The organism is Paraburkholderia sp. A1RI_3L (genome assembly GCF_048957895.1).
GTDB classification, from domain to species: domain Bacteria; phylum Pseudomonadota; class Gammaproteobacteria; order Burkholderiales; family Burkholderiaceae; genus Paraburkholderia; species Paraburkholderia kururiensis.
Map to the genome: position 1 here is coordinate 343,116 of NZ_JARCHA010000003.1, position 57,671 is coordinate 400,786.

Here is a 57,671-nt window from a genome sequence, read left to right on the forward strand (position 1 = left end):
GGTGCCGGTGTCGCTCGGCCGTGCCTCGGTGCTCTACACGTTCTATCCGCCGATGATCGGCAGCCCCTTCTACTACATCGGCGTGGTGCTCGTGGTGGTGGGCTCGTGGATCTGGGTGGCGCTCATGTCCGTGAACCTGCATGTCTGGAAGAAGGCGAATCCGGGCAAGCCCGTGCCGCTGCCCATGTTCGCGAACGTCGCGGGCTCGTATCTCTGGGCCTGGACGGCGGTGGGCGCCGCCATCGAAATCCTGTTCCAGATTCTGCCCGTCGCGCTGGGCCTCACATCCACCATCGATTCGGGTCTCGCGCGCGTGTTCTTTTCGTGGACGCTGCACGCCATCGTCTACTTCTGGCTCATGCCGGCCTATATCGCGTACTACACGCTCGTGCCGCGCGCCGTGGGCGGGCGGCTCTACAGCGACGAGATGGCGCGCATCTCGTTCATCCTGTTTCTTGTGGTGGCCATGCCGATCGGCATTCACCATCTCTTTGCCGATCCGCAGGTGGGCTCGGGCTTCAAGTTCCTGCAGTCGGTATTTACCGCGCTGGTCGCGGTGCCCACGCTGCTCACGGTCTTCACGATCTGCGCCTCCGTGGAAATTGCGGGGCGGCTGCGCGGCGGCAAGGGTGTGTTCGGCTGGATACGCGCGCTGCCCTGGCACGAACCGATGATGCTGGCCGTGGCGTTCTCGTTCGTGATGCTGGGCTTTGGCGGGGCCGGCGGCCTCATCAACATGAGCTACCAGCTCGACTCGACCATTCACAACACGCAGTGGATCACGGGGCACTTCCACCTGATCTTCGGCGGCGCCATCGTCATCATGTACTTCGCGATTGCCTATGAACTGTGGCCGCAGTTGACGGGCCGTGCGCTCGCGAGCGTGAGGTTGATGCGCTGGCAACTGTGGCTGTGGTTCATCGGCATGATGGTCACGACGTTCCCGTGGCATTACGCGGGCATTCTCGGCATGCCGCGCCGCATGGCGTTCTTCGACTACAGCAATCCCGCGATTGCGCCCGAAGCCATCACCGTCGTGATCTCGTTCTTCGGCGCGCTGATTCTGGTGGCCTCGGCGGTGCTGTTCTTCATCGTGCTCGCGCGCGGTCATCAGGGTGCGCCCGCGCCCGCGAGCCGGTTCGAGTTCAGCGTGGCCGTGCATCCGCCGCGCACGCTGCCGGTCGCGCTCAACAGCTTCGGGCTCTGGATCGCACTGATGATCGGCCTCACCGTGGTCAACTACGGCTATCCGATTGCGCAGCTGATGGTGCTCAAGCAGACCTCGGTGCCGGCCGTCTGGATGGGAGCGCAGCGATGAGCACGCCGCGGCCTCCCGAAGCGCGCCTCTTCTCGCTGCGCAACCCATGGTTCACCGTGAGCGTGGGGCTCACGCTCGCGATTGCCGTCGTCTCCATCCTGATCGGGTTCGTGTGGCTGCCCTCGGCGCAGAAAGACCCGCAGTTCACGGGGCTCTGGAACGCGATCTGCAGCGCGGCCGGCGTGCCGCAGAAGTGGCTCGTCGAGCAGCCGGTGGTGTCGTCCGTGAAGACGAGCACGGCGGTGCTCACGCCGCAAACCTTCGCGGGAACGGATGCGCTTTCCATCGGGCGCGGCGCCACGCTCTCCCTGCGCTGCACGATGTGCCACGGCCCGCAGGGGCTCAGCTTTGCGAACTCGCCGAATCTGGCGGGCCAGTACGAGAGCGTGGTCTACAAGCAGTTGAAGGACTTCCAGAGCGGCGCGCGCGTGAACGCGGTGATGAGCCCGATGGCCACCAATCTCAGCGATCAGGACATGAAGGACCTGGCGGCCTATTACGCGTCGCTGCCGCGCATGAACACCAGCACAGGCACGGCGGCCGCGCTGCCCATGCCCGCCATCGTCGCGACCGGCTCGCCCATGCGCAACATCGCGCCCTGTGCTTCGTGCCACGGCCCGGCGGACAACAAGCCGGGTGCGCCGTGGCTGGAAGGCGAGCCGCTCGTCTATATCCGCGCGCAATTGCTGGCATTCGCCGCGGGCGACCGTCACAACGACACGAGCGAGCAGATGCGCAACGTGGCGCGGCAGATGACGCGCGACGAGATCGAGGCGGCGGCGCGTTTTTATGCGGGGCAGCAGCCCTGAGCCGCAGCCTCGCGTGCCGTCAGGCAACGAGCCCGATATCTGCGGCGACGATGAGCTGTTCGATGTCGAGCAGGATCAGCATGCGCTCGCCGTCATCGCCCGCGACCGTGGCGAGATCCGTGATGAAGCTCGCATCCACCGACGCCCCGAAGGCCGGAGCCGGGCGACGGTTGCCGGGACCGAGTTCCAGCACGTCGCTTACCGCATCCACCACCACGCCCACCGTGCGGGCCGCCACGTTGAGCACGATGACGACCGTCGAGTCGTCGTAGTCCGCGCGTTCCAGCGCGAACTTCAGCCGCAGATCGACGATCGGCACGATCACGCCGCGCAGGTTGATTACGCCCTTCACGAACGGCGGTGCATTGGCGATGCACGTGGGCTCGTCGTAGGAGCGAATTTCCTGCACGCGCAGGATGTCGATGCCGTACTCCTCGTTGCCGAGCCGGAACGTGACGAATTCCTGGGCGCCGGCTTCGGCCTCGGCAACTTCGCCGCGAGCGCGTGCGGGCAGCGCGGGTTCGACTACTGCATTCATGGTGTTCTCCTGAAGTGAAGCGGCACGGGGTGGATTAAAAGGTTTCCCAGTCGCGGCCCGTATCCGCGCTCGCGAGCGCCGGTGCAGCGATGGGCCTGGCAGCCGGGGCAGGTTTCGATACCGCGGGTGGCGTGACGCGCGCACGGGTCGCTGCGGGCTTGCGCGCGGCGGGGCTTGCAGCGGTGCTTGCGGCTGATGCGTGCGTGGCCGAAGCGGTTCGACTGTGCCGGATGTCGTCACCCGAACTCAGCCGGAAGAACGATACGGCTTCGGTCCTCGCCAATCAGGCGAACGTACTGGACGAGGCAGTGCGCCTCTTTACCTTGCCGAACCAGGTGGCGGTGCGCTCGCGGTAGTCCCTTTTTAGTCCGCTTTTAGTCCCTTTTCGTCCGCGCCTTCGCGCCTGTGGGCGAGACGGCGTCGACGAACCATAAGGCGTCGGCGCGGCGGCCGGGCGTCCACACCCGAATGCGGCGCGACGGACGAAGCCGCTGCACGTCACGGTGCAGTGCGATAATGCGCAGCATTTTTCGCCATCGCCGGACGTCCACCTGATGCCTCACGTCAGCCGTTTTCCTGCCTTGTTGGTACGAGCCGTTCTTGCGTGTCTGCTGGTTTCTGCAAGCCTCGCGCAAGCCCATCCCCACGTGTGGGTTGCCTACACGGCGAGCATCCGCATGAGCGGCACCTCCATCGTGGCGCTCGACGAACGCTGGCGCTTTACGGAAGGCTTTCCGGTTCAACTCGTCGGTGTCGGGCAGATGCCGGCGCAGGGCCTGCTCGACGCAGCGCTGACGAAGCGTTTCCATGACGAGGCATTCGTGTCGCTCGCCCATGCTTCGTACTTCACCCATCTTTTCGTCGACGGTAGCGCGCAGGCCTTTGGCGCGCCTACCGGCTTCCAGGTGTCGGTGGAGGACGGCAAGGTTACCTACGCGTTCCGGCTGCCGCTTGCTGCGCCTGTGGACGTGCGCGGCAAGAACGTGGAGCTGGGCGTGTGGGACCCGTCTTACTACGTCGACTACGAGATGGATTCGGGCGAGGCGGTGTCGCTCGGGACTGGGGCCTCCAGTGCCTGCTCGATCCGGTCTTTCGTCGACAAGGCACATCCCATCTTCAATGGCTTCGTATTGCCTCACGCGAGCGCCATCGCATGCTAGTCGATCTGCCTCGGGTTCTGCGTGGTGCGTGCGCCCCTCGCGCGGCCGCTTTCGGCCGGACGCTGCGCGGCAGCGTGCACGGTCGCGGACGCGCGGCGCTTACCTCGCTGCTTGCCATGACCGTGTTGTGCGTGACCTGTGTCCACGCGCATGCCGAAGCGCTGGACGTCTTCGGCCAGCCGACGGGCGCGGCTTCCACCACCGCAGTCACCCCCGCGGTGTCCGACAGCGTAACGGCCGCCCCGTCGTGGTGGTACAGCGACGTGCCCGATTTCGTGCGGGCTGGCGTCGGCGACTGGCTGCGCTTGCAGGCGGCCTGGAACGGCCGCATCGAAGGGTTCATGGCTCAGTGGTCGCACGGCGCTTCGCTGGCCGCCTGGGCGACGCTCGTCGTCGTCTCGTTCGGATACGGCGCGCTACATGCGCTGGGTCCGGGCCACGGCAAGCTCGTGGTCGGCACCTGGCTCGGATCTCGTCGCGCGCGCGTCGCGGACGCCGTGCTACTGAGCGCGTGGACGGCCACGGTGCAGGCGTTCTGCGCGATCGGGCTGGTGCTGGGCGCCGCGTGGTTCACGCACGCGGGTCTCATGAGCGTGATGCCGCGCGCCGCGTCGATGGAGACGGTCAGCTACCTGTTGCTCTGCATGACGAGCGCCTGGGCCATCAGGTCGCGTGGCGCGCGTAACCAATGCTGTGACGAAGCGCCGGTCGTCAGGCTCGCGCGCGACGAAAGCGCGGGCCCGGCGCAGACGGCTTCAGACGCCGTTGACGTGAGGGGCGGCGACGAAGCTGTCGGGGGCGCGTATCTGCGAACCCGGTTGACTCGCGTAGCGCAAGAGAGGCCTCGCCTCGCAGCAGGCGCGAGTCCCGCCCTTGTCCGGGCAAGAGCCGACGCCCATCCGCTTTCGAAAGAACGGGCGCGTTCGCGAATCAGACAGATCGCGACGCTCGGGCTCGCGGCCGGTATGCGGCCGTGTATCGGCGCGATCTTCGCGCTGGTGACGTCGATGGCGAATGGCGCGCTTGCCGCCGGCGTCGTTGCGACCTTCGCGATGGCAACGGGCGTCGCGACGACGGTCGCCATGATCGGTCTTGGCAGCGTCGGGGCGAACCGGACGCTTGCCCGGCTCGCATTGCGTTACCGCATACGTTCGGCGAGAGCAGGGCGCGTGGTGGCGATCGGTGCGATCGCCCTGATTCTCGTGGTCTCTGCGTTGCAACTGGCGCTGTTGCTGAGCGGCGTCAGCGCCAACGCTCTCTCGTAACGCGTGGGCGGCGCGAGGGCGCGGGCGAAGGCGCCTAGCTGTGTGCCCGTCCAATCCTGAAGACGCCGACTACCTCGCGCAGTGCGGTGGCCTGCTGCGCCATCGACTGCGCGGCGGCCGACGCCTGCTCCACGAGCGCGGCGTTCTGCTGCGTGACGGAGTCCATCTGCCCCACGGCGACGTTGACCTGCTCGATTCCGGTTCCCTGCTCGTCGGAGGCTGAGGCGATCTCGCCCATGATGTCGGTCACTCGCCGCACGGACTGCACGATATCGGCCATCGTCGTGCCGGCTCTTTCGACCTGCTCGGAGCCTTGTGCGACGCTTTCCACCGAACTCGTGATGAGATCCTTGATCTCTTTCGCCGCGCTCGCGCTGCGTTGCGCCAGCGTGCGCACTTCGCCCGCCACCACGGCGAACCCGCGACCCTGTTCTCCTGCGCGCGCGGCCTCCACGGCTGCGTTGAGCGCAAGGATGTTGGTCTGGAAAGCAATGCCTTCGATGACAGTAATGATTTCGGCAACCTTGCCCGAGCTGCTCGAGATCGCACGCATGGATTCCACGACCTGGTTCACGACTTCGCCGCCGCGCATGGCGACATCACGGGCGTTGCCGGCAAGCGCGTTGGCCTGCTTCGCGTTCTCCGTGTTCTGACGCACCGTGGCGGTCAACTGCTCCATGCTGGCCGCCGTTTCCTGAAGCGAGGCCGCCTGCTCTTCGGTGCGCTGCGAGAGGTCCAGGTTGCCCTGTGCGATTTCGCCCGCAGAGGTCGTGATGGCTTGCGCCGAGGTCTGGATTTCGGAAACGATGCCGCTCAGTTGCCGGCGCATCGATTCGAGCGACGCCATCAGGCTGTTTCGGTCGTTGGGCGCCACCGGCACCGGCAGCTCGAGATTGCCCTCGGCAATGCGGCCTGCCACGGTGGCGGCGTCGGCAGGTTCACCACCCAACGCTCGCGTGATGCTGCGCGTAATGAAGAAGCCGAGCGCGACCGAGAGGATGACCGTCATGGTGCCGGCCGCGGCGAGCGTCAGCTTGGTCGACGTCGTCATGCTGGCCACTTCGCTCGAGCGCTGGTCGAGCAGCGACTGCTCGGCCTGATTGAGTTCAGCGGACACGGCACGATAGCGGTCCATGAACTGCTTGTCGTTGCCTTGCTTGAAGTAGTCGGTCAACACGTTGGCGGGCTGCGTGCCGGCGTTGACGTCACGCCGCATGGCGATCAGCTTCTCGTCGATTTCCGCCACTTTCTGATGCATCTCGCGCAGCGTGTCGAGGCGCTGCTGCTGGGCCGCATTGTCCGCAGTCAGGCCGCGGACCAGCTCGAGCGACGTCGCGAACTGCGCGCGTCCGGCCTTGTACGGCTCCAGAAAGCGGTCCTCGCCCGAGGCGACGAAGCCGCGCACACCGGTCTCCATGTTCACCATGTTGGTGAGCATGTCGTCATTTGCGCGCAGAACCTGATAGCTGTGAATGTTCCAGCCATTTGCCTGATTGAGCTTCAGAAAATTGAATATCGAGATCACGCTGCCAATTAACGAAATGACAACGACGATACCGAACGCTACGCCAAGCTTTTGGCCCACAGTCATTGATTTCATGCTTTCTTCCTTACGTGTATTGATATTCACTATGTCGGCAGATAAACCGGTTTACTAAAATTCGCGAATTGCGATGTATGAATTTTTTTACCGGTACTACCCGCATTCGTACGGAGTTATTTTCTGTTATGCGACATAAAAAAGAAAATTTATTCTATGAAATGATGGCTCTTGGATGTTATGTTTTTTGCATGAAATGCCATGTCCGTTTTTCCATGGTCCGCATATGGCCTTGGCTCTGGATGGTCGGCTAGCCCGACCAATCGATTGATGTGGCGAATAAAACGCATTTTGCGAATTTTGTATAAAGATTCAATTTACACGAATGTTTATTGAGGTAATTCTGAATATAACTTTCGAGTGGTATTGATCTATATCAATGTCGCTCGAAATGCCGCTCTTCGTTATTCGCAGATCAGAAGTGTTCCCGGTCATGCGCGGTGTTCGCGGTTTGCGGAACAAGGGCGGGCGCGGATGCCGCTGCACGCGTGCGGCTCGGCACTGCGGTGCGGCTCGCGCGCTTCGCTGCCGGGCTGTGATTTTTGAAGTCCATATCGGCAATCCCCATTTTTCCGTCGAATCGTTTTCTGCTTCTGTTGTTGCGCGCCGCACCGCACACGCTTCGCGCTCCAAGGCACGCATCGGTTGCCCGGAACACGTTTGCTAGAACGCTCCCGACTCCACCGACCGCGCGAAAGCCAGTGCGCTGCCAAGAAGCCCTTCTTCTCCCACGATGGCCGCGCGTATGCGTGCGTCGATGGGGAAGGTTTCCCAGAACTCAGCCGCTTCACTGTCGTGTGCAACGTGGAGCAGCGACAACGCTCCGGTCAGTCGCGCCTGCCGCACCAGCCGTTCGTTTTCGGGATGGCGATGGCCGATGTACGAAGCCATGACGGACCCGCGTTGTGCCGCCAGTTGCGCGAGCGGATCGTCCTCCGGCCGCAACCGGTTGAGGTAGAGGAGCAGGGCGCACCAGTGGATCAGGACGTCGATGCCAACGATCGTGAGCGCGGCCTCGATGGAATCCACGACATGGCGTGCCGCCCCGGGCACGGTCGGGGCCGCGGAGGCGAGGCGCAGCAACTGCGCGAGGAGCGGCGGCGTGTCGGCGACCGCCAGGGCAACGCGCGAGTGCGGCGCATTGCCGAGTACCAGTTCGATCACCCGCAATACCGGAGCCGCACACGGCGACACGTTGCGGGCCCTGAGGGTCTCGGGCCTGCAGAAGAAATATCCCTGAAACAACGACGCGCCGGCATCTCTCGCCGCGCAGAAGTCATCCCAGGTCTCGACCTTTTCGGCGAGGACCGTCTTGCCGGCATCCGCCAGCGTGTGGCACAGCAAAGCCCGGTCGTCGCGCTCGATGAAGGGCCAGTCGAGTTTCATGATGTCGACCTGCGCAAGGATGGGCGCAGCCTTCGGCAACGGGCCTCTTACGTCGTCGAGCGCGATTCTGAAGCCGTTGCGGCGCAGTCTCGCGCATACCGCAATGAGTTCGGCGGTGTGCGCGCAGCTTTCCAGCACCTCGAGCACGAAGCGGCGAGGCGGCAACAGGCGCAGGTACGGCGAGCGCAACACCTCTTCAGTGCAGTTGAGAAACGAGTCTTTGCCCGCCACCGTTTCCTCGAGACCGAGTCCCGTCATGGACGTGGCGAGCACGGAGAGCGTGCTGGCCACCGCGTCCACGATGACGGCGTGATTCTCGAAGCCGCTGCGGAACAGCAGTTCATAGCCGACCACCCGGCATTGCGCATCGACTATGGGCTGCCTCGCCAGGAATGAATAGGCAGGTTTCTCGCACTCGCGGGACACACACGGCTCCTTTGCGCCTGTCGGCGTTCGTATTGCTTGACGGGGGCGGCGCTTGGGACGACGCGGCAACCACGGTATGACTAAGTATCGACCGTGGTGGTCGTTACTTTAATTTTTTCCATTTTTTACCTGCGTAGTGGCGTTGGGATGAGCGCGAAAATGATCCCATAAAAAAGGGCCGGCGTGTAGGCCGGCCCAAAAAAGCCTGTCTGATCGGGGTGTCAGCAGGAGTGTGCAACGGAGCGGAGCATAACATGAAAGATTTTTGCAAACTTTCAAATTTGCCGAATTTGTTGTTTTTCTGTTTCGTTTCTCATTGATTCAGTATTATTACGGCCACACGAATCAAGGAGCTGCGCGCTCATGAACGAATCGATCCTGACCACGAGTGCGGCTGCGCGTCTGCTGGGCGTTTCCATCCGCACGGTGCAGACGTGGATAGAGCAGGGGATCGTGGCGTCGTGGAAGACGCCGGGCGGTCATCGGCGCGTGCGTCGGGAAGACGTGCTCGCGCTGCGCGAACGTCTGGTCGCGCGCGAATCGTCCACGTCGGTTCCCGTGCTCGTGATCGGCAGCGAAGAGCTGGCGCGCAAGTGCCGCGCCGCGCTGGCATCCTTGCCGGGCGTGAGCGTCACGACCGAGCACGACGCGCTCTCCGGCCTGGTGGCGGCCGGGCGTCTCACGCCGGCGCTGATCGTCGTGGAACTGGGCCGCTCCGACTGGGAGCGGCTTGGTCTCGTGCGGCGCCTCGTCACGTCGCAACTGCTCGCGCACAGTCGCATCGCGGTCGTCTCCGAGGCATCGGCCGAGCAGGTGCGCATCGATCTGGGCGCCGAGCGGCGTATCCAGGTGCTGGCAACGGACTTCGAGCCTGAAGTCCTGACGGAGGGATTGTTCCTGGCGGCTCAGAACAAGCCGGCTGACGTGCAGCCTCTTTATCCTGTGCCGCCCGACGAGACTGCCCGCTTGCACGCCGTTGCCCGCACGCTGCTCGTGGATACGGCGGACGAGCCCGACTTCGACGCGATAGCAAGAATGACCGCCGGCCTGTTCGACGTGCCCATCTGCCTCGTTACGCTGCTGACACCCGACCGGCAGTGGTTCAAGGCGCGCTACGGACTGACGGTGCCCGAAACGCCGCGGGCCTGGGCGTTCTGCAACTACACGATCCTGCAAAAGGACGTGTTCGTGGTCGAGGACGCGACCGCCGACAGCCGCTTCAAGTCCAATCCGCTCGTCACGGCGGAACCCACCATCCGGTTTTACGCGGGTGCGCCGCTCTACGATTACGAGGGCTATGCGCTGGGCGCGCTTTGTGTGATCGACCGCAAGCCGCGGGTACCCGAGCCGTCCCGGCTGCAGACGTTGCAGATTCTTGCGTCGCTCCTGTCGGACCGCATCAATCTGCGCACGCGCACGCGTCAGATCCGCTGGTCGGGCAGGGACTGAGGCCGCCGCGCGAATCAGACGGGGGGCGGCCGTGACGCAGGTCGACGTGTTGCACCGTGCTGCGCAACGGTCGGATCGGCTCACCTGCTTCACGCTTTCCGTCAGGCCATCAAACTGAAAATTCAATGAACGCCGCCTGCAGTGTCTGAATTTCCCGCTCCGCGTTGGCGAGCAATTGCGATAGCGAGCGCCCGGTCTTCCCGACGTTGCCGAGCAGTTCTTCCATCGTTGTGCCAAGCGTTTTGCCGGGCGGTCCGCTTGCCGCCTCTGCATCGGGCAGTTCCCGCAGGCAGGCAATGGCGCGTTCGAGCACGCGCTGCATATCGGCCGCCACGCACCGCGCGGTTCCCAGATGGCACGGCGACGTCAGCACGAACGTCGTTTCGATCAATTCGGCGACGTCCGTCATCTGCGGCTGCCTTCTCGCAGCGGCGCGTGCCGATTCGCACACGGCCTTGCGCAGCGACGCGATTTCATCGTGCTTCGTTTCGATCGCGGCGCTCATCGTGCGAAGCGAATCCGCAAGCGTGCGGAACCGGACCATCTGTGCCGACTTCCAGTCGGCAGTGCCGCCATGCGGCGCGTGCTGCGTGCTTGTCTTCATGTCTCGTTGGTCGCACGCATGTGCGTCTCTCCTGCTAGATGTCGTTCGCGGCGTCGTCTTCCGTACTGGGCTTCACGTGCTCGTCGGCGCTTGCGAAGCAGGCGTCGGGAAAGGACTCGCTCGAGGCGAGATTCCAGGCGAGATCCCAGGCGTGACCCCAGGCGTGACCCAAGGCCCTACCTGATTTGTCGGTCCACTTTTTCGTTGCTGAAGGTGCGCCGTTCCGCAACGACGGCTTCGTGTGTGCGGAGACGCAAGAGAGGCCAGCGGGGCGTCGGCCGAAGTGGCGGAGAAACGGCGCGCCGCTTCAGGCGATGGAGAGCGGCGTGGCCAGGCCGGCGGTCGGTCTGGCGAAGGTTCGCGGGGGAGGGCGCAGCGCGCAAGCGAGCGTAAGCCGGTATAAGCAGACACAAGCAGGCGACCTGTGTGCGCCATTCATCGCCGCGCGAGCGTGTGGAGCGACCGTGGCTCGCGTTGCCTGTTCTGTCGCCCGTTACCTTGCGGAATCAGGCGGCGTGGCTACGTCCGGGTTCGATGCCCGCTCCACGAGCGCTTCACGCACCGCCGCGATCACGCTGGCCCAGTCGCCGAGCGCCGGTTGCCGGAAGAGCCGCGCGCTCGCGTACCAGGGGCTGTCGCTGCGTTCGAGCAGCCAGCGCCAGCAGGTGTCGAAGCGGTTCATGATCCACACCGGTTTGCCCATCGCACCGGCCAGGTGGGCAACGGCCGTGTCCACCGTAATCACGAGATCGAGGTTGTCCACCAGCGCGGCGGTATCCGCGAAGTCGGCGAGTTCGTTCGTGTAATCGACGATGCGTGCGGCGAGGTCGGGCGCAGCGGTCAGCTGTTGCGCGGGCGGGCCTTTTTGCAGGCTGTAGAACTGCACGCCAGGCACGTCGAACAGCGGCTTCAACTGGTCGAGTGCAATCGAGCGGCGTGCGTCGGTTTTTCTGAGTTCGGCGACGTGCGCGCGGTGGCCGCCTGCCCATACGAGGCCTACTTTCAGCGGGCGGGCGTGGTGGTGGGCGTCGTTGCCGCCGTCGTGGCTCTTGAGCCGCTCGGCCCAACGTTGCGCGTCTTGCTCATCGGCATGCAAGTACGGCGTAGGCGCCGGAATGCTTGCGAGATTCGTGCCGAACGCGAGCGGCAGGCTCAACAGCGGCGCGTGGCAGTCGATGGGCGGCAGCGGTTGATCTTCGGGCTCGCCTTCGTCCACCCATTGCGTCACGCCCTCGAGCCCGGCGAGCAACCGCTTCAGTTCCGCCGGCACTTCGAAGACCACCTGCGCGCCGGCCGCCGCTGCCAGCGACGCGTAGCGGCAGAACTGCAGCGTATCGCCGAGCCCCTGTTCGGCGTGCAGCAGAATCGTCTTGCCTTGCAGCGGGAACTGGCCAAGCCAGAGTGGCGCGTCGAAGTGGCGCTGCGAGGCCTGGATACGGTGACGCTGCCAGCGCCACTCGTATTCGCGCCAGCCTTCGTCGAAGCGGCCCATTTGCAGCAGGCACAGCGCGCGGTTCCAGTGCGCCTCCGCGAAATTCGGGTTGATCGCGAGCGCGCGTTCGTAGGACTCGAGCGCCTCGTCGTGGCGACTCAGATCGACGAGGGTGAGGCCCAGGTTGTTCCAGGCGTCCGCGAAGGCGGGCGAGAGTTCGAGCGCGCGCAGATAGCTGGACTGTGCCTCGTCGGGCCGGTTCAGATCGCTCAGTGCATTGGCCCGGTTGCTCCAGGCGTCGGCGTAGGCGGGCTGCAACGCGATGGCCTGATCGCAGCTGGCGAGGGCATCCGCGGGACGGGCCAGATCGCGCAGCACGCAGGCGCGGTTGTTCCAGGCCTGTGCAAAGCCGGGCTGCAACGCGAGCGCGCGCTCGAAGCTCGCAAGCGCCTCGGCGGGGCGATCGAGCCCGGCGAGCGCGTTGCCGCGGTTGTTCAGCGCATCGATGAAATCGGGCTGCAAGGCGAGCGCGCGATTCGCGCTTGCGAGCCCTTCGCTGAAGCGCCGCTGGACGTTGTACGCGTAGGCGAGATTCGAATGAAGCGGCGCCTGCATGCCGTTGATGGAGACCGCCTTCTTCAGCAGCGCGATGCCTTCGTCCAGACGCCCTGACTGGAGCAGCAGCGCGCCCAGCAACTGCATGGCGTCGAAGTGCTTCGGGCGCTGCGCGAGGATGTCGCGATACAGTTCCTCGGCTTCCGCGTGGGCGCCGTTCTGTTGCAGGGCCACGCCTTCGTGCAGCAGGGTGTCGATCTGGCGTGGCGGACGGGCGGTCTTGCTCATGGGCGAGGGCGGACGGTTGCGGAAGGCGGTGGGAGCTGGGTTGCTACGTGAGCGGCTCGACGGGTGGCTGCATCGCGCGGCCGATGGGGACAGAGCGCGACGCAGGACACACGATAGCGGGCGCGGGAACGGCTGCGATTATCGCCGAAATGGTTCGGGGCGCTGTCGGCAGGCGCGCTGTAGCCGTTCTGCACCCGCTTCTGCACCTTTATTTGCTGCGTGGCAGAATCGCCCCCATTCCTCTTTGCGACTCGAATCGACATGACGAACCTCTCTTCGGGCGTCCCGGCCGTGGGACCCGTGCGCGCCATCGTGACCGGCCACACGCGCGGGCTCGGCGCCTCACTTGCGACGCAGCTGTTGCAGCGGAACATCGACGTGCTCGGCGTGTCGCGCAGCCGTCATCCGCTTGCGGTGGGACTGGCGGGCGAGCCGGCAGGCGGCCGCTTCGTCGAAACGGAGCTGGATCTTTCCGACACGGCGCGCCTCGAGGCGTGGCTGTCCGGCGACGCGCTCGCGCGCTTCGTCGAAGGCGCGGACCTCGTGCTGCTCTTCAACAATGCGGGCGTCGTGGAGCCGATCGGGCCGCTCGATACGCAGGACGTGGCAGCGGTGGCGCGCGCGGTGAGCCTGAACGTGGCGGCGCCGCTGATGCTGTCGAGCGCGCTTGCGTCGATTGCGTCGAGCACGGGCGGCGCGATGGCTTGCCGCATCGTGCACGTGTCGAGCGGCGCGGCGCGCAATGCCTACGCCGGCTGGAGCGTGTACTGCGCGACCAAGGCCGCGCTTGACCACCATGCGCGCGCCGTCGCGCAGGACGCCAACGCTGCGCTGCGCATTTGCAGCCTCGCGCCCGGCGTGGTGGACACCGGCATGCAGGCCACCATCCGCGCAAGCAGCGCCGAGCGCTTTCCGATGATCGAGCGCTTCGAGCAACTGAAGGCGAGCGGCGCGCTCTCTACACCGGACGCGGCGGCAGCGAAGCTGATCGACTACGCGCTGAGCGACGCGTTCGGCTCGGCGCCCATCGCGGACGTGCGCGATCTGCCGTCGGCCTAGTTTCGCCCGCGGTTGGGCCGCAGTTTGACCGCAGGCGATCCAGACTCGCTCGCGGTTCGCTTTACTCACGTGCGGGGTATGTACCTGCGCGCACCAGCGTGAACCCGCGCGAACCCGTGGCCGAATAACCGCACTTGCCGTAGTGCTGCCTTGTCTCGTTTTAACAGCCGCTGCTACACTTTGCGTTCTTCCCGCAGTTCCCCCAACTTCATGAAAAGGAGGCGTCAGATGATGAACACAACGCTCGCAGCCGTCCTTTTCATGGTCACGGCAGTCCGACCACGACGATAGGTCGCGGCGCTCGCCCGGCCCGCTCCTGAAGTTCCAGAAGGTCAGGAAAGCGGCCGCGCATTTTCCGAAGATTTTCCGCAATTCAGCATGGCTGACGCGTAGGCCGATGTGGGTCAATTGCACCTGCATCGCGCCCGCATCGTGTTCGCCGTGCCTTTCGATCTTCCGTTGACTCGATTGGACCGGGGCGCCGCGCGCCTCGGCATACCCATATGACTCGAAAAAAACTGGATCTGGGTGGCCGCGCCTTCAGAAGCGTGCTCGGCTTTACCTTCGCGCAGTGGCGTCTGCAGCCGCGGCGCGCGGGGCTGCTCGTGGCGCTGGCGCTCGTCACCGCGCTCGCGGACGTGCTCACGCCCATGTTCTCCGGCCGGCTCGTCGATGCGCTCGCGGCGGGCGCGCACGCCGGCGTGCACGACAGACTGCACGCGGCGAATGAAGAGCTCATCGCCTTCGCGGCGCTCGTCGGCATGGGCCTTGGTGCGGCGCTGTTGCGCTACGTGACGTTCTTCAACCTCACGTCGCTCACGCTCAGGATGATGAGCGACATCGCCGCGCGCGCATTCCATCGCGTGCAGCGCTTTTCCACCGACTGGCACGCGAACAGCTTTGCCGGCTCTACGGTGCGCAAGATCACGCGCGGCATCTGGGCGCTCGACGTGCTCAACGACACGCTGCTGCTCGGGCTGCTGCCGTCCGTCGTCATGCTGGTGGGCGCGACCGTCGTGCTCGGTCTGCACTGGCCCGTGATGGGGCTCGTGGTGGGCGTGGGCGCTGTCGTCTACATCGCGGTGACCGCGTTTCTTTCGCTCGCTGTGGTGGCGCCCGCGGCGCGCCTCGGCAATGCGTGGGACACGCGCATGGGCGGCGCGCTCGCCGACGCCATCACCTGCAACGCTGTCGTGAAAGCATTCGGCGCCGAGCTGCGCGAGGAAATGCGGCTCTCGCGCATCATCGGCAAGTGGCGCGACCGCACGCGGCGCACCTGGCTGCGCGGCACGGCGAACGGCGGCGTGCAGAACGTCATGCTCGCGGCGCTGCAGGCGGCCATGCTCGGCACGGCGCTCGTGCTGTGGATGCGCGGCCACGCCGGTGTGGGCGACATCGCGTTCGCGCTCACCATGTTCCTCGTGCTGCAAGGCTATCTGCGCGACGTCGGGATGCTCGTGCGCAATCTGCAGCGCTCGGTCAACGACATGGAAGAGCTGGTCGCACTGGAGAGTCAGCCGCTCGGGGTCGTTGACCGGCCGGGCGCGGGCAGGCTTGTGGTGGAGCGCGGCGAGATTCGCTTCGAGCACGTCACGTTCCGCTACGGCGCACTCGCGAGCCCGCTTTACTCCGACTTCTCGGTGCGCATCGCGCCGGGCGAACGCGTAGGGCTGATCGGCCACTCGGGTTCGGGCAAGACGACGTTCATCAAGCTGATCCAGCGGCTCTACGACGTGGACGGCGGTCGCATCACGATTGATGGCCAGGACATCGCCGCTGTCCAGCAGACGTCGCTGCGCGCGCAGATTGCCATCGTGCAGCAGGAGCCGCTGCTGTTTCACCGCTCGCTTGCCGACAACATCGCGTACGGGCGGCCGGGCGCGACGCAGGCCGAGATCGAGCGGGCCGCGCGGCTCGCGCATGCGCACGAGTTCATCGTCGCGCTGCCCGACGGCTATGCCACGCTCGTGGGCGAGCGCGGCGTGAAGCTCTCAGGCGGCGAGCGCCAGCGGGTGGCGATCGCGCGCGCTTTCCTGGCCGACGCGCCGGTGCTGATTTTCGACGAAGCCACGTCGAGCCTCGACAGCGAAAGCGAGGCGTTGATCCAGGAAGCGATGGAGCGCCTGATGGTGGGCCGCACGACCATCGTGGTCGCGCACCGGCTCTCCACGGTGCGCGCGCTGGACCGGCTGCTCGTGCTGGAGCGCGGGCGCGTGGTGGAGGAGGGCAGCCACGACACGCTGATTCGGGCGGCGGGCGGCGTGTATCGGCGGCTCTTCGAGCGTCAGGCGCTGGAATTGACGAAGGGGCTGGAGGCGCGGCGCGACCGGCTGGAAGCGCAACCGGAGACGGCGGGTTGAGCGGGGCGCCGGCGGTGCGGGGAACGGCGGTGTGGGCAGCGCGCTGCCGTGCCGTTGCGCGTTGTCATGGCGGTGCGGTCTAATACACCTCCGCCGTGCCACCCAACCGACGTTCAAACCCACGGCGCTCAAACTCCCAACAAGCGAGGCTCGGAATGCAACTGATCGGCATGATGGATTCTCCCTACGTGCGCCGCGTCGCCGTTTCGCTCGCCGTGCTCGGCATACCGTTCGAGCATCGCAGCGTCTCGGTGTTCAGGCACTTCGACGAGTTCGCGCGCGTCAATCCCGTCGTGAAGGCGCCGACGCTTGTCGAGGACGACGGCACGCTGCTGATCGATTCGAGCCTGATCCTCGACCACCTCGATCACAAGGTGCCGGCTGCGCGCCGGCTCATGCCCGAGGACCCGCAGGCGCGGCTCGCTGCGCTGCGCGTGATCGGCTTCGCGCTCGCCGCGATGGAAAAGACGATCCAGATCGTCTACGAGCGCAACCTGCGTCCTGCGGAACGCCAGCACGAACCGTGGGTGGAACGCGTGCAGAAGCAGATGCACGCCGCGTACGACGTGCTCGAGCCGCTCGTGGCGGCTTGCGGCAACGGCGCGTGGCTCGCCGGCGACCGGCTGATGCAACCCGACATCACGGTGGCCGTGGCGTGGCGGTTCACGCAGTTCATCCTGCCGGGCGCCGTGGACGCAGGGCGCTATCCCGCGCTCGCGGCGTTTTCGGCGCGCGCGGAAGCGTTGCCGGAGTTTGTTGGGGCGCCACTGGAGTAAGGCGCGGGTCGGGCGTGGGGGCTTGTCACGGCTCGGCCTGCCGCGCGCCATCCGGGTCCCGGCTCGGCCTGGTGCAGCTTGCTTGACGCGACCCAGCCTGTTGCGAAAAGCTCTTCGTGGGCCGGTCCTCCCAACTTCCGGGCTGTCGCGGCCAGGCCCCCTCGCGGTTCCTCCCTCCCCCCGATTGTTTGCTTTTCGCGACAAGTGACTTCGCGGCTGGCCGATTTATCCGCGGTCTGCGCGTCCCTACAATGCTTCCATCGAAAAGCGGTATCTGCCCTGGGCGGGCGCCGCGCAGTGCAGTGCATCGGGAGCAGATCATGCGGGACTTCATCGAAAGACAGCTTTACCAGCCGGCCGTCGTACTGCCGATGGTGAGCCTCATGCAGATGATGGTCTCGACGGATTTCAACCTGAGCCAGGTCGGCTTCATGGTCGCGACGCAGGGCGCCCGCGCCGCGCTGCAGCGCTCGCGCGAACTGTTCGGCGCGGAGCACTGCCACGCCTGAATGCATCGTCTTCCCACGGTGGAGCGGCTGCCCATGTCGTTTCACCGATACCCTGTGAGCCGCCGCGAGGCGGCTCTTTTTTTGCTCTGTCGTATGTGTTTCGCGCGTTGTGTTGACCGCGGACTCGCCGTGTACACCGGCCGCGTGGGTTTTCGCAGCGGGGCGTAACATGGGCGACGCGATGGGCGACGCGCACGCCCTGGGCCGCACGCCCCGGGCCGCGTGCCCCGGGCCGTGCGATCCATTCCGAGGAGACGCGAACATGGCGGACAGAGCGAAGCATTTCGATGCAATCGTGATCGGCACCGGGCAGGGCGGCGCGCCGCTCGCGGTCGAACTCGGCAAGAGCGGGCGCAAGACGGCCGTGATCGAGCGGGCCGCATTCGGCGGGACCTGTGTGAATGTCGGCTGCACGCCCACGAAGACCTATGTGGCGAGCGCGCGCGCCGCGCATGTCGTACGGCACGCCACGGATTACGGCGTGCACGTGGCGGGTCCGGTTATCGTCGATCTTGCCGAAGTCAAGGCGCGCAAAGACCGCGTGATCGGCCAGTCGCGCAGCGGCGTGGAGAAGTGGCTGCGAGAAGCTCCGAATGTCTCCGTCTTCACGGGCCATGCGCGCTTCACGGGCCCGCATTCGGTGAGTGTGGATGAAGGCATGGACGACAGCGGTAGCGGTGCCGTGCACGCGCTCGAAGCCGCCGAACTCTTCATCAACACGGGCACGCGCGCGGCGGTGCCGCAGGTCGAAGGCATCGAGCGCGTGCGCTATCACACCAACGCTTCGCTGCTCGACGTGAGCGTGCTGCCCGAGCATCTGGCGATCGTGGGCGGCAGCTACGTGGCGCTCGAATTCGCGCAGATGTTCCGCCGCTTCGGCAGCCGCGTGACGGTGATCGTGCGCGGCGCTCGCGTGCTCGCTCGCGAGGATGAGGATTTTGCGCGCGGCGTGCAGGAGGTGCTCGCGCGCGAGGGCGTCGAGTTCCGCTTCGGCGTGGAGCCGCAGCGGCTCGAACCCGCGGGCGCGAACGGTGAAGCCGTGCGCATCGCGCTCGGCGGGCAGACGCTCGAAGCATCGCATCTGCTTTTCGCGACCGGACGCATTCCGAATACCGACGACCTCGGCCTCGACGCCGCCGGCATCACGGTGAACGCGCACGGCATCGTGCCCGTCGATGGCCAGTTGCGCACCAACGTGCAAGGCGTCTGGGCCATTGGCGACATCAACGGACGCGGCGCCTTCACGCATACCTCCTACGACGACTTCGAGATTGTCCGCGCCAATCTGCTGGGCGCGAACGACGGCGAGGCGCGCAGCGTGGACGACCGCATTCCCGCCTACGCGGTGTTCGTCGATCCGCCGCTTGCGCGCGTGGGGCGTTCCGAAGCCGAGGTGCGCGCGAGCGGCAAGCCCGCGCTGATCGCGACCATGCCGATGTCGCGCGTGGGCCGCGCGCGCGAACGCGGCGAGACCGACGGTTTCATGAAAGTGCTCGTGGACCGCGAGACGCGGCAGATTCTGGGTGCGGGGATATTCGGTATCGAGGGCGACGAGGCGATTCACACCTTCATCGATACGATGACGGCGCGCGCGCCCTACACCACGCTCATGCGTGCCATGCACATTCACCCGACCGTGAGCGAACTTATACCCACGCTGCTGGGCGCACTCGAGCCGCTTGCCTGAGAACCGGGATGCAAGCCGACGTAACAGTGAACAATGAACAGTGAACAGTGAACGTGACAGCCGACGTGAGGACCGCCATGCAGCCCGACATGCCCCGCGCCCGAAAGGCCGAATCGGGCAATCTGTTCGACTTCGCTTCGCTTGGGGCGCTCGCGGCGCTTGCAGCTACGCCGTCCGACGAGGAACGCTTCGACACCCTCGTGGACGATCGCGAGGTGACGATCGAGCGCATCGTTTCCACGGGGCAGGCGAGTCCACCCGGCTTCTGGTACGACAATCCGCGCGACGAATGGGTCGTACTGCTCTCGGGCGGCGCGGCGCTCGAATTCGAAGGCGAGCCGTCGATCCGTACGCTGCGTCCCGGCGACTACCTGCGCATTCCGGCGCATTGCCGGCATCGCGTGGTCTATACGGACTTCGAAGCGCCGGACTCGCCCACCGTATGGCTCGCCGTGCACTTCATCGCGCACGGCGCGGCGGGGTGAGTGCGGGGTGAGTGCGGAGTGAGTGCGCGGTGAGCCTGTCCCGGCTTCATCGGCGATAATCGTCCGCTCCCTTCACTCATCGCGGATCGCGACGATGCTCGCTCTCAAACTCGCGCTCGTTCCGGCCTTTCTCGTTTCGCTGGCCTTGGCCGCACGCGTCTGGGGGCCCGCCGTGGCGGGCTGGCTCGCGGGCTTGCCGGTGGTGGCCGGGCCCATCGTGCTGCTGCTCGTGCTCGAACGCGGTCCGGTATTCGGCGCGCGTGCCTGCGCGGCATCCGTTGCGGCGATTGCCGCATCCGAAGCGTTCAATTTTGCCTATGCCTGGACCTGCCGCCGTCCGGGCTGGGAGACCCGTTGGCCCCTCGCGCTTGCTGCGGGCCTTGCGGCGTGGCTCGTCGTGGCCGCGCTGCTCGTGCATCTGCCGGGCGGCGCCGCGTGGGCGTTGGGTGCGGCCGGCGTGGCCGTGACCGTATCGCAGACGTGGCTGCCGCGTGCGCACGACACCGTGCCGGCCGCGCGCATAACCCGCACCGATCTCGTACTGCGCATGGCGATGGGCGCCGCGTTGACGCTCGCGGTGACGCAACTGTCGGCATCGCTCGGTGCGGCGTGGAGCGGCGTGCTTTCGGTGTTTCCACTGCTGGGCAGCGTGCTTGCCGTGTCGGCGCAGCGCGCGCACGGCGCGGATTTCGTCGCGCGCCTGATGCGCGGCATGGTGGTCGGGCGGGCGTCGTTCGCGGCGTTCTTCATCGTGGCCGCGGCGCTGCTCCCGCATGCCGGCACGCTGCCGGCGTTCGGTTGCGCGGCGCTCGTGTCGGTGCTGGTGCAGGGTATGACGAAGCGCTGGCTGGGTCACGGAGGCCGGGTGGCGCGCACGCCGCCTGATCTGCATCGTTCGTCCCTGCGCTGAAACCATGGCTTCGACCCGAAACGCGCGCGTCCATCGCATCGGCCTGATTTCCGACACGCACAACCTCGTGCGTCCCGAAGCGCTGCGGCATCTGCAGGGCTGCGACGCGATCGTGCACGCGGGCGACATCTGCGACCCCGCGGTGCTCGAGGCGCTCGCCGGCATCGCGCCCGTCACCGCCGTGCGCGGGAACAACGACGTGGGCGCATGGGCAGAGCCGTTGCCGCTGCACACCACGCTGACGGTGCAGCAGCGGACGATTCTCGTGGTCCACGACATCGCCGATCTGCGTGCGGCGCGCGAGGCGCTGGGCGAGCGCGCCATCGACGTCGTCGTCACCGGTCATTCGCACAAGCCCGTGATCGAAACGCGCGACGGCATGCTGTTCGTGAACCCCGGCAGCGCCGGGCCGCGACGCTTCAGGCTGCCGGTATCGGCAGGGATGCTCGTGATCGAGGCAGGCCGCGTGTCGGCGACGCTCGCGCGGCTCGTCGAGTAGCGCGTGCGTGGACGGTGAGCCGGATTGGCGTCGAGGGCGCCAATGGTGGTGACTCGAACGCTGGTGGTTCAGACGTCGCCGGCTAAAACGCGACGACCCAAACGCGACGGCTCCCAGCGCGACCGCCCCGAGCAACCCGCCTCACACCCACAAGGCCTTCAGACCCGCACCGCCACCGCGTAATCTTCCTCGTCGTCCAGCTCCTCGGCCACGCGGTGTCCTCGCAGTACCGCGTGTGCTTCGGCCGGCGAGGCCACGCAGGGCGCGGAGCCAGGCAGCGGTTTGCGCGCCGTTTCGCGCAACGCCGCCACGGCCGCCATGCCGATCACCGAGGCGCCCATCAGATAGTAGGCGGGCATCATCAGGTTGCCCGTCGTGTCCACGAGCCACGCCGTGACGAGCGGCGTCGTGCCGCCGAACAGCGACACGGACACGTTGAAGCCGATGGCGAGCGCGCCGTAGCGGATGGAGGTCGGAAAGAGCGCGGGCAATGCGGCGGGCATCGCGCCCGTGAAGCACGAGAGCAGGGTGCCGAGTATCAGCAGTCCGCCGAACACCGGCAGCATCTCGCCCGTGCGGATCATGAGCAGTGCGGGAATGGAGAGCACGAAGAGCCCGATGCAGCCCGCGAGCATCACGGGCTTGCGGCCGAGCGTGTCGGAGAGGCGGCCGGCAGCAAGCGTCATCGGCATCATCAGCACCATGACGATCAGCACGAGAAAGAGGCCGTGCGTCTCGTTGAAGTGCAGCGTCGCCGAAAGGTAGCTCGGCAGGTACGAGAGCGCCATGTAGTCCGTCACGTTGAAGATCAGCACGAGTCCCACGCACAGCAGCAGCGGGCGCCACTGCTGCGCGAGCATCTGGCGAAACGTGGGTTGCAGCCGCGCCTTGTCGGCGGCCTCGCGCGCTTCGACCTCGCGCCGGAACGCGGGCGTTTCTTCGAGCTTCATGCGGATGTAGAGGCCCACCAGCCCGAGCGGCCCGGCGATCAGGAACGGCACGCGCCAGCCCCACGAAAGCAGGGCGCGTTCGGAAAGCGTCGCGGTGAGCAGCGCCACGGTGCCCGCGCCCAGCACGTAGCCGATCAGCGTGCCGAACTCGAGGAAACTGCCCATGAAGCCGCGGCGCTTGTCCGTCGAATATTCGGCGATGAAGGTCGCGGCGCCGCCGTATTCGCCGCCCGTAGAGAAGCCTTGCACGAGGCGCGCCACGAGCAGCAGCACGGGCGCGAGAATGCCGATCGTCGCGTAGTCAGGAATCAGGCCGATCGCGAACGTGCCGCAGGCCATCATGATCATCGTCATCGCGAGCACGCGCTGGCGTCCGATGCGATCGCCGAGCGGACCGAACACCATGCCGCCGACGGGCCGCACGAGGAACGCGGCCGCGAAGGTGCCGAATGTGGCGATCAATTGCGCCGAGGCGCTGCTGGACGGGAAAAACACTTTGCCGAGCGTGACGGCGATGTAGCTGTACACGCCGAAATCGAACCACTCCATTGCGTTGCCGAGCGCCATGGCGCCGACCGCGCGTTTGAGCAGACTGTGATCGACGACGGTGATGTCGTCCACGGTGAGACGCGTGGTGTTGCTGTTGCCGCTTTCTGCGTTTCGTTCTGCGTTTCGCCAGAAGCCGTTGGTGGATGCGGTCAAGGTCTTGAACTCCTGTGACTGCGGCCGAGCGCGTGAGCGGTCCGCCACGGTTGCCGGAAAAGTGCAGTTTCGCGAGAAGTGCCGCGCGCGGGCCGAACGGTTTTGCGGCAGGCGACGCGCCGCGGCGTGCCGTCACGGCGCGCGTGTGGCCCGTTCAGCGAACGGAAAAACGATGCCTCATGAAGCCGGACCTGGTGGCCGGGGCCGCGTGCGGATCGTCGCGAAATTGCACTCGTCGAAGGTGCTGGTTTCGCATCAGGGCGGCTCGATGCCGCTCAGTGGAGCGATGCGAAAACAGACGCTTGATGGCGCCGCCGGGCTCGTCAGGTGACGGAGGCTGGCTTGCGCCGTTGAAAGAACAGTTCAACCGGCTCGACGGGAAGTGCACGCATGTGCGACGGAACCCGTAGGCGTATTGAACGAGAATGAAGGTGAATTGCTGTTGAAAACGGGGTGCATGTTAGCACGATGACAGAAGATCGTGCAAACCGGCCGGCCGTGGCGCGTGCCGGGAGGCAGGCTTGCGCGGTCCAGCGGACGCTGGACCGCAGCGCGATGAACACCTCGGTGGGGTCCGCGAGGGGGGGGCGCGAGTGGGCCCCATTAAGGCGGCAGGGAGTAAGACGATCAGGCGCGGTGAGGCGGCTCTGCGACCCGCCTCAAACGCGAACGACACCGCTCGCCGCGCCGAAACCCTCAGCCCTGCGTGGGCGGTACGTAGCCCGACGCCTGGTCCGCGCCTTCGCCGAAGAAGAACTTCTCCGTCTGCTTCATGAGGTACTGGCGCGCGCGCGGGTCGGCCATGTTGAGACGGTTCTCGTTGATGAGCATCGTCTGCTGCTTGAGCCACGCCTGCCACGCTTCCTTCGAAATGCTTTCGTAGATGCGCTTGCCGAGTTCGCCCGGCAGCGGCGGGAAATCGAGGCCTTCGGCTTCCTTGCCGAGCTTTGCGCATTGAACCATACGAGCCATGCTGTGCTTCTCCTTCCTGAGATTCGAATGATCGCGGGTGAGGTCTCGCGATGTCGTGTTGGATCGGGTTGATCGGTATAGGGGCCGCGCCACGGTGTGTTCGAGGCGGCCCGGTTTCTGTTTTCTGTTGCCTCGCTGCGCAAGGCGAGGCGGGAAGGCACACTATTGCACGCTGTTCCAGCCGCGCCGTCCCGGCGCCGCTCAGAGCTGCTTCATCAGCACGAGCGACTTGCGCTGCCAGTTGTAGAGCCGGCGCCGGTCTTCGGGCAGGTCGTCCACGGACGCCTTCACGAAGCCGCGCTTCAGGAACCAGTGCTCCGTGCGCGTGGTGAGCACGAAAATGCGCGTGAGGCCGCGTGCCCTCGCGCGCTGCTCGATACGCTTCAGGAGCCGCTCGCCGTCGCCTGCGCCTTGAGCCTCCGGCGAAACCGTGAGGCACGCCATTTCGCCGATGCGCTCCTGCGGATATGGGTACAGCGCGGCGCAGCCGAACAGCACGCCGTCGTGCTCGATGACCGAGAAGTGGTCGATGTCGCGTTCGATCTGGTGCCGCCCGCGCCGCACCAGCGTGCCGTCTGTCTCGAGCGGTTCGATCAGTGTGAGGATGCCGCCCACGTCGTCCGGCGACGCCTCGCGCAGGCTCTCCAGGTTCTCGTACGAGATCATCGTGCCCACGCCGTCGTGCAGGAACAGTTCGAGTAGGATGCTGCCGTCGAGCGAGTACGGAATGATGTGGGCGCGCGCCACGCCGCCGCGGCAGGCGCGAATGGCGTGTTTCAGATAGAACCCGGCGTCGCCCGACACCGCGCCGCTTTCCAGCAGGCGGTAGGCGTCGTCGAGCGACATTTCGCGGATCAGCCCGCCGTCTTCGTCGTAGAGGCCCGGCGTTTCGGTGAGAAACACCATCTTGTCGGCGCGCAGCGCGATGGCCGCGGCGGACGCCACGTCTTCCATCGACAGATTGAACGCCTCGCCCGTGGGCGAGAAGCCGAGCGGCGAGAGCAGCACCAGCTTGCGGCTCGCGAGCGAGTGCCGGATGGAGTCGGCATCGATCTTGCGCACGAGGCCCGTGTGCTGAAAATCGACGCCGTCGAGAATGCCGACGGGCCGCGCGGTCACGAAATTGCCCGACACCACGCTGATGTGCGCGTGCGCCATCGGCGTGTTCGGCAAGCCCTGGCTGATGGCGGCCTCGATATCGAGGCGCACTTCGCCGGCGGCTTCCTTCGCGGATTCGAGCGCGCGCGCATTGGTGATGCGCATGCCGTGCGAGAACTCGGACTCCACGCCGTGCAGGCTCATCTGCTCTTCGACCTGCGGGCGCGAACCGTGCACGAGCACGATCTGGATACCCATGGCCTGCAAGAGCGCGATGTCGGAAACGAGCGCGTTGAGCAGGTTCTGATGCACGACCTCGCCGCCGAAACCCACGACGAACGTCTTGTTGTTGAAGCGGTGGATGTAGGGCGCGACCGATCGCATCCACTCGACGAACTGCGCGTGATGGAGGGCGGTTTCAGGGTCGCCGGAAGCGGCCGGCGCGCCCGCGGACGTGGGGATGAGGTCGGTTTGTGAATTCATGCCGGGATTATAATGCGCCCCCATGTCGAATGTACCCAAAAGTCCGGCGCCGGCGCGCTCGTCCGCAGCACGGGACGCCGCCCGTGAAGGCGCAAACGAAGCCACACCCAAAGCAGCACACGAAGCCGGCCGTGAGACGAAGGCGCGCCGGCCGGTCGCGCCCAATCCTGTTCCGCCTATCACGTTTCCCGAAGCGCTGCCGGTGTCCGGCCGGCGCGAGGAAATCGCGCGCGCCATCGCGGCTCACCAGGTGGTGATCGTGAGCGGCGAGACGGGCTCGGGCAAGACGACCCAGTTGCCGAAGATCTGCCTCGAACTCGGACGCGGGCGCGGCGCCGGCGGCGCGGGGCTGATCGGCCATACGCAGCCGCGGCGGATCGCGGCCTCGGCCACCGCGCGGCGCATTGCCGAGGAACTCGGCACGCGGTTCGGCGAGGTGGTGGGCTACAAGGTGCGCTTCACGGACAACCTCGCGCCGGGCGCGTCGGTCAAGCTGATGACCGACGGCATTCTGCTCGCCGAAACGCAGACCGACCCGCTTCTGAAGGCGTACGACACGCTGATCATCGACGAAGCACACGAGCGCAGTCTCAACATCGACTTCCTGCTCGGCTATCTGAAAGAGATCCTGCCGCGCCGGCCGGACCTCAAGCTGATCGTCACGTCGGCGACGATTGACGCCGAGCGTTTCGCGCGCCACTTCGGCAGCGAAGCGCGGCCCGCGCCCGTGATCGAAGTGAGCGGGCGGCTCTATCCCGTCGAGATGCGTTACCGGCCGGTGGTGGGGGCGAGCCCTGCGGTGAAGGCCGCCGAAGGGGCGGCGGGCCGCGGGCGCGCACGGCCGGCTCAGGACGGCGCGGATCACGCAGGAGGCCCAGGCGGCGCACGCCGCGGCGAGCGCGGTGGCAGAGGCGGCGCAGGCGAGGCGTCCGAGCGCGACCTCATGGAGGCGATCGTCGATGCCGTCGACGAACTCTGTCGCGAAGGCCCCGGCGACGTGCTCGTGTTCCTGCCCGGCGAGCGCGAGATCCGCGAGGCCGCCGAGTCGCTGCGCAAGCACCATCCGCCGCACACCGAAATCCTGCCGCTTTTCGCGCGTCTTTCCGCGGCCGAGCAGGAGCGCGTGTTCCGGCCGTCGAACGCGCGGCGCATCGTGCTCGCCACCAACGTCGCCGAAACCTCGCTCACGGTGCCGGGCATCCGCTACGTGGTGGACACGGGCCTCGCGCGCGTCAAGCGCTACTCGTACCGCAACAAGGTGGAGCAGCTCCAGGTGGAGCCGATCTCGCAGGCCGCCGCGAACCAGCGCGCGGGCCGCTGCGGCCGCGTGGCCGACGGCGTGTGCATCCGCCTCTTTGATCAGACCGACTTCGAGGCGCGGCCGCGCTTCACGGACCCGGAGATCCTGCGCTCGTCGCTTGCGGCCGTGATTCTGCGCATGAAGTCGCTGCACCTGACGGCGATCGAAACGTTTCCGTTCATCGAACCGCCGCCGGGCCGCGCCATCGCGGACGGCTACCAGTTGCTCAACGAACTGGGCGCCGTGGACGACGACAACGCGCTCACGCCGCTTGGCCGCGAACTCGCGCGGCTGCCGCTCGACCCGCGCGTGGGCCGCATGATTCTCGCCGCGCGCGACCAGCAGGCGCTGCGCGAGGTGCTCGTGATCGCGAGCGCGCTCTCGGTGCAGGACCCGCGCGACCGGCCGCTCGAAGCGCAGGAGCAGGCCGACGAAGCGCATCGCCGCTTCGCCGACGAACGCTCGGAATTCCTGCAGTGGCTCAAGATCTGGGCGTGGTTCGAGGAAGCGGTCACGCACAAGAAGTCCAACCGTCAGCTGATGGACGCCTGCCGCGCGAACTTCCTCTCGCAAATGCGCCTGCGCGAATGGCGCGACGTGCACTCGCAACTGCTCACGGTGGTGCGCGAGCACGGCTGGCGGCTCAACGAGGCCGACGCCACCTTCGAGCAGATCCATCTCGCGCTGCTCACCGGGCTGCTCGGCAACATCGGCCTGAAGGCCGAGGACGAGCCGTACTACCTCGGGGCGCGCAGCATCAAGTTCCACCTGTGGCCCGGCTCCGCGCTCGTGAAGAAGGCGGGGCGCTGGGTGATGGCCGCCGAACTCGTGGAAACGAGCCGGCTCTATGCGCGCACCATCGCGAAGATCGAGCCCGAGTGGGTGGAGCGCGTGGGCGCGCATCTGCTGCGCAAGTCGCTTTCCGAGCCGCATTGGGAAAAGCGCGCGGCGCAGGTGACGGCCTTCGAGCGCGCGGTGCTCTACGGGCTACCCATCTATCAGCGGCGGCGCGTGAGCTTCGGCCGGCAGGACCCGGCCCGCGCACGCGAGCTGTTCATTCGCGGCGCGCTGGTGGAAGGCGAGTTCGAGACGAAGCTGCCGTTCTTCGCGCACAACCGCAAGCTGCTTGCCGACATCGAACAGCTCGAGCACAAGTCGCGCCGCCAGGACGTGCTGGTGGACGACGAACTGATCTTCGCGTTCTACGACAAGGTGGTGCCGAAGGGCATCTACACCGGCGCGGCGTTCGAACGCTGGTATCGCGACGAGGCGAAGAAGCACGGCGGCAGTGGTGAAGAGGCGCGCCTGCTTTACCTCTCGCGCGACGACCTGATGCGCCACGAGGCAGCCGGCGTCACGACCGACCTGTTCCCGAAGCGCATGACGATGGCCGGCGTGCCGATGACGCTCGGCTACCACTTCGAGCCGGGCTCGCCGCGCGACGGCGTGACGCTCACGGTGCCGCTGCACGCGCTCAATCAGGTGGATGCGCGCCGCTGCGAGTGGCTCGTGCCGGGCATGGTGAAGGAGAAGGTGCAGTTGCTGCTGAAGTCGCTGCCGCAGAAGCTGCGCCGCCATTGCGTGCCGCTGCCCGAGTACGCAGCGGCGTTCGCGGATCGCCACGCGAGCGAGCGCTTCGGCGCGGGTGGCCTGCTCGATGCGCTGATCGCGGACGTGCGCGAGGAGAAGCAGATCGCGCTGAAACTCGCCGACTTCAAGCTGGAGACGCTGCCCGCGCACCTGTTCATGAACTTCAAGGTGATCGACGAGCACGGGCGCCAGCTCGCGATGGGCCGCAATCTCGCGCAACTGCGCGCCGAGCTGGGCGCCCAGGCGCAGCAGCAGTTCCAGCGAATCGTCGCCGATGCGGCTGCGGCCGGGCAGGGCACGGCAACGGTGCCGGGGGCGGGGCCTGTTCTTGGTCCAGGAGGTCTTGGTCCTGGCCCAGGTCCTGATACGGCGGCGCGGCCTGGCATGCCGGCGAGTGCACGGCCTCACGCAACGGGCGAGGGCACGCGACATGGGCATCAGAGGGGCGGCATGGGCGCGTCGCCCTCGGCCCGCGCCACGCCGGGCAATGTCACGTCCGGCGCGGCAGTATCGTCCGCGGACACCGCATCGCCCGCCACCGCGCTCTACGAAGACCTGACCACCTGGAATTTCGGCAAGCTGCCGGAACTGCTCGAAATCCGCCGCGGCGGACAGACGCTGTTCGGCTACCCGGCGCTCGTGGATCGTGGCACGCATTGCGACGTCGAAGTATTCGACTCGCCCGACGAGGCGGCGCGCATCCATCGCGCGGGCCTGCGGCGCCTCTTTGCGCTGCAGTTGCGCGAGCCGATCCGCTATCTGGAGAAGAACCTGCCGGGGCTGCGGGAAATGGCGATGCAGTTCATGTCGCGCGCCACGCAAGAGGAATTGCGCGACCAACTGATCGACATGGCGCTCGACCGTGCGTGTCTCCAGGACCCGCTACCCGACGATGACACGAGCTTCCACGCGCGCCGCGACGAGGGCCGCAGCCGGCTCACGCTGCTTGCGCAGGAAATTGCGCGCCTTGTCGGGCAGATTCTGGCGGAATACGCCGCCGTGACGAAAAAGCTCGCGCAGGCGAAGGCCTTCGGCAATGCCTCCTCGGACATGCAGGCGCAACTCGATGCGCTCGTGACGAAGCGCTTCATCGTCGAGACGCCCTACGTGCAGCTCACGCACTTTCCGCGCTACCTCAAGGGCATCGCGCTACGTATCGACAAGCTGCGCGCCGATCCGGCCCGCGATACGCGCCAGTACGCCGAGTTCCACCCGCTCTGGCAGCACTATCAGCGCGCGCTCTCGCAGCGCGGCGGCGTGGCCGACCCGCGGCTCGCCGAATTCCGCTGGCTGCTGGAAGAACTGCGCATTTCGCTCTTTGCCCAGGAACTGCGCACGCCGATGCCGGTTTCCGTGAAGCGACTTCACAAGGTGTGGGAGTCGATGCAGCGCTGAGCGAAGCCGCGGCCGCCCGGCGAGGCTTCCAGGTAATCGCCGGGGGCCTCCCCGTGATTTCGTCTTGCTCACGCGACTTCGCGACGAACGGTGCCTTCGGCAAGTCAACCGCCGGCGCGCGCAAACGTTCTACAATCACGCCACCCCTCCGGACGGTTTCCCTTCATGCGTAATTTCTTCCTTTCCCGCGCCGCGCGTCGTTTCGCGGCGTGCGTGGCGCTGGCTGCGGGCGCCGCAGGTATTGCCCCGACGCTCGCCCACGCCAATAACATCATCGTGCTCAATTCCGGCGAAGCGACGCTCAGCCTGATCGACGAAGCGACGCACCAGGTGGTGGGCACGGTGCCCACCGGCAAGGAACCGCACCACCTGATGACCACGCCCGACAATGCGTCGCTGATCGTGGCGAATTCGGTCTCGAACAACCTGATGTTTGTCGATCCGAAAACCGGCAAGACGCAGCGCTGGCTCGAAAACATCGAAGATCCGTATCAGCTCGGCTTTTCGCCCGACCGTAAGTGGTTCGTCACCACGGGCCTGCGGCTCGACCGCATCGACATTTACGGTTACGACGGTCACAACTTCACGCTGGCCAAGCGATTGCCCCTCGCCGTGATGCCGAGCCACATGGCGTTCACGAACGACAGCAAGACGGTGTTCATCACGTTGCAGGTGTCGGGCGAACTGGCGGCCATCGACCTGCCCACGCAGACGGTGAAATGGAAGATGAAGGTCGGCAAGGTGCCGGCGGGCCTCTGGATGACGCCCGGCGACAAGTACCTGCTCGTCGGCATGACGGGCGCCGACTACGTGGCCGTGGTCGACTGGCGCAATCAGAAGGTGGTGAAGACCATCGTGACGGGCAACGGCGCGCACAACTTCCGCTCGCTCGACGACGGCCGCCACGTCGCCGTGTCGAACCGCGTGGCGAGCACGATCAGCATCATCGACGAAGAGACGCTCACCAACACGGGCGACATCACGGGCCTTCTGCCCGGTCCCGATGACATGGAGCTTTCGGCCGACAAGCGCTACCTCTGGGTCACGTTCCGCTTCGCGAAGCACGTGGGCGTGATCGACCTCACCACTCACAAGCTCGTGCAGACGATCCTCGTGGGCCGCTCGCCGCACGGCATCTACTTCTTCGACCGGGCGCCCGTGACGGCACCGAATGGGGCCTGAGGGAACCTGATGCCGCTTGAGGCGGCATGAGGCGGCATGAGGCGGCATGAGGCGGCATGAGGGGGCGTCGGGCGCCGCACGCGGCTCCGGCCCTGCAAGCGGCAGTCAGCAGCGGAGCCCGGCAGCGGACGTCGGCGAAGAACCCAGCAGAACCCAGCGGAACTCGACCGGGCGGAATGCGTCCCAGCGGCGTCCCGCTGAGCGAAAACGGAAACCATGTTTCACCTGATCACTTCTTCCCTCGACAGCTTCATCTCGGCCATCCAGACGCTGCTGTATGTCGACGTCGTGCAGCCGCTGCTGTTCCGCTTCAACCTCATGGACTACGACGAGGACACGTACGACAGCCTTTACTGGGTGATCGTCGGCGTGCTCGAGGTGCTCGCGATGTACGCGGTGCTGCGTCCGCTCGAAGCGCTGCGTCCGGCCGAGAAGTGGGAGAACCGCAAGGGCGTGGGTGTGGACGTGATCTATACGTGGATCGTGCGGCTCGGCGTGATGAACCTCTTTTTCTTCTTCACGCTGCAGCCGCTTTTCGACCATCTCCAGGCGTGGCTGCGGCTGCACAACATCTCGAACATCGACTTCGACAACCTCTGGCCGGGCGTCACGACCCAGCCGCTCGTCACGTTCGCGATCTATCTCGTGGTGCTCGACTTCGCGGGCTACTGGTATCACCGCTGGGAACACCGCTTCGGCATATGGTGGGAGCTGCACGCGGTGCATCACAGCCAGCGCAAGATGTCGCTCTGGTGCGACGACCGCAACCACCTGCTCGACGACCTGCTCCAGGCCTGTTTCTTCGCGCTGATCGCGCTCGCCATCGGCGTGCCGCCCGTGCAGTTCGTGGTGCTGGTGGCGCTGACCAATTTCGCGCAGAGCGTGCAGCACGCCAATATCCGCGTCGATTTCGGGCGGGTGCTGGAACGCGTGATCGTGAGTCCGTCGTTCCACCGGCGCCATCACGCCATCGGTTACGGCCACGAGGGGCTCACGTATGGCTGCAACTTCGGCGTGCTGTTCCCGTGGTGGGACATGCTGTTCGGCAGCGCGTCGTGGAACCGCGCGATCGAGCCCACGGGCATTCGCGATCAGCTTGAAGGCGAGCGCTACGGCGACGGCTTCTTCGAGCAGCACTGGCTCGCTTTCGTGCGCATTGCGCGACGGCTGGCGCCGAAGCGCGCATCGTCGGGGGACGGCGCGGCCGTTTGAGCGCGCCTCGACCAGCGGGGCGCCGCCGGTGCGCTGTCTTGGGCGAACGGCCGCACGTCGGCGGACCGACCTCAGCGTGGTTTATCCTCTCTGCTGTTCTCCATTTCCCATTCTCCATTCTCTATACGCGCCGGGTTTGCCCCACCGGCCTCCTGTCCGCATGAATGACCTGCTTCGTTCCTTCGGCCGCGCGCTTTCCAGCGTTTTCCATCCCGTCATGCTGGTGCTCACGTTCGTGCCGTTCGCGGTGGCGGCCGTGGTCTGGGGCACGGTGCTCTATCTGTTCTGGCAGCCGCTCATCGACGCCACGCGCGTCTGGCTCGAAAGCTGGTCGTTCACGTCCACGCTCTACGATCTGTTCAACTGGCTGGGCTTTGCGTCGCTCCACACGGTGGTGGCGCCGTTCATCGTGATCGCCATGGCGATACCGCTCATCGTGCTCACCGTGCTGCTCCTGATCGCGACGCTTTCCATGCCGGCCGTGATCCGCCATCTGTCGCGGCGCCAGTTCGCGAACCTCGAGATGCGCCGCGGCGGCACCTGGTTCGGCAGCCTCGCGTATTCGCTGTGGACCACCGTCGTGTGCATCGTGCTGCTCGTCGTGACGCTGCCGCTGTGGCTCGTGCCGCCGTTCTTCGCGTTGATTCCGCCGCTCCTGTGGGGCTGGCTCACCTATCGCGTCATGACCTACGACGCCCTCGCGCTGCACGCGAGCCGCGACGAGCGCCGCGCGCTGGTGCGCCGCTACCGGCTGCCGCTGCTTTCCATCGGCATCGCGAGCGGGCTGCTCGGCTCGGTGCCCACGCTGCTGTGGGTCTGGTCGGCGTGGCTTATCGTGTTCTTTCCCGTCGTCACGGCGGTGACCATCTGGATCTATTCGTTCATCCTCGTGTTCACTGCGCTGTGGTTCGGCTACTACTGCCTGCGCGCGCTGCAACACATGCGTGCCGAAGAGCCTGGCGGTGGCAGCGGCCCGGTCGCGGTTTCCTGACGCGGGCCTTTCTCCCCTTCATCGAGAGGCGGCAATGGCATTTGGTTTGATCATCATCGGCGACGAGATTCTGTCGGGCCGGCGCAGCGACAAGCACCTGCCGAAAGTCATCGAACTTCTGAGCGCGCGCGGGCTTTCGCTCGCGTGGGCGCAATACGTGGGCGACGAGCGCGAGCGCATCACCGAGATGCTGCGGCGCAGTTTCGCCTCGGGTGACATCGTGTTTTCGACGGGCGGCATCGGCGCCACGCCGGACGACCACACACGCCAGTGCGCGGCCGCAGCGCTCGGCGTGCCGCTCGAACTGCATCCCGAGGCGAAGGCGCTGATCCAGGAGCGCATCCGCGATATGCACAGTGGCCCCGGCCCGATCGACCTCGACTCGCCGGAAAACCGCCATCGGCTGAACATGGGCACTTTTCCGCGCGGCGCGTCGATCATTCCGAACGGCTACAACAAGATTCCGGGCTTTTCGGTGGGCGACCATCACTTCGTGCCGGGCTTTCCCGTCATGGCGTGGCCGATGATCGAGTGGGTGCTGGACACGAAGTACGCGCATTTGCATCACGCCACGCCGCATGCGGAGAAGTCGTTGATCGTGTTCGAGTTGCCCGAATCCACGCTGACGCCGCTCATGGAGCAGATCGAGCACGACTTCCCGGGCGTGCGCGTGTTCAGCCTGCCCAGCGTGGGCGACGCGACGCGCGGCGGCATCTACGCGCGCCGGCACATCGATCTGGGCGTGAAGGGCGAGCCCGAGGCCGTCGCGGCAGCGTTCGTGAAGCTGCGCGAAGGCGTGCATCAGCTGGGCGGGGACATCGTCGAGCCGCCGGCAGAAAACGGGAAGGCGGCCGATTGACTGACGATTGACTAACAGGCAGCCGGAAGCGGATTAAGCGCCCATCAGGCGCCGGTCAGGTGGCAATCGTGTGCCCGTCAGGCGCCGATCCACGGCAACCCCCGGAAGCACCAGCCCGACACCGTCTTGCGATGTCCCTGGCCGTCCTTGTCGCCTTCAAATCCTTCCAGCAGATCGAAAGCCTGCGTATAGCCGGACTTGGCGGCCTCGATGGCGGCGAGCTTCGAGCGCGCGGCGCTGCGGCAGAGGAACAGCACGGGCGTGTCGGGCGCAACTGAAGCGCGAAGCTGGTCGAGGAATTCGGGGTTAGGGATGCCGCCGGGGTAGCGGGTCCATTCGATGTGCGCGTACTGGCCGTCGCCAATCACGGGCCGGCCTACCCAGTCCAGCTCGGCGCGCGTACGCACGTCGACGAGCCGGGCGCGGGAATCGAGCTGCAGAAGCTCGAACGCTTCAGCGGGCGACAGCGCGCCCGCGTAGGGCAGCTGGTTTGCGACACGGCGCTTCTCGGCCTCTCTGTACAACTGTTCGAGCGTGCTCATGACGGCCAGTCTCCTCGTATCGGGATCAAAAAAGCATTCTAGCGCGGGGGCGCGGCGCGAGACACCGGGCTTGCCCGGGCACAGCAGCAACTCTCACAACGAACCGTGGACGCGACCCGATGACGCAGATTCGACGACCACGGCGATCGGCGGTCATCGCCTCGCGCAAAGAGCCGCCCAACAAAGGTGCAAAAACGCCGCGATGCACCATAATTGAACAGAGACGGGTGGGTGACACGTGTAATGCACTTTATTGGTGCGATGAGGTGTGCTGACCGGCACACCGTGCCTCGTCACTGCGCCTGAATTCCCCGCGACAGCGCGCGCCGGGCGGGGCGGGGTGCCACGCTGGCGCACGTATGGCATGGAAGCTGCTTATAATCGCCCCGATCGATCGGCCACCGGGTCGCGCCGTTCCGCGAAAAACGCGGTGGACGTGTCAAGGCCGGTCCGCTAGATTGGGGCGGCGGCGAAACCCGCCGAATTCGTTAATCAGGAGATAGGTTATGAGTAAATCCGTGGCCGACGTCATGCAACTCGTCAAGGACGAAGACGTCAAGTTTGTCGACTTCCGTTTCACCGATACGCGCGGCAAGGAGCAGCACGTGTCCGTGCCGGTGTCGGCATTCGACGAGGACAAGTTCGAAAGCGGCCATGCGTTTGACGGTTCGTCGATTGCCGGCTGGAAGGGCATTGAGGCTTCGGACATGCTGCTCGTGCCTGATGCCGATACGGCGTTCATCGACCCGTTCTACGAAGAATCCACGCTCGTCTTGACCTGCGACGTGATCGAACCGGCCGACGGCAAGGGCTACGAGCGCGACCCGCGTTCGCTCGCGAAGCGCGCCGAAGCGTACCTGAAGAGCACGGGCCTGGGCGACACCGCCTTCTTCGGTCCGGAACCCGAATTCTTCATTTTCGACTCGGTCCAGTGGAACACGGACATGTCGGGCTGCTTCGTGAAGATCGGCTCGGAAGAAGCGCCGTGGTCGTCGTCGAAGGAATTCGAAGGCGGCAACACGGGTCACCGTCCGGGCGTGAAGGGCGGCTACTTCCCGGTCGCGCCGGTCGATTCGTTCCAGGACATCCGCTCGGAAATGTGTCTGCTGCTCGAGCAGATCGGCGTGCCGGTCGAAGTGCACCACCACGAAGTGGCGGGCCAGGGCCAGAACGAAATCGGCACCAAGTTCTCGACGCTCGTGCAGCGCGCGGACTGGACGCAGAAGCTCAAGTACATCGTGCAGAACGTGGCGCACACGTACGGCAAGACGGCGACGTTCATGCCGAAGCCCGTGGTGGGCGACAACGGCTCGGGCATGCACGTGCACCAGTCGATCTGGAAGGACGGTCAGAACCTGTTCGCAGGCAACGGCTACGCCGGCCTGTCGGAATTCGCGCTGTTCTACATCGGCGGCATCATCAAGCACGCTCGCGCGCTGAACGCCATCACGAACCCGACGACGAACTCGTACAAGCGTCTCGTGCCGCACTTCGAAGCACCGGTGAAGCTCGCCTACTCGGCGCGTAACCGCTCGGCCTCGATCCGCATTCCGCACGTGTCGAACCCGAAGGGCCGCCGTATCGAAACGCGCTTCCCGGACCCGATGGCCAACCCGTACTTCGCGTTCTCGGCGCTGATGATGGCCGGCCTCGACGGCGTGCAGAACAAGATCCACCCGGGCGAAGCCGCGGACAAGAACCTGTACGATCTGCCGCCGGAAGAAGATGCAAAGATCCCGACCGTGTGCGCGGGCCTCGACCAGGCGCTCGAAGCACTCGACAAGGATCGCGAGTTCCTGACGCGCGGTGGCGTGTTCACGGATTCGATGCTGGATGCGTACCTGGAACTGAAGGAAGGCGAGCTGCAACGCTTGCGCATGACCACGCACCCGATCGAATTCGAGATGTACTACTCGCTGTAAGCGGCAATGGCGCTTCGCTTGCCAGCAGCGGCAGCGAAGCGTCTGTCCGACGTTCACGATGGGTTACGAAGGGACGGCGGTGCCGTCCCTTTTTCGTTGGACGCGGCGGGTCAGACGCTCATCGGCGCACCGCTCGCGACCCGGCAGACAGATGACTACCCTCATCAGCGCATTGCCTCCTCGCGGCCAGACTGAAACATGGTTCTGAAGAATCTGATCAAGGCAAGAAAAGGGCACGCCGAAGCCCTGTCGGAAGATACGCAGCTCGTCGAATCGGGGCTCCTGCCCGGCTTCGAAGCACTGCCTACGGTGGTGCTCGTGCTCGACAAGCGCACGCTGCGCGTCGCTTTCGCAAATCCCTCGGCCGAGGCCATGCTCGATCTCTCGCGCCGTCAGCTCACGCAGATGGCGTGGCCCGACATCTTTTCGAATGCGGACGAGCTGATCGCCACCATTGCGTCCATCGCCGAACACAAGTTCCACGCCACGCACCTCGACGCGGTGCTCGAACGCGCCGGTCACGAGCCGCTGCACGTGCATGCGATCGTGGGCTTTCTGGAAAGCGCGCCCGACTACGTGCTGCTCGAACTCTTTGAAAACGAGCGGCATCTGCGCACCGACCGCGAAGAGCGCATTCACGACCTCACCTCGGTCAACAAGCAGTTGATCCGCAATCTCGCGCACGAGATCAAGAATCCGCTCGGCGGCATTCGCGGCGCGGCGCAGTTGCTCGAATTCGAGCTGGGCGCGCGCGAGCGCGACGAACTGCGCGAGTACACGCAAGTAGTGATCAAGGAATCGGACCGCCTGCAGACGCTCGTGGACCGGCTGCTCGAACCGCACCGTCATCCGCACATCGTGGGCGACGTCAACATTCACGAAGTGTGCGAGCGCGTGCGCGCCGTGATTCTCGCGGAGTTTCCGCGCGGCCTCACGATCGAGCGCGATTACGACGTGAGCGTGCCCGACCTGCGCGGCGACAAGGAGCAGTTGATCCAGGCCGTGCTCAACATCGTGCGCAATGCGGCCGAAGCGCTGCGCGAACGCATCTCGCAGGGCGACGCGCGCATCGAGCTGCGCACGCGCGTGGCGCGCAAGGTGACCGTCGCCAAGCGTCTGTGCAAGCTGGCACTGGACTTGCATATCATCGACAACGGTCCTGGCATTCCCGAAGAGATTCGCGACCGCATCTTCTATCCGCTCGTGTCGGGGCGCGAAGACGGCAGCGGTCTCGGTCTCACGCTCGCGCAGACCTTCGTGCAGCAGCATGAAGGCCTGATCGAAGTGGAGAGCCGGCCGGGCCACACCGAGTTTCAGATCCTGCTGCCGCTCGACTACTGATACCGCAAGCATCCCAAGACTTCTACGGACCCTATGAAGCCGATCTGGATAGTAGACGACGACCAATCGATACGCTGGGTGCTCGAAAAGGCCCTCGCGCGCGAGAACTTCGCGACACGCAGCTTTGCGAACGTGCGCGAAGCCGCGAGCGCGCTCGACCACGACAGCCCGCAGGTGCTGGTGTCGGACATCCGCATGCCCGGCGGCTCCGGGCTCGAATTGCTGCAGACCGTGCGCGAGCGCGTGCCGGGGCTGCCCGTCATCATCATGACGGCGTTCTCGGATCTGGATAGCGCCGTGGCCGCATTCCAGGGCGGCGCGTTCGAATACCTCGCGAAGCCGTTCGACGTCGACAAGGCGGTGGAGCTGATCCGCCGCGCCGTGGACGAGAGCGTGCGCGGCGAACACCCCTACGACGAGCGCGTAGCCGAAGCGCCCGAAATGCTGGGCCAGGCGCCCGCGATGCAGGACATGTTCCGCGCCATCGGGCGGCTCTCGCATTCGGCGGCCACCGTGCTTATCACCGGCGAATCCGGCACCGGCAAGGAGCTCGTGGCGCGTGCGCTGCACCGGCATAGTCCGCGCGCAAGCGGTCCGTTCATCGCGCTCAACACGGCGGCGATTCCGAAAGACCTGCTCGAGTCGGAACTGTTCGGCCACGAGCGCGGCGCGTTCACGGGCGCGCAGGCCATGCGCCAGGGGCGCTTCGAGCAGGCCGAGAACGGCACGCTCTTTCTCGACGAAATCGGCGACATGCCGTTCGATCTGCAGACGCGCCTGTTGCGTGTGCTTTCGGATGGGCAGTTCTATCGCGTGGGCGGCCACAATCCGTTGCGCGCCAACGTGCGCGTGATCGCGGCCACGCACCAGAACCTCGAATCGCGCGTACGCCAGGGCCTGTTCCGCGAAGACCTGTATCACCGGCTCAATGTGATCCGCCTGCGTTTGCCGGCGCTGCGCGAGCGCAGTGAGGACATTCCGCTGCTCACGCGCCACTTCCTGCAAAAGAGCGCGCGTGAACTCGGCGTGGAACCCAAGCGCGTGTCCGACGAGGCGCTCGCGTATCTGTCGTCGCTGCCGTTTCCAGGCAACGTGCGGCAACTCGAAAATCTCGCGAACTGGCTCACGGTGATGGCGCCGGCGCAGACCATCGAGATCAAGGACTTGCCGCCCGATCTCGTGCCGGCTCAGGCCGGCTCGCCCGAACTGACCATGGCCGGCGCCGCGATCGCGGAAGGGACGGCTGGCGCAGTGGCCGGCGTCGCGCCGAACGGCACGGTTCAACCGGCGCTTGCCGCGGCCGTGCCCACCGGCATGCCGGCACCGCCGCCCGTGAGCGCATGGGAAAGCGGACTGCGCACGGAAGTGGCACGTCTGCTGCGCGAAAACTCCGCCGACGTGATGGACGAGCTCTCGCGCCGCTTCGAGGCGGCGGTGATCCGCGAGGCCCTCGACTTCACGCGCGGCCGCAAGGTCGAAGCGGCCGAGCGGCTTGGCATTGGCCGCAACACGATTACGCGCAAGATCCAGGAGCTCAACCTGGAGTAGCGGCGCCCGCGGGCATAATCGACGCTGTCGAATACATTCAGCCGATCATGCCCGCATCTTCTTCCCGGCGCGGCCGGGGTTCTCCGGCTAGCAGCACGCGCACCGCGCGTGTTTCCCCGTGGCCTCGCCAGCCCGATCCCTTTCGTTTTCTCGAAGACCTCGACGACTCCGCCGCGCTCGCCTGGGTGAACGAGCAGAACGCGCGCACGCATGCCGCCTGGCAAACCGGCGCCTCGTTCGAGGCGCTCGCTGCGCGCCTCGCACAGGCTTATCTGCCGCGCGAGCGGCCCGTCATTCCCACGCGCTGGAAAGATTGGGCCTACGACCTCTGGGAAGACGACGCACACCCGAAGGGACTGTGGCGACGCACCTCGTGGGCGAGCTGGCGCAGCCGCGCACCGCAATGGCAGACGCTGCTCGATTTCGATGCATTGGGCGCCGAAGAGGGCGTGCCCTGGGTGTGCGCGGACATCGAGATTCTCTATCCCGACGGCGACCGCGCGTTGATCGCGCTCTCGCCGGGCGGGGCGGACGCCACCGTCGTGCGCGAGTTCGACATCGAGCGGCGCAGGTTCGTCGAGGGCGGCTTCGCGATCGAAAGCGAGGGCAAGCATACGGTGACGTGGATCGACCGCGATTCGGTCTACGTCGGTTGGGATCGTGGGGACCGTGCGCGCGGTGCGCTCACGCGTTCGGGGTACCCGCGCGAAGTGCGCCGGTGGCAGCGCGGCACGCCGCTCGCCGAGGCGCCTGTCGTGTTTCGCGGCGCGTTCGACGACGTGAGCGTGGAGGCCGACTACGATCCTGTCGAACACCGTCACGAGGTGGTACGCGGCGTGGACTTCTTCGACTCGCATACGTTCTGGCTCGACGCGAGCGGAACCTGGCAGCGCTACGAGGTGCCTGCGCACGTCGCTGTGGGCGCGTGGCAGGGGTGGCTGCTGCTCGAACCGCGGCTCGACTGGCACTGCGAGGGCGCGCTGCACGCCGGCGGGTCGCTGCTGGCGATCCGCGAGGACGCGTTTCTCTCAGGCCGGCGTGACTTCGTCTCGCTCTTCACGCCGACGCCCGTGACCTCCGCATGCGAATGGACGCACACGCGCCACTATCTGATCGTGTCCTGGCTCGACGACGTGCGTAGCCGCACCATGCTGTGGCTTGCCTCGCAAGATGGCGAGAGCGGGGCGTGGACGTGGCAGTCGCGGCCGCTTGCGGCGAGCGCGGCGAGCGGTACCGCGCAGGTCGATATCTCGCCCGTGGAAGAGACGCTCGACGACGAAGTCTACGTGGACGTCGACGATTATCTGCAGCCGCCCGAGTACGGGCTCGCGGACCTCGCGGCGAATGATCTCGCGAACTGGGAGCGCATCGACCGCTGGCCCACGCAGTTCGACGCTACGCCGCTCGTCGTGAAGCACGGGCACGCCGTGTCGAAAGACGGCACGCGCGTGCCGTACACGATCATTGGACCGCGCGGCGTGCTCGAAGGCGACATGCCATCGCCGCAGCCTTGCCTGCTCACCGGCTATGGCGGCTTTGCGATTCCGTTCACGCCGCACTATCTCGTGGGGCCCGGCATCGGCTGGCTGGAACGCGGCGGCGTCTACGCGATCGCCCATATTCGCGGCGGCGGCGAGTATGGCCCTGCCTGGCACACGGCGGCGCAACGCACGCGCCGTCAACGTTCGTTCGACGATTTCATCGCCGTCGCGCAACAGCTAGTCGCCGACGGCGTGACGACACCGAAACAGCTCGGCATTCAGGGCGACAGCAATGGCGGGCTGCTCGTCGGTGCGTGCATGGTGCAGCGACCGGAGTTGTTCGGCGCAGTGGTGTGCGAGGTGCCGCTGCTCGACATGCAGCGCTATCACCGGCTGCACGCGGGCGCTTCATGGCTCGACGAGTACGGCGATCCCGACGACCCAGCCGAGGCGCGCGCGCTCGCGGCCATCTCGCCGTATCACAACGTGAAGGCCGGTGTGGCGTATCCGCCGGTGCTCTTCACGACCTCGGCCAGCGACGATCGCGTACATCCGGCGCACGCGCGCAAGATGGCGGCGCGCATGCAGGCGCAGGGGCACGCAGGCGTGTGGTACCTGGAAAGCACGGCAGGAGGACACGGTTCGGGCAGCGACGCGCTCGAACGCGCGCACTACGACGCGTTGGTGTTCGGCTTCCTGTGGGCGACGCTCGCGCTCACCAACGATGACGGGAGCGGGGCAGCGAACAGATGAGGAAAAGATGAAGTAAGCGAAGGCGGGGCGGCAGCCTCACGACCCGCGCCGCTCGCCAAGGCCGGGCTACCCGCCAAGGCCAGGCTGCCACGCCGACGCTCAGCCGATCTGCGCAAACACAGGCGCATGATCCGAAGGCTGCTCCCATTTGCGCGGCGTCTTGTCCACGTCGCACAGTGTGCAGTTGAGCGCAAGCTCTTTCGAAAGCAGCACGTGATCGATACGCAGACCCGCGTTGCGCCGGAACGCGAGCATGCGGTAGTCCCACCACGTGAAGCTCTTTTCAGGCTGATCGAAGAGCCGGAACGCATCGACGAGGCCCAGCGCGACGAGGCGCTCGAATTGCGCGCGCTCTTCGGGCGAAACGAGGTTCTGTCCTTCCCAGGCTTTGGGGTCGTGCACGTCGCGGTCTTCGGGCGCGATGTTGTAATCGCCCAGCAGCGCGAGCTTCGAATGCCGGGTCATTTCGCCTGCGATCCAGTCGTGCAACGCGTTGAGCCAACGCAGCTTGTAGGTGAATTTGTCGGTGCCGGGCGCCTGGCCGTTCGGAAAGTACGCCGAGATCACGCGCACGCCTTCCACGGTGGCGCAGATCACGCGCTGCTGCTCGTCTTCGAAGCCGGGGATGTTGCGCACGATGCTGGCCTCGTCCACGGCGATTCCGTCGCGCACGATAATGCCCACGCCGTTATAGGTCTTCTGGCCGGCGAACCAGCTCTTGTAGCCCTTGGCTTCGAGTTCGGCACGCGGAAACTTCTCGTCGGGCAGCTTCAGTTCCTGGAGGCAGAGCACGTCGGTCTGGCTCAGTTCGAGCCAGTCGATCACATGTTGCTGACGAACCTTCAGGGAGTTGACGTTCCACGTAGCGATTTTCATTGGACGCGAGCGCTGCAAAATGAGGTAGGACATTATGCATGAACGGCGGCGCGGTCCTGTCACCGCTACCTGCACGATGCGGTGAACGTCGAAGAGGTGCCGCCGCATGTGAGGTGTTTGACGCGAGCGGCACGAGTGGCTATAATTCAATTCTTCTGACGGACGCGGGGTGGAGCAGTCTGGCAGCTCGTCGGGCTCATAACCCGAAGGTCGTAGGTTCAAATCCTACCCCCGCAACCAGTACCGCAGAATGCGCAGCATGTTGAAGTTGCCGCGCCACGGTGCAGAGCGAAAGCGTCAGAAGACAGATCAACAAAAAGCCCGCTTCAAGCGGGCTTTTTGTTTTGTTGCGTCGCTGTGCTGCGGCTCGATACCGGGAGATCGAAACGGCAAGCGGCGCGTCACGCAACTACGATCGCCGGCCTCACGTGCGGCCTCATTCCCCACTTCGTCCCGCATCGCGCTTCGTTCTTCGCTTTCCCTCCTGCCGCTTCGTTCCATCCTCTTTGCCGACCGGCACTTCGTATCCGTTCATGCCGTTGAAGCGCTCGATCAAAAAATCGATGAACGCTCGCGCCCGCGCCGACTGGTTGCGTTTGTTCGGGTAGTACACGAACAGGTCCGCAGACGGCTGCACAAACTCGGGCAACACGATGCGCAGCCGGCCGCTCGCCACGTACTTAGCGAGATCCCACTCCGAACGCACGAGAATGCCGTGCCCGTCCAACGCCCAGCCGAGCACGATGTCGCCGTCGTTGCTCGAGAGCGTGCCGTGCACTTTTACCGCGTGGCTTTCGCCGTGGCGCTCGAAGCGCCACACGCTGTACGCGTTGTCGTTTTGCCGGTGCACGATGCAGGTGTGGTTCGCGAGGTCGGCAAGATTCTCCGGCGCGCCGTGCTGTTCCAGATAGCGCGGTGACGCACACAGAAAGCGGCGATTCGACATGACGCGGCGCGCAATGAGCCGCTGGTCCGGCAGCGAGCCAAAGCGGATGGCCAGATCGATGCCGCTTTCCACGAGATCGACAGGCCGGTCCGTCACGTCCAGTTGCACTTCCACATGCGGATACCGCTTCGCGAATTCGGAGACGATCGGCGCGATCGTCGTGCGCCCGAAGCCGAGCGTCGCGTTCACGCGCAGCAATCCTTTGGGGACCGAATGGCTCGAACTCACCGCGTCTTCCATGTCGCGCAGCTCGGCAAGGATGCGCGTGGCGTGATGCAGGTAGGTCTCGCCCTCGGGCGTGAGGCTCACGTGGCGCGTGGTGCGGTTCACGAGCCGCACGTTAAGGCGGGCTTCGAGCTGTGAGAGCCGCTTGGTGGCCGCGGGCGGGGTCAGATTGAGTTCGCGTGCCGTGGCGGCCAGGTTGCCGTGGCGTGCCAGCAGCACGAAGAACTCCAGGTTGGACGCAATGTCGGTCTTCACTGAAAGTTAATGAAGTAATGAGTTTCGGTGAATCATAACGGCGGTCACGGCGAATAATCTAGCGGCTCCCAACGCTGCCGCACGGGCGGCGCGAAGCACGGAGACACCATGAGAATCGTCGAAATACGCGAAAAAACCGTTCCCATCAGTTCGTCCATCCGCAACGCCTACATCGATTTCAGCAAGATGACGCTGAGCCTCGTGGCCGTGGTGACGGACGTCGTTCGCAACGGCAAGCCGGTGATCGGCTACGGCTTCAACTCGAACGGCCGCTACGGGCAGGGCACGCTGATGCGCGAGCGCTTCATTCCGCGCGTGCTGGAAGCCGACGCGGCGTCGCTCGTCGACGACACGGGCGACAACCTCGATCCCCACAAGATCTGGGCGACGATGTTCACGAACGAAAAGCCGGGCGGTCATGGCGAGCGCTCCGTCGCGATGGGCACCATCGACATGGCGGTCTGGGACGCCGTGGCGAAGATCGAAGGCAAGCCGCTCTTCCAGCTGCTCGCGGACCGCTACGGCAACGGCCAGCCGGATCGCAAGGTGTTCGTCTACGCGGCGGGCGGCTACTACTATCCGGGCCAGGACCACAGCAAGCTCAAGGACGAGATGCGCAGCTACCTCGACCGCGGCTACACGGTGGTGAAGAAAAAGATTGGCGGTGCCTCGCTCGACGAGGACCTGCGCCGCATCGACTCGATTCTCAGCGTGCTCGGCGACGGCCAGAAGCTCGCCGTGGACGCCAACGGGCGCTTCGATCTGGATACCGCGATCCAGTACGCGAAGGCGCTCTCGCAATACGACCTGTTCTGGTACGAGGAGCCGGGCGATCCGCTCGATTTCGAGTTGCAGGCCACGCTGCGCAACTACTACGACAAGCCGATGGCCACCGGCGAAGACCTGTTTTCGATGCAGGACGCGCGCAACCTGATCCGCTACGGCGGCATGCGCGCCGACCGTGACTGGCTGCAGTTCGACTGCGCACTGGCCTATGGCCTTGTCGAGTATCTGCGCACGCTCGACATGCTGCATCAGCACGGCTGGTCGCGCGCCCGCTGCATTCCGCACGGCGGCCATCAGATGTCGCTCAACATTGCGGCCGGTTTGGGACTTGGCGGCAACGAGTCGTATCCGGATCTGTTCCAGCCTTATGGCGGCTTCCCCGACGGTGTGAAGGTGGAGAACGGCTACATCACGATGCCGGATCTGCCCGGCATCGGCTTCGAAGGCAAGGCGGATCTGTACGCCGAGATGCGCAAGCTGGCCGAGTAGTCGCCGCTCTGCCGCGGGAAAAAACCAAGGAAGACAGAGAACAGGCGGGCAGGGCACTGCGCTCGACAGACCGGGCGCGGCGCCGCAAACAGATCCGCCGTTCGTGGAACTCGCCACGCACAGGAGACAGTCATGCGGGTTGCAACCATTCGGAAGTATCTTTCGAGGCTTTACGTTCAGGTGCTGATCGGCATTGTCGCGGGGGTGGCTGTGGGCCACTTCTTCCCCGATGTCGGCACGCAGGTCAAGCCGCTCGGCGATCTGTTCATCCGGCTGATCCGGATGCTGCTCGCGCCGATCATCTTTGCCTCGGTAGTGGTGGGCATTGCCCGCATGACGGATATTCACGCCGCGGGGCGCGTGGGCATGAAGGCGATCGTCTACTTCGAGATTGCGTCGACGCTCGCGCTCGGCATCGGTCTCGTCGTCGTCAACGTCGTGCAGCCGGGCCGCGGCATGAACGTCGATCCCGCACACATCGACAGCGCGGCCATCGCGAGCTACACGCACGCCGCCCATCAGCACGGCATGCTCGACTTCTTCATGAGCATCGTGCCCAACAGCGTGGTGGGCGCCTTCGCCAACGGCGAGATGCTGCCCGTCATCTTCTTTTCGGTGCTGCTCGCTGTGTCGCTTGCGCGACTGGGCCCGCGCGCCGCGCCCTTCGTCGACATGCTCGACATGTTCCTGCAGGCGATGTTCGGCGTGGTGCGCATTGTCATGTGGGTCGCGCCCATCGGCGCGTTCGGCGGCATGGCCTTCACGGTGGGGAAGTACGGCATCGGCACGCTTGCCTCGTTCGGCGAATTGATGCTGTGCCTCTACGTCACCTCGATCGCGTTCGTCGTGATCGTGCTGGGCCTCGCCATGCGGCTGTGCGGGCTGTCGTTATGGAAGTTCCTGCGCTACATCAAGGACGAGATTTTCGTGACCTTCGGCACCGCCTCCACGGAGGCGGTGTTGCCGCAGATGCTCATCAAGCTCGAAAAGCTCGGCTGCGCGCGTCCGGTGGTGGGCATGGTGCTGCCCACGGGCTACACCTTCAACGCCGACGGCACCGCGATCTACCTCACGATGGCGGCCATCTTCGTCGCGCAGGCCATGAACATTCACCTGAGCCTCGGGGACCAGCTGCTCGTGCTGGCCGTGCTGCTGCTGACCTCGAAGGGTTCGGCGGGCGTAGCGGGCGCGGGGTTCGTCGCGCTGGCGGCGACGCTTGCCTCGATGCGCAGCATTCCCGTCTCGGGTCTTGTGCTGCTGCTCGGCGTGGACCGCTTCCTCAACGAGGCGCGCGCCGTGACGAACCTGATCGGCAACGGCGTGGCCACGGTGGTCGTGGCGCGCTGGGAGAAGGCGATCGACATGAACCGCGCCCGCGCCGTGCTCGATCGCGGCGCGTTGGAGACCGACGAGTTGGAGGCCGATGAACCGGGGCGGCCGCTCGTGGGAGCGGAAACCGAAGGCTGAAGTCCAGCGCGCCAGGGGCGTGAGCGCGGGCCATTCGCGCTGAGGCGATGGCGTGCCGGGCGTGGCACGGGCGGCCGTGAGGCCGATTTCATGTCGCACTGCACGCTTGAAAAGCATACTGTGTTTTTGTACAGTACTGTCACCTCGAACGTGACGGATGTCGCCTGATCCATGCCGCCCGCGCCGGCTGACTCCCCCGCCCGCAAGATCATTCACTGCGATTGCGACTGCTTCTACGCGTCGGTCGAAATGCGCGACGACCCCTCGTTGCGCGGGCGGCCGCTCGCCGTGGGCGGCCGCCCCGACCAACGCGGCGTGATTGCCACCTGCAATTACGAGGCGCGGCGCTTCGGCGTGCATTCGGCCATGTCGTCGGCGCTTGCCATGCGCAAGTGTCCGGACCTGCTGATCCTGCCGTCGGCCATGGAGAAGTACCGCATCGCGTCGCGTCAGATCATGGCCATTTACTACGACTACACGGCCGACGTCGAACCGCTTTCGCTCGACGAAGCCTACCTCGACGTCTCCCAATCCGACCGCTGCAAGGGCAGCGCGACGCTCATCGCCAGGGAGATTCGCGAGCGTGTGCGCGAGACGGTGGGCGTCACCGTGTCGGCGGGCGTGGCGCCCAGCAAGTTCATCGCGAAGATCGCTTCGGACTGGAACAAGCCGGACGGGCTTTTCGTGGTGCGTCCACACGAGGTGGATGCCTTCGTCGCCGCGTTGCCGGTGCGCAAGATTCACGGTGTCGGCAAGGTGACGGCAGCGAAGCTCGAAAAGCTGGGCCTCACCACCTGCGCGCAACTGCGCGAGTGGCCGCTCGTGGATCTGCACCGGCACTTCGGCGTGTTCGGCCAGCGGCTTTACGAACTGGCGCGCGGCATCGACGAGCGCCCCGTCCGCGCGGACCGCGAGCGCAAGTCCGTGAGCGTCGAGACCACCTATGTGACCGATCTCCAGACGCTCGACGAATGCGCGGCCGAATTGCGGCGCCTCGCGGCGCAACTGGATGCGCGCGTCGAGCGGGCCGGCGCCGCGGCGGCCGTGCGCAAGCTGTTCGTGAAGATCCGCTTCGCCGATTTTCAGCGCACCACGGTGGAGTGCGTTGGCGAGGCGACGCATCTGCCTACGCTGCTCGCGCTGCTCGAGAAGGGCTTCGCTCGACGCAATCAGCCGGTGCGGCTGCTGGGCGTGGGCGTACGGCTGGAAGAGGACGACGCGGCGCTGCGCGGGCAGTTCACGTTGTTCGATGAAGACGGCGAGGATGTGCCGCTGGCCCACGCCGAGGAAGCCGACGACGAAGGCGACATCGAGGCCGGCATCGAGGTCGACCAGCAGGCCGGCATCGACGAAGAGGCGCAAGGGCACGAGGATGATCGGCGCACGTGATGCGGCGCGGCTGATGCCGTGACGACTGCTTCGCGGCGGAGGGCAGCGCGCTTGTTGCGTCGGGCCGTCCGAGGCCTGGCCGTGTCGCTTGCAACCCCGCAATCTCGTCGCATCGAGTTGCGTCCTCGCGGAATCCGTGCGGGTCGCGAACCGTGGGCGCTTATCGGTTATCAGCCATCAACCATCAGCCAGGCGCTGCCGGCAATATCGTCGCCCCTGGCAGCGTCACGCGCTCCAGCAGCTTCATCGGCCCCCATCTTTTCACCACATCCAACTGCTGCGCGTCGCGCACGAACAGCGATCCCGCGAAGCCCAGCGCGTTGACCGACATGCCCTCCACGCATTCCGCGGCGCGCGGCACGACCAGCATCCAGCGGCGTGTGACGAGCAGGTTGTACGGCCCCGATTGCAACTGCTCTCCCGTCGTCTCGATGCCGCTCATGCCTGCCGCCGCCAGCAGCGCGCGATAGGCGCTTTCGAGCCTGCGCGCGGCTTCGTCGCGAAATGCATTGTCGGCGGGCAGGTCGAGCCGGCAGAACGCGTGGCGAAACGGCAGTGCCGGCACCGATTGCGGTACCCCGCAGGCGGGCGGCACGTCGCGCCAGGCCGCTTCCATCGGCACGCTGCCGCCTGGGCCGCCATCAGGCGCGAGCGGCACCATCTGCAGATGCTTGTGCGGCTGACTTGCGCCCGCGGCAGGGCCACCGTTATAGAAGCCGAGCCCGTCGAACTCCGCCATGCAGGCCGCGAGCGCCGTGAAGTCGGCGAGGTCGAGCCATGCTTCCTGGCGTTCGAAGGCGCGCGTCACGATCAGCAGATGGTGATCGATGACGTTGAACTTGTTGAGCAGCGCGACGTGCGTGGGCGAAACGCTCGCGACGAAGAGATCGGGATCGTAGGGCAGGAAGGGGTTGCAAGGCGTGTGCGCTGCTGTGCGCACTGAAACTTGCGCCTCGCGAGCGCGCGCCTTGAGCGCGAGGCTCGACACCTGACGCACGACGAAGCGCACGCCGTGATCTTCAATCGAAGTCTCGGTGGTCTCGATGGGGCGCAGCGCCTCGCATCGCAGCGCGTGCTCCGTTTGCCGCAGCAGAGCCGGCCAGAGCGTGCCGGGTTGCAGTTCGAGTGTGTCCATGGCGATGCATGTTAGTACAACGTGGATGTCGGTCGGAAAGCGCCCACGTGCCGACTTAGTCACGCCGTCACATCGACATGCCGGACTTCCCGCACACTTTCTGTCGCCGATAGAATCGACGGACACTCAGGAGCCGCTCATGGACCTCATCATCCGCCGCGCCGTGTTGCCCGGCATGTTCGCGTCGCCGCAGAACGCCCACGGCGAAGCCGGGACCGTCGATATCGGTATCGAGGGCAGTCGCATTGCCGCCGTGGAGCCGCGGCTTGCCGCCACGGCGCGCGAAGAGATCGACGCCGCGGGTTCGCTCGTGAGCCCGCCGTTCGTGGACGCGCATTTCCACATGGATGCCACGCTCTCGTACGGCCTGCCGCGCGTGAACGCGTCCGGTACGCTGCTGGAGGGCATCGCGCTGTGGGGAGAGTTGAAGCCTCAACTGACGCAGGAAGCGCTCGTCGAACGCGCGCTCGAATACTGCGACTGGGCCGTGGCGCGTGGGCTGCTGGCTATTCGCAGCCACGTGGACGTCTGCGACAGCCGGTTGCTCGCCGTCGAGGCGTTGCTCGAAGTGAAGCGGCGCGTGGCGCCGTATCTGGACCTGCAACTCGTGGCCTTTCCGCAGGACGGTCTCTTGCGCAGTCCCGGCGCGTTCGACAATCTCAAGCGCGCCATCGCGATGGGGGTGGACGTGGTAGGCGGCATTCCGCATTTCGAGCGCACGATGGCCGACGGCGCGGAGTCGGTGCGGCTCTTGTGCGAGTTTGCGGCGGAGCAGGGCCTGCGCGTGGACATGCATTGCGACGAGTCCGACGATCCGCTCTCGCGTCACATCGAAACGCTCGCGGCGCAGACGCACCGCCTGGGTCTGCATGGCCGCGTGGCGGGCTCGCATCTCACGTCGATGCATTCCATGGACAACTACTACGTGAGCAAACTGCTGCCGCTCATGCGCGAGGCGGGCGTGGCCGCCATCGCGAATCCGCTCATCAACATCACGCTGCAGGGGCGCTCCGACACCTACCCGAAGCGGCGCGGCATGACGCGCGTGCCGGAACTTGCCGCAGCGGGCATCGAGGTGGCATTCGGCCACGACTGCGTGATGGACCCGTGGTACAGCCTCGGCTCCGGCGACATGCTCGAAGTGGCACACATGGGCCTGCACGTCGCGCAGATGACGGGCCTGGACGCCATGCGCGCGGCGTTCGACATGGTCACCGTGAATCCGGCGCGCATCCTGGGGCTCGAAGGGTATGGCATTGCGCCGGGCTGTGAGGCGAACTGCGTGGTGCTCGACGCGCGCGATCCTGTCGAAGCGATCCGTCTGCGTGCGACGCGGCTCGCCGTGGTCAGGCGCGGCAAGGTGGTGAGCCGCATGCCCGCTGCGCGCGCGGCGCTTTCTCTCGAAGGACGGCCGCACGAGATCGATTTCCGGCTGCATCGCTGAGGCTGCTTTCGATCGCCTCACCGGGCTCACGCAAGGCACCTACGAGGCACCTACGAGGCACACACAAGGCACACACAAGGCACACACAAAACAAAGCGCGCGGCGGAAGGTACCCGTTGCGCGCTTTTTTGCTTACCTGCCTGTCTGCCTCAGTCGCAAAGCGCCGCGGCTGAGACCCGCAGACCTCAGTGCGACAGCGTCTCCGTCATGCCGTTGTGGCGCAGCAGGGCGTCGATGGTCGGCTCCCGGCCGCGGAACGCCTTGAACGATTCCATCGCCGGCCGACTGCCGCCCACTTCCAGAATCTCGCGGCGATAGCGCGTGCCCGTGGCCGCGTCGAGCACGCTGCCGCTTGCGCTCTGGGCGGCTTCCTCGAAGGCGGCGTACGCATCCGCCGACAGCACTTCGGCCCACTTGTAGCTGTAGTAGCCCGCCGCGTAGCCGCCCGCGAAGATGTGGCTGAACGTGTTGGGCCAGCGCGAGAAGGGCGCCTGCGCGATGACGTGGAAGCGCTCGTTGATCTCGCGGGCGAGGTCGTTGGCGCTCTTCGCGCCGGCCGCGTCGAAGTCGACGTGCAGCGCCATGTCGAACATGGAGAACACGATCTGCCGCAGTGTGCCGAGCCCGCTCTGGAAGTTCTTCGCTGCGAGCATCTTGTCGAACAGCTCACGCGGCAGCGGCGCGGCGGTATCGACGTGCTGCGTCATGTCGGAGAGCACGTCCCACTCCCAGCAGAAGTTCTCCATGAATTGCGACGGCAGCTCGACCGCATCCCACTCCACGCCGTTGATGCCTGACACGCCCAGCTCGTCCACGCGCGTGAGCATGTGATGCAGCCCGTGGCCGAATTCGTGGAAGAGCGTGATGACTTCGTCGTGCGTGAAGCACGCGGGCCTGCCACCCACCGGCGCCGAGAAGTTGCAGGTGAGGTACGCGACAGGCGTCTGCACGTCGTTGTGGCCGCGGCGACGGCGGGTGCGCGCGTCGTCCATCCATGCGCCGCCGCGCTTGCCTTCGCGCGCGTAGAGGTCGAGATAGAACTGCGCGACGAGCGTGCCGTCCGGGTTCTCGACGCGGAAAAAGCGCACGTCCGGATGCCAGACGGCGGCTTCGTCGCGGCGAATCTTCACGCCGAAGAGCGTTTCGGTGACCTTGAAGAGACCCTTGAGCACGACGTCTTCCGGAAAGTACTGCTTGACCTCGTTTTCCGAGAACGAATAGCGCTTCTGGCGCAGACGCTCGCCGGCGAACGCGACGTCCCAGGGTTCGAGCGCCGTGAGACCCAGCTCGGTGGCGGCGAACTCGCGCAGTTCCTTCCAGTCGCGTTCGGCGTGCGGACGCGCGCGCTTCGCGAGGTCTTCGAGGAAGCTCATGACCTGCTCGGGCGAGTCCGCCATCTTCGGCGCGAGCGACACCTCGGCGAAGTTGCGGTAACCGAGCATCTTCGCTTCTTCGGCACGCAGGGCCAGTTGTTCGGCGATGTTCTCCGTGTTGTCCCATTCGGGCTTGCCGCCGCCGTACACGGGCCCGAGTTCCGAGGCGCGTGTCACGTAGGCGCGATACATCGTCTCGCGCATCGCGCGGTTCTCGGCGTATTGCATGACCGGGAAGTACGAAGGAAAGTGCAGCGTGAATTTCCAGCCGCTCTTGCCTTCCTTTTCGGCGGCTTCGCGGGCGGCGGCGACCGCGTCTTCAGGCAGGCCGGCAAGCTGCGATTCCTCGGTCGCGATGTACGCGTAAGCGTTGGTGGAATCGAGCACGTGGTCCGAAAAAGCCTTCGAAAGCGCGGCCTGGCGTTCCTGCAGTTCGGCGAAACGCGGCTTCTGGTCTTCGGGCAGTTCTGCGCCGGACAGGCGGAAGTCGCGCAGCGCGTTGTCCAGAATCTTGCGGCGCTCGCCGGAAAGCAGCGCGAAATCGCCGCTTGCGGCAAGGGCCTTGTACTTCTCGTAGAGCGCGAGATTTTGCCCGACGCTCGACCAGAACTCGGTCACGCGCGGCAGGTTTTCGCCGTAGACGGCGCGCAGCTCGGGCGTGTCGGCCACGGCATTGAGGTGGCCGATCACGCCCCAGGCGCGCGACAGCGGTTCGGTGGCGCGCTCCACCGGCTCCACCACGTCGACCCACGATGCGGGCGTGGCCGGCAGGCTCGCGCGCTCCACGGCGGCGTTCGCGTTGGCGAGCAGCACGTCGAGCGCGGGCGTGACGTGCTCGGGGCGGATGTCGCCGAAGCGCGGCAGATCGGAGAAGTCGAGAAGCGGATTCTTTTGTGTCGATGAGGTAGTGGACATGGTGCTTCCTGTCTGTCGCGGTGGGTTGCGGTGTCTGGGCAAAGGGATCACGGGCGCGGGCTCGCGTGCGGCTCGCCCGAAGCCGCGGCGGCGTGTTTCGGTCCGCCCTGCGCGTCCGGATACCGACATTATTGGGGCGCGGCGCGGTCTTTCCAACCCGCTCGCCGGGCTCTGTGCACGGTAGCAGAAGTTGCCGGGCCATGCTCGGGCGAGGCGCCCGCGCAGCTTGAGCCAGGGCACGGAACCGGCAAGAGGCGGGCGAAGGGCGCCCGTCACGCCGTGCGGCAATCGGTATCGGATCGTGGGTGAGCGAACAGTTTTTCGCCGGGACGCGGCCCATCATGCAGGCTCGCCGCGGTGTCGGCTGCGAAGGCGCTGCCCGCTTATTCGCGTGACCCTTCGCGTGATCCTTCGCGTGACTCTTCGCGTGACCCCGAGGGATCGCCAATCGATCCGCGCTTTCGCTGCGCCTGTTCGCATTTCCACTATCGCCGACGCCGCCCGCCTACGGATGCTGCCGCCATGACCTTGCTTTCGCATGCCCTTGCACGCGGGACCCCGCCCGGCACACTGCGCCGCGGCAACAATTTCGATCTCGTGCGCCTCTTGGCCGCCGTCGCGGTGGTGTACTGCCATTCGTTTCTGATGCAGCCGGGCGACAGCGCGACTGACCCGGCCACCGCCACACTTGGCTTCGACTCGTTCGGCGCGCTCGGCGTCTATGCGTTTTTCCTGATGAGCGGCATGCTCGTGACCGCGAGCTTCGTGCGGCAGCGCTCGGTCGTGCGCTTCGTCGCGCTGCGCGTGGCGCGAATCTGGCCGGCGGTGGCCGTGGGTTCGCTGGTGGTCGTGCTGGTGCTCGGCCCGCTCTTCACGACACTGCCGTTGTCCACCTACTTCGGTTCGCGCGCGACGTGGATCAACCTCGACAATTTCAGGACCATCGTGCTGAAGGAGGGCTGGGTGCTGCCCGGCGTGTTCGAACACAACCGCTTCGCGCACGACATCTGCGCGCCGCTCTGGACGCTGCCCATCGAGGTGCGCTGTTATCTGATCGTTCTGGTGACAGGCACGCTCGGCTTGCTGACTTCACGGCGCGGCACGCTGGTGGCGTTGGCAATCGGACTGCTGGGGTTCGTGCTGCGCATCCACGTTCATCCGTTTCACATCGGCATGCGCGACTTTTCGGTGAAGGCGGGTGGCTATTCGTTCTGGCCGGAGCTGTTCTTCATGTTCGGCATGCTGCTCTACGCGTGGCGTGCCGCGGTGCGGCTCGACGGACGGGTCGCGCTGGGGCTCGTGGCGCTCTACCTCGCGCAGCATCATTCGGAGGCCGCGCAGCCGCTGTTCTATCTCGCCTTCGTCTACGGCGTGCTCTGGATGGCGACCACGCCCATGTTGCGCCGCCTCGTGCCGCGCAACGACTACTCGTACGGCATCTACATCTACGGGTTCGTGGTGCAGCAGTGCGTGGCCAATCTCGCGCCGCATCTCGATCATCTGACGGCCGTGCTGATCGCCGCGCCGTTCATTCTGGCGTGCGCGGCGCTCTCGTGGCACGGCGTGGAGCGTCCGGCGCTCAGGTGGGTGCGGGCGCGCACGGAGCGCGCCGTGCGACGCCGCGCCGTGCTGGAATCGATGACCGGCGAAGGCGAGGCTGAAGATCTGACCGCGTGGGGCGAAGCGGGCGAGTTACCCGACGACGCCGCCCCGGGAATGGTGGGAGATGCGCCGGCGCGCTGAGGTCAACCCGCGGCAGCCCGCTCGGCCGCTTCGATCGTGTTGACGAGCAGCATCGTGATCGTCATCGGCCCCACGCCGCCCGGCACCGGCGTGATATGGCCCGCCACTTCCTTCACGCCCGCGAAATCAACGTCGCCGCACAGCTTGCCGGCGTCGTCGCGGTTCATGCCTACGTCGATCACCGTGGCGCCCGGCTTCACCATGTCGGCGGTGAGAATGTTGCGCTTGCCGACGGCAGCGACCACCACGTCGGCCTCGCGCGTGTGCGCAGCCAGATCGCGGGTCTTGCTGTGGCAGATGGTGACCGTGGCGCCGGCTTCGAGCAGCAGCAGCGCCATCGGCTTGCCGACGATGTTCGAGCGGCCGATCACGACGGCGTTCGCGCCCGCGAGCGCAATGCCGTAAGCCTCGAACATCTTCATCACGCCATACGGCGTGCACGGACGAAAGAGCGGCTTGCCCGTCATCAGTGCACCGGCGTTCGCGACGTGAAAGCCGTCGACGTCCTTTTCCGGCGCGATTGCCTCGATCACCTTGTGGCTGTCGATGTGCGCGGGCAGCGGCAGCTGCACGAGAATGCCGTGGACCTTCGGGTCGCGATTGAGTTCGTCGATGCGCGCGAGCAGTTCCGCTTCGCTGAACGTGGCGGGATAGCGGTCGTAGGACGAGAAGAGGCCGTTGTCTTCGCAGGCCTTCACCTTGTTGCGTACATAGACTTCGCTCGCCGGATTGTCGCCCACGAGTATGACCGCGAGGCCAGGCTGATGGCCGCCGGCGGTGAGCGCGGCGGCGCGTTGGGCTACGTCGGCGCGCAGCGTCTTGGAAAGGGCGAGTCCGTCGATCAGGGTGGCTGTCATGGTCGGTCGAGAGGGGCAGTTCGGAATGCGGGCGGCGCGTGTGAACGCTACCTTGCGGCGGCGCGGACGGGACACGTTTGGCGCGCATGGCCATGAACCTGTCGGTTCAGGGACAGCATGTGCCTTTTTGTGCTGCTGCGCGGCGTGCCGCTGTGAAGTCGGGAATTATACCTTTGCCGCCTGGCGTTCCTGCCGGGGAAAGGCAACGGGCCTCGCGAAGTTCAAAGGCGGGCGGAGGGATGAAGGGAGCGGAGAGATGAAGCGAGCGGAGCGAAAACCACACATTGCGCCCGAACTGGCATTGCGCCCGAACTGGCACCGGGGACGATAGCCCGGCATGCCGTCCGGTGCAGCGCTCCATGAGACGCCCGGTGGACCGGCATGCGGGACTTCGGCGGTCGCGCCTGCGCTTACTGCGCCTGCTGCGGCTTGTTCGACAACGCGAGACGCAGCAGGTCGGCCACCGTGTTCACGTTGAGCTTTTCCATGATGTTGGCGCGGTGCGCTTCCACCGTCTTGATGCTGATGCCCAGATCGTCGGCAATCTGCTTGTTGAGCCGGCCCGCGATGATGCGCTCGAGCACCTGATGCTCGCGCGCCGTGAGCTTGCCGAGCCGCTCGGCGGCCGCGCGCTGTTGCTGCACGCTCGAGCTTTCGCTGCGCGCCTTTTCCAGCATGCGCTCCACGAGCTTGCGCAGTTCGGCTTCGTCGAACGGCTTCTCGATGAAGTCCATCGCGCCCTTCTTCATGGTGGACACGGCCATCGGCACGTCGCCGTGGCCCGTCACGAAGATGATGGGCAGCGAGGCGTTTTCGGCGATCAGGCGCTCCTGAAGTTCGAGCCCGCTCATGCCCGACATCCGCACGTCCAGAATCAGGCACGCGATCTGTCCCGCCTGGTGGGCCGGCTGGTAGGCCTCCAGAAACTGTTCGGCCGAGACGAAGCACTGCACGCGGTATCCGTTCGCTTCCAGGAGCCAGCGCAGCGAGTCTCTTACGGCCTCGTCGTCGTCGACGACAAACACGGTTTCCTGGGTGGTGACTGGGCTGTTCATAGCTCTCCCGTAACGGTTTGGGGTGTCGGCACTTCGGACCCGCCGTGACTCGGGCCGTCAGGTTCGCCTATAGGCAGACTGCAGTGGAATGTGGCGCCCGTGACGTGACCGTCGCTTTCGACGTTGTTCACGACCCAGAGGCGCCCGCGATGGGATTCGATGATCGAGCGGCAGATGTTGAGGCCCATGCCCATGCCGTCGGACTTCGTGCTGTAGAACGGTTCGAAGAGCCGCTCCGCCGTGGCTTCGTCCACGCCCGGGCCCTGGTCGACTACGCTGATACAGACAAAGCCGCCGTCGAGCCTGACGACCACGCGGATCACCGGGTCCACGGCGTTCGGGCGTGCCTCGGCCATGGCCTCGGCAGCGTTCTTGAGCAGGTTGACGAGCACCTGTTCGATCAGCACCGGGTCGACGTAGATGACCGGCATGCGCGAGCGGATGTCCGTGACGATGCGGATGCGCCGTTTGCGCGCTTCGATTTCGGCGAGGCCCACGGCGTCGGCGACGATGTCCGAGACGCGGGTGGCCTGGCGTTTCGGTTCGCTGCGCTTCACGAATTCGCGGATGCGCTTGATGATCATGCCGGCGCGCACAGCCTGCTGGGCGGTCTTTTCGAGCACGGGCAACAGATTGTCAGGAGTAGTGCGCCCAGATTTAACCAGCGCGACGGTTCCGGAGCAATAGTTGTTGATCGCCGCGAGCGGCTGGTTGAGTTCGTGCGCGAGCGACGACGCCATTTCGCCCATCGTCATCAGACGGCTCGTGAACTGGAGTTTTTCGTCCTGCTGCCGCGCGAGTTCCTGGGCCTGCTTGCGCGTGGTGATGTCGGTGGCGATCTGCATCTGCGCGAGATGGCCGTCCACCCACTGGATGTACTGGCGCCGCACCTCGAACCACTTCTGGATGCTCTGCACGTAGACTTCCTGCGCGTCCGCCGTGCTTTCCGTGAGCGCCGCCGCGGGCAGGCCGGCGTAGGTGTCCACCATGTCGATCGAGTCGGAGGACGCCTGCGCGCTGTCGAAGCCGCCGCCCGCAAGCTCCAGGTGCCCGTCCGGACGGATGCCGAAGAGGTGCCGGTAGTAGCGGTTGGCGAACAGGAGTTCGGCTTCGTCGGCGGCCAGCACCGAAACGGCGGCGTCGAGGCTCTCCAGCACCGTGGTGAAGCGCTCGTGCGCGGCGGCCAGTTCTTCGCGGGCGCGTTTGGGCTCGGTGATGTCCGTCATCGACGACATCCAGCCGGTCTGCCGGCCCGAACTGTCGATGAGCGGCGACACGTA

At 66.0% G+C, this 57,671-nt stretch carries 45 protein-coding genes and 1 tRNA gene (2 of these 46 cut by a window edge); 29 read left to right on the forward strand and 17 right to left on the reverse strand.

Features of this window, described 5'->3' with window-relative positions:
- Positions 1-1,318 carry the 3' portion of a b(o/a)3-type cytochrome-c oxidase subunit 1 gene (locus tag PXJ20_RS11345; protein ID WP_421030736.1) on the forward strand. 308 nt of this gene lie to the left of the window's left edge, so only the last 1,318 of its 1,626 coding nucleotides appear in the window; its start codon lies off the left edge, out of view; it ends in the stop codon at positions 1,316-1,318.
- The gene (locus PXJ20_RS11350) at positions 1,315-2,127 is read left to right on the forward strand and encodes a c-type cytochrome (RefSeq protein ID WP_421030737.1); all 813 of its coding nucleotides are present in this window, start codon (positions 1,315-1,317) and stop codon (positions 2,125-2,127) included. Before PXJ20_RS11345 ends, PXJ20_RS11350 begins: the two co-directional genes overlap by 4 nt.
- A gap of 19 nt (positions 2,128-2,146) precedes the next feature.
- Here the strand turns inward: PXJ20_RS11350 and PXJ20_RS11355 are convergent, their stop codons facing one another.
- Positions 2,147-2,665 (reverse strand): chemotaxis protein CheW, encoded by a 519-nt coding sequence (locus tag PXJ20_RS11355; RefSeq protein ID WP_421030738.1) that lies wholly within the window; start codon positions 2,663-2,665, stop codon positions 2,147-2,149.
- Between the two features lie 89 nt (positions 2,666-2,754).
- Between PXJ20_RS11355 and PXJ20_RS11360 the strand changes: the two genes are divergently transcribed.
- The 3 genes from PXJ20_RS11360 to PXJ20_RS11370 all read left to right on the forward strand — a co-directional run bounded on the left by PXJ20_RS11360 (position 2,755) and on the right by PXJ20_RS11370 (position 5,090).
- A complete protein-coding gene (locus PXJ20_RS11360) occupies positions 2,755-3,021 on the forward strand; it encodes a hypothetical protein (protein WP_421030739.1) in 267 nt (88 codons plus the stop codon).
- Positions 3,022-3,219: 198 nt separating this feature from the next.
- A complete protein-coding gene (locus PXJ20_RS11365; RefSeq protein ID WP_126875777.1) occupies positions 3,220-3,825 on the forward strand; it encodes a DUF1007 family protein in 606 nt (201 codons plus the stop codon).
- Positions 3,819-5,090, forward strand: a complete 1,272-nt coding sequence (locus tag PXJ20_RS11370; protein ID WP_421030740.1) for a nickel/cobalt transporter — start codon at positions 3,819-3,821, stop codon at positions 5,088-5,090. Before PXJ20_RS11365 ends, PXJ20_RS11370 begins: the two co-directional genes overlap by 7 nt.
- A 34-nt stretch (positions 5,091-5,124) precedes the next feature.
- On the opposite strand, the gene PXJ20_RS11375 is transcribed toward PXJ20_RS11370, so the two are convergent.
- Both PXJ20_RS11375 and PXJ20_RS11380 read right to left on the reverse strand, forming a co-directional pair.
- A complete protein-coding gene (locus tag PXJ20_RS11375; RefSeq protein WP_421030741.1) occupies positions 5,125-6,690 on the reverse strand; it encodes a methyl-accepting chemotaxis protein in 1,566 nt (521 codons plus the stop codon).
- A gap of 663 nt (positions 6,691-7,353) precedes the next feature.
- Positions 7,354-8,307: an EAL and HDOD domain-containing protein gene (locus PXJ20_RS11380; RefSeq protein WP_413213634.1), complete on the reverse strand. Its 954-nt coding sequence runs from the start codon at positions 8,305-8,307 to the stop codon at positions 7,354-7,356.
- Between the two features lie 558 nt (positions 8,308-8,865).
- Here PXJ20_RS11380 and PXJ20_RS11385 point away from each other — a divergent pair.
- Complete coding sequence (locus PXJ20_RS11385) at positions 8,866-9,951, forward strand: helix-turn-helix domain-containing protein (protein WP_421030743.1); 1,086 nt, start codon at positions 8,866-8,868, stop codon at positions 9,949-9,951.
- A gap of 109 nt (positions 9,952-10,060) precedes the next feature.
- On the opposite strand, the gene PXJ20_RS11390 is transcribed toward PXJ20_RS11385, so the two are convergent.
- The 3 genes from PXJ20_RS11390 to PXJ20_RS11400 form a co-directional block, all read right to left on the reverse strand.
- A complete protein-coding gene (locus PXJ20_RS11390; RefSeq protein WP_413213636.1) occupies positions 10,061-10,555 on the reverse strand; it encodes a hypothetical protein in 495 nt (164 codons plus the stop codon).
- Positions 10,556-10,589: 34 nt separating this feature from the next.
- On the reverse strand, positions 10,590-10,727 hold the full coding sequence (locus tag PXJ20_RS11395) for a hypothetical protein (RefSeq protein WP_421030744.1): 138 nt from the start codon (positions 10,725-10,727) through the stop codon (positions 10,590-10,592).
- A 321-nt stretch (positions 10,728-11,048) separates the two neighbouring features.
- Positions 11,049-12,830, reverse strand: a complete 1,782-nt coding sequence (locus PXJ20_RS11400; RefSeq protein ID WP_421030745.1) for a tetratricopeptide repeat protein — start codon at positions 12,828-12,830, stop codon at positions 11,049-11,051.
- Between the two features lie 261 nt (positions 12,831-13,091).
- Between PXJ20_RS11400 and PXJ20_RS11405 the strand changes: the two genes are divergently transcribed.
- From PXJ20_RS11405 to PXJ20_RS11440, 8 genes are all read left to right on the forward strand, one after another.
- Positions 13,092-13,889 (forward strand): SDR family oxidoreductase, encoded by a 798-nt coding sequence (locus PXJ20_RS11405; RefSeq protein ID WP_421030746.1) that lies wholly within the window; start codon positions 13,092-13,094, stop codon positions 13,887-13,889.
- Between the two features lie 503 nt (positions 13,890-14,392).
- Positions 14,393-16,249, forward strand: coding sequence for an ABC transporter ATP-binding protein (locus PXJ20_RS11410; RefSeq protein ID WP_421030747.1), 1,857 nt, complete (start codon positions 14,393-14,395; stop codon positions 16,247-16,249).
- A gap of 155 nt (positions 16,250-16,404) precedes the next feature.
- A complete protein-coding gene (locus PXJ20_RS11415; protein ID WP_017777946.1) occupies positions 16,405-17,025 on the forward strand; it encodes a glutathione S-transferase family protein in 621 nt (206 codons plus the stop codon).
- 320 nt (positions 17,026-17,345) lie between these two features.
- Positions 17,346-17,534, forward strand: coding sequence for a hypothetical protein (locus tag PXJ20_RS11420; protein ID WP_017777947.1), 189 nt, complete (start codon positions 17,346-17,348; stop codon positions 17,532-17,534).
- 262 nt (positions 17,535-17,796) lie between these two features.
- Positions 17,797-19,221: an FAD-containing oxidoreductase gene (locus tag PXJ20_RS11425; RefSeq protein WP_421030748.1), complete on the forward strand. Its 1,425-nt coding sequence runs from the start codon at positions 17,797-17,799 to the stop codon at positions 19,219-19,221.
- A gap of 89 nt (positions 19,222-19,310) precedes the next feature.
- Positions 19,311-19,706 (forward strand): cupin, encoded by a 396-nt coding sequence (locus PXJ20_RS11430; RefSeq protein WP_421030749.1) that lies wholly within the window; start codon positions 19,311-19,313, stop codon positions 19,704-19,706.
- Between the two features lie 94 nt (positions 19,707-19,800).
- Positions 19,801-20,616 (forward strand): hypothetical protein, encoded by an 816-nt coding sequence (locus PXJ20_RS11435; protein ID WP_421030750.1) that lies wholly within the window; start codon positions 19,801-19,803, stop codon positions 20,614-20,616.
- 4 nt (positions 20,617-20,620) lie between these two features.
- Entirely contained in the window at positions 20,621-21,115 is a 495-nt protein-coding gene (locus tag PXJ20_RS11440) for a metallophosphoesterase family protein (RefSeq protein ID WP_421030751.1), read from the forward strand.
- Positions 21,116-21,273: 158 nt separating this feature from the next.
- On the opposite strand, the gene proP is transcribed toward PXJ20_RS11440, so the two are convergent.
- From proP to argA, 3 genes are all read right to left on the reverse strand, one after another.
- Positions 21,274-22,767 carry a glycine betaine/L-proline transporter ProP gene (proP, locus tag PXJ20_RS11445; RefSeq protein WP_421030752.1) on the reverse strand — a complete coding sequence of 498 codons (1,494 nt, stop codon included), beginning with the start codon at positions 22,765-22,767 and terminating at the stop codon, positions 21,274-21,276.
- A gap of 696 nt (positions 22,768-23,463) precedes the next feature.
- Complete coding sequence (locus PXJ20_RS11450) at positions 23,464-23,739, reverse strand: oxidative damage protection protein (protein ID WP_042301091.1); 276 nt, start codon at positions 23,737-23,739, stop codon at positions 23,464-23,466.
- A gap of 201 nt (positions 23,740-23,940) precedes the next feature.
- Entirely contained in the window at positions 23,941-25,320 is a 1,380-nt protein-coding gene (gene argA, locus PXJ20_RS11455) for an amino-acid N-acetyltransferase (RefSeq protein ID WP_026122080.1), read from the reverse strand.
- Positions 25,321-25,342: 22 nt separating this feature from the next.
- Between argA and hrpA the strand changes: the two genes are divergently transcribed.
- The 5 genes from hrpA to PXJ20_RS11480 all read left to right on the forward strand — a co-directional run bounded on the left by hrpA (position 25,343) and on the right by PXJ20_RS11480 (position 33,849).
- Positions 25,343-29,605 (forward strand): ATP-dependent RNA helicase HrpA, encoded by a 4,263-nt coding sequence (hrpA, locus tag PXJ20_RS11460; protein ID WP_421030753.1) that lies wholly within the window; start codon positions 25,343-25,345, stop codon positions 29,603-29,605.
- 165 nt (positions 29,606-29,770) lie between these two features.
- A complete protein-coding gene (locus tag PXJ20_RS11465; RefSeq protein ID WP_126875762.1) occupies positions 29,771-30,787 on the forward strand; it encodes a beta-propeller fold lactonase family protein in 1,017 nt (338 codons plus the stop codon).
- A 216-nt stretch (positions 30,788-31,003) separates the two neighbouring features.
- Positions 31,004-31,999: a sterol desaturase family protein gene (locus tag PXJ20_RS11470; RefSeq protein ID WP_126875761.1), complete on the forward strand. Its 996-nt coding sequence runs from the start codon at positions 31,004-31,006 to the stop codon at positions 31,997-31,999.
- A gap of 160 nt (positions 32,000-32,159) precedes the next feature.
- Positions 32,160-32,990, forward strand: a complete 831-nt coding sequence (locus PXJ20_RS11475; RefSeq protein WP_421030754.1) for an EI24 domain-containing protein — start codon at positions 32,160-32,162, stop codon at positions 32,988-32,990.
- Positions 32,991-33,024: 34 nt separating this feature from the next.
- Positions 33,025-33,849, forward strand: coding sequence for a competence/damage-inducible protein A (locus PXJ20_RS11480; RefSeq protein ID WP_421030755.1), 825 nt, complete (start codon positions 33,025-33,027; stop codon positions 33,847-33,849).
- Positions 33,850-33,926: 77 nt separating this feature from the next.
- Here the strand turns inward: PXJ20_RS11480 and PXJ20_RS11485 are convergent, their stop codons facing one another.
- Entirely contained in the window at positions 33,927-34,391 is a 465-nt protein-coding gene (locus PXJ20_RS11485) for a rhodanese-like domain-containing protein (protein WP_017777962.1), read from the reverse strand.
- Positions 34,392-34,897: 506 nt separating this feature from the next.
- Here PXJ20_RS11485 and glnA point away from each other — a divergent pair.
- From glnA to PXJ20_RS11505, 4 genes are all read left to right on the forward strand, one after another.
- A complete protein-coding gene (gene glnA, locus PXJ20_RS11490; RefSeq protein WP_017777963.1) occupies positions 34,898-36,313 on the forward strand; it encodes a type I glutamate--ammonia ligase in 1,416 nt (471 codons plus the stop codon).
- Between the two features lie 198 nt (positions 36,314-36,511).
- Positions 36,512-37,654, forward strand: coding sequence for a nitrogen regulation protein NR(II) (gene glnL, locus PXJ20_RS11495; protein WP_017777964.1), 1,143 nt, complete (start codon positions 36,512-36,514; stop codon positions 37,652-37,654).
- Positions 37,655-37,687: 33 nt separating this feature from the next.
- Positions 37,688-39,202, forward strand: coding sequence for a nitrogen regulation protein NR(I) (ntrC, locus tag PXJ20_RS11500; protein ID WP_017777965.1), 1,515 nt, complete (start codon positions 37,688-37,690; stop codon positions 39,200-39,202).
- A 47-nt stretch (positions 39,203-39,249) separates the two neighbouring features.
- A complete protein-coding gene (locus tag PXJ20_RS11505; protein ID WP_421030756.1) occupies positions 39,250-41,436 on the forward strand; it encodes a prolyl oligopeptidase family serine peptidase in 2,187 nt (728 codons plus the stop codon).
- A 99-nt stretch (positions 41,437-41,535) separates the two neighbouring features.
- On the opposite strand, the gene xth is transcribed toward PXJ20_RS11505, so the two are convergent.
- On the reverse strand, positions 41,536-42,312 hold the full coding sequence (gene xth / locus PXJ20_RS11510; protein WP_421030757.1) for an exodeoxyribonuclease III: 777 nt from the start codon (positions 42,310-42,312) through the stop codon (positions 41,536-41,538).
- Positions 42,313-42,475: 163 nt separating this feature from the next.
- Between xth and PXJ20_RS11515 the strand changes: the two genes are divergently transcribed.
- Positions 42,476-42,552, forward strand: a tRNA-Met gene (locus tag PXJ20_RS11515).
- Between the two features lie 196 nt (positions 42,553-42,748).
- On the opposite strand, the gene PXJ20_RS11520 is transcribed toward PXJ20_RS11515, so the two are convergent.
- Complete coding sequence (locus tag PXJ20_RS11520) at positions 42,749-43,738, reverse strand: LysR family transcriptional regulator (RefSeq protein ID WP_421030758.1); 990 nt, start codon at positions 43,736-43,738, stop codon at positions 42,749-42,751.
- Positions 43,739-43,846: 108 nt separating this feature from the next.
- On the opposite strand from PXJ20_RS11520, the gene PXJ20_RS11525 reads away from it, so the two are divergent.
- From PXJ20_RS11525 to dinB, 3 genes are all read left to right on the forward strand, one after another.
- Positions 43,847-45,013, forward strand: a complete 1,167-nt coding sequence (locus tag PXJ20_RS11525; RefSeq protein ID WP_017777969.1) for a mandelate racemase/muconate lactonizing enzyme family protein — start codon at positions 43,847-43,849, stop codon at positions 45,011-45,013.
- A gap of 132 nt (positions 45,014-45,145) precedes the next feature.
- On the forward strand, positions 45,146-46,480 hold the full coding sequence (gene dctA, locus PXJ20_RS11530) for a C4-dicarboxylate transporter DctA (protein WP_421030759.1): 1,335 nt from the start codon (positions 45,146-45,148) through the stop codon (positions 46,478-46,480).
- Positions 46,481-46,651: 171 nt separating this feature from the next.
- Entirely contained in the window at positions 46,652-47,869 is a 1,218-nt protein-coding gene (dinB, locus tag PXJ20_RS11535; RefSeq protein WP_421030760.1) for a DNA polymerase IV, read from the forward strand.
- Between the two features lie 184 nt (positions 47,870-48,053).
- On the opposite strand, the gene PXJ20_RS11540 is transcribed toward dinB, so the two are convergent.
- Complete coding sequence (locus PXJ20_RS11540) at positions 48,054-49,004, reverse strand: ATP adenylyltransferase family protein (RefSeq protein WP_421030761.1); 951 nt, start codon at positions 49,002-49,004, stop codon at positions 48,054-48,056.
- Positions 49,005-49,143: 139 nt separating this feature from the next.
- Between PXJ20_RS11540 and PXJ20_RS11545 the strand changes: the two genes are divergently transcribed.
- Positions 49,144-50,448 (forward strand): amidohydrolase family protein, encoded by a 1,305-nt coding sequence (locus tag PXJ20_RS11545; protein WP_421030762.1) that lies wholly within the window; start codon positions 49,144-49,146, stop codon positions 50,446-50,448.
- A 185-nt stretch (positions 50,449-50,633) separates the two neighbouring features.
- On the opposite strand, the gene PXJ20_RS11550 is transcribed toward PXJ20_RS11545, so the two are convergent.
- Complete coding sequence (locus PXJ20_RS11550; protein WP_421030763.1) at positions 50,634-52,736, reverse strand: M3 family metallopeptidase; 2,103 nt, start codon at positions 52,734-52,736, stop codon at positions 50,634-50,636.
- Positions 52,737-53,258: 522 nt separating this feature from the next.
- On the opposite strand from PXJ20_RS11550, the gene PXJ20_RS11555 reads away from it, so the two are divergent.
- Positions 53,259-54,479 (forward strand): acyltransferase family protein, encoded by a 1,221-nt coding sequence (locus PXJ20_RS11555; RefSeq protein ID WP_421030764.1) that lies wholly within the window; start codon positions 53,259-53,261, stop codon positions 54,477-54,479.
- Between the two features lie 2 nt (positions 54,480-54,481).
- Here PXJ20_RS11555 and folD read toward each other — a convergent pair whose 3' ends face one another.
- The 3 genes from folD to fixL form a co-directional block, all read right to left on the reverse strand.
- The gene (gene folD / locus PXJ20_RS11560) at positions 54,482-55,336 is read right to left on the reverse strand and encodes a bifunctional methylenetetrahydrofolate dehydrogenase/methenyltetrahydrofolate cyclohydrolase FolD (RefSeq protein WP_421030765.1); all 855 of its coding nucleotides are present in this window, start codon (positions 55,334-55,336) and stop codon (positions 54,482-54,484) included.
- 410 nt (positions 55,337-55,746) lie between these two features.
- Positions 55,747-56,391 carry an oxygen response regulator transcription factor FixJ gene (fixJ, locus tag PXJ20_RS11565; RefSeq protein WP_017777977.1) on the reverse strand — a complete coding sequence of 215 codons (645 nt, stop codon included), beginning with the start codon at positions 56,389-56,391 and terminating at the stop codon, positions 55,747-55,749.
- Positions 56,388-57,671: the 3' portion of an oxygen sensor histidine kinase FixL gene (gene fixL / locus PXJ20_RS11570; RefSeq protein ID WP_017777978.1), read on the reverse strand. The gene runs 1,230 nt beyond the window's last position; the window shows 1,284 of its 2,514 coding nt (coding positions 1,231-2,514); its start codon lies beyond the right edge, outside the window; it ends in the stop codon at positions 56,388-56,390. The genes fixJ and fixL overlap by 4 nt, the downstream gene beginning before the upstream one ends.

Coding starts and splice junctions, on each gene's coding strand:
- PXJ20_RS11550 (WP_421030763.1), bottom strand. CDS start 52,736: ATGTCCACTACCTCATCGACACAAAAGAATCCGCTTCTCGACTTCTCC.
- hrpA (WP_421030753.1), top strand. CDS start 25,343: ATGTCGAATGTACCCAAAAGTCCGGCGCCGGCGCGCTCGTCCGCAGCA.
- PXJ20_RS11545 (WP_421030762.1), top strand. CDS start 49,144: ATGGACCTCATCATCCGCCGCGCCGTGTTGCCCGGCATGTTCGCGTCG.
- PXJ20_RS11485 (WP_017777962.1), bottom strand. CDS start 34,391: ATGAGCACGCTCGAACAGTTGTACAGAGAGGCCGAGAAGCGCCGTGTC.
- PXJ20_RS11420 (WP_017777947.1), top strand. CDS start 17,346: ATGCGGGACTTCATCGAAAGACAGCTTTACCAGCCGGCCGTCGTACTG.
- PXJ20_RS11360 (WP_421030739.1), top strand. CDS start 2,755: ATGGGCCTGGCAGCCGGGGCAGGTTTCGATACCGCGGGTGGCGTGACG.
- PXJ20_RS11405 (WP_421030746.1), top strand. CDS start 13,092: ATGACGAACCTCTCTTCGGGCGTCCCGGCCGTGGGACCCGTGCGCGCC.
- xth (WP_421030757.1), bottom strand. CDS start 42,312: ATGAAAATCGCTACGTGGAACGTCAACTCCCTGAAGGTTCGTCAGCAA.
- fixJ (WP_017777977.1), bottom strand. CDS start 56,391: ATGAACAGCCCAGTCACCACCCAGGAAACCGTGTTTGTCGTCGACGAC.
- PXJ20_RS11370 (WP_421030740.1), top strand. CDS start 3,819: ATGCTAGTCGATCTGCCTCGGGTTCTGCGTGGTGCGTGCGCCCCTCGC.
- PXJ20_RS11390 (WP_413213636.1), bottom strand. CDS start 10,555: ATGAAGACAAGCACGCAGCACGCGCCGCATGGCGGCACTGCCGACTGG.
- PXJ20_RS11350 (WP_421030737.1), top strand. CDS start 1,315: ATGAGCACGCCGCGGCCTCCCGAAGCGCGCCTCTTCTCGCTGCGCAAC.
- PXJ20_RS11450 (WP_042301091.1), bottom strand. CDS start 23,739: ATGGCTCGTATGGTTCAATGCGCAAAGCTCGGCAAGGAAGCCGAAGGC.
- PXJ20_RS11385 (WP_421030743.1), top strand. CDS start 8,866: ATGAACGAATCGATCCTGACCACGAGTGCGGCTGCGCGTCTGCTGGGC.
- PXJ20_RS11415 (WP_017777946.1), top strand. CDS start 16,405: ATGCAACTGATCGGCATGATGGATTCTCCCTACGTGCGCCGCGTCGCC.
- PXJ20_RS11465 (WP_126875762.1), top strand. CDS start 29,771: ATGCGTAATTTCTTCCTTTCCCGCGCCGCGCGTCGTTTCGCGGCGTGC.
- folD (WP_421030765.1), bottom strand. CDS start 55,336: ATGACAGCCACCCTGATCGACGGACTCGCCCTTTCCAAGACGCTGCGC.
- glnA (WP_017777963.1), top strand. CDS start 34,898: ATGAGTAAATCCGTGGCCGACGTCATGCAACTCGTCAAGGACGAAGAC.
- PXJ20_RS11435 (WP_421030750.1), top strand. CDS start 19,801: ATGCTCGCTCTCAAACTCGCGCTCGTTCCGGCCTTTCTCGTTTCGCTG.
- PXJ20_RS11470 (WP_126875761.1), top strand. CDS start 31,004: ATGTTTCACCTGATCACTTCTTCCCTCGACAGCTTCATCTCGGCCATC.
- PXJ20_RS11440 (WP_421030751.1), top strand. CDS start 20,621: ATGGCTTCGACCCGAAACGCGCGCGTCCATCGCATCGGCCTGATTTCC.
- PXJ20_RS11505 (WP_421030756.1), top strand. CDS start 39,250: ATGCCCGCATCTTCTTCCCGGCGCGGCCGGGGTTCTCCGGCTAGCAGC.
- PXJ20_RS11400 (WP_421030745.1), bottom strand. CDS start 12,830: ATGAGCAAGACCGCCCGTCCGCCACGCCAGATCGACACCCTGCTGCAC.
- PXJ20_RS11430 (WP_421030749.1), top strand. CDS start 19,311: ATGCCCCGCGCCCGAAAGGCCGAATCGGGCAATCTGTTCGACTTCGCT.
- argA (WP_026122080.1), bottom strand. CDS start 25,320: ATGAATTCACAAACCGACCTCATCCCCACGTCCGCGGGCGCGCCGGCC.
- dctA (WP_421030759.1), top strand. CDS start 45,146: ATGCGGGTTGCAACCATTCGGAAGTATCTTTCGAGGCTTTACGTTCAG.
- PXJ20_RS11555 (WP_421030764.1), top strand. CDS start 53,259: ATGACCTTGCTTTCGCATGCCCTTGCACGCGGGACCCCGCCCGGCACA.
- PXJ20_RS11480 (WP_421030755.1), top strand. CDS start 33,025: ATGGCATTTGGTTTGATCATCATCGGCGACGAGATTCTGTCGGGCCGG.
- PXJ20_RS11355 (WP_421030738.1), bottom strand. CDS start 2,665: ATGAATGCAGTAGTCGAACCCGCGCTGCCCGCACGCGCTCGCGGCGAA.
- PXJ20_RS11410 (WP_421030747.1), top strand. CDS start 14,393: ATGACTCGAAAAAAACTGGATCTGGGTGGCCGCGCCTTCAGAAGCGTG.
- PXJ20_RS11365 (WP_126875777.1), top strand. CDS start 3,220: ATGCCTCACGTCAGCCGTTTTCCTGCCTTGTTGGTACGAGCCGTTCTT.
- PXJ20_RS11475 (WP_421030754.1), top strand. CDS start 32,160: ATGAATGACCTGCTTCGTTCCTTCGGCCGCGCGCTTTCCAGCGTTTTC.
- dinB (WP_421030760.1), top strand. CDS start 46,652: ATGCCGCCCGCGCCGGCTGACTCCCCCGCCCGCAAGATCATTCACTGC.
- ntrC (WP_017777965.1), top strand. CDS start 37,688: ATGAAGCCGATCTGGATAGTAGACGACGACCAATCGATACGCTGGGTG.
- glnL (WP_017777964.1), top strand. CDS start 36,512: ATGGTTCTGAAGAATCTGATCAAGGCAAGAAAAGGGCACGCCGAAGCC.
- PXJ20_RS11375 (WP_421030741.1), bottom strand. CDS start 6,690: ATGAAATCAATGACTGTGGGCCAAAAGCTTGGCGTAGCGTTCGGTATC.
- PXJ20_RS11540 (WP_421030761.1), bottom strand. CDS start 49,004: ATGGACACACTCGAACTGCAACCCGGCACGCTCTGGCCGGCTCTGCTG.
- PXJ20_RS11525 (WP_017777969.1), top strand. CDS start 43,847: ATGAGAATCGTCGAAATACGCGAAAAAACCGTTCCCATCAGTTCGTCC.
- PXJ20_RS11425 (WP_421030748.1), top strand. CDS start 17,797: ATGGCGGACAGAGCGAAGCATTTCGATGCAATCGTGATCGGCACCGGG.